Source organism: Streptomyces alboflavus (assembly GCF_000716675.1).
Lineage (GTDB): Bacteria > Actinomycetota > Actinomycetes > Streptomycetales > Streptomycetaceae > Streptomyces > Streptomyces alboflavus.
Genome location: NZ_JNXT01000012.1, coordinates 57,546 through 115,216 on the forward strand (window position 1 = coordinate 57,546; position 57,671 = coordinate 115,216).

Below are 57,671 nucleotides of genomic sequence, written 5' to 3' on the forward strand. Positions count from 1 at the left end.
CGCCGCGCAGTTGGTTCGGGTCGTCGCGGGGCGTCCACAGCTCGTGGTTGCCGGGCGACCAGATCACCGTGTCGAAACGCTCGGTGAGGGTGCGCAGCGCCCACTCGATGTCGCTCATCATCTCGCCGATGTCACCGGCGACTATCAGCCAGTCGCCCTCGTGTTCCGGCCAGAGCTCGTCGACGAACTTCCGGTTCTCGGCATAGGCGATGTGCAGGTCACTGATGCCGAACAGCCTCGGCGCCCGTCGGGATGCGGCAGATGTCGTCACCACGTGAGGCTAACCGACGTGCGCTGTCGCGCCGCAGTCGCGCCCCGGGTGCTCCACGCGACCTCGGTGCGCCCTCGGCGACCAAGGTCTAAGGTGCCCAGAAGGCGGTTCTGGTCACGGACGGGGGCTTGAGTGGACGCCGGCACGGTGGGGCTTCGGATCGCGTCGTCGGTGATGGTGCCGCTGGTGAAGCGGTTGCTGCTGCCGCCCAAGAGACTGCCGGGGGCCGAGTTCGGCGAGCGGCCGGTGCGCATCGGGCGGCTCCTGTCGTTCACCGGTGACAAGCGCGTCCTCAGCGAGGCCGATCTCTACCAGCTCGCCCGGGAGTTGGTGCGCCGCGCGATGCGCGCCGCGGGCCCCCACGACCCGCCCATCGCCCCCGACGAGCAGAACGCCGTCGGCTACGCCCTCGGCCACACCCTGCGCGCCCTCGGCGAACTCGACATGGACGACGTACAGGCCTACGACCTCGGCCCGGAGAAGCTCGCCGCCGCCCTGGTCCACGCCAGCGCCCCGGAGACCCGCGCGCTGCTCAGCGCCGACGCCGCCCGCCTGCACGACCGGCTGCTCGTCACCGCCTGTCTGCATCTGGTCCACCAGTTCAGCACGCGCCCCGGCTTCGAGGCCCGCACCCAGGTCGAGACGCGCCGCAGCCTGAGCGAGCAGAAGGAGCAACTGCGGCTGCTCCTGGAGCGACTGCCCACGACCCTCGCCGAGGACACCGACTTCGAGCAGGCCTACGCCGACTACGTGGTCACCCAGCACAGCAGCCTCACCATCCACGGCGTCGACCTGCACGACCCGCAGAGCCAGGCCTGGCCGCTGGAGACCGCCTACTTGAGCCTGGAGGCCGCGCCCGCCCGCGACCCCGCCGAGCCGGTCCCCGGGGCGGGCAACGGCGACCCCGACGGCCGCGGCGTCGACCCGGACCCGGAGTCCGACCGCACGGCGGGCCCCGTCGAGACGGCCCTCGCCGCGCACGACCGGGTGCTGCTGCGGGGCGTCGCCGGGACCGGCAAGACCACACTGGTGCAGTGGCTCGCCATCACCACCGCCCAGCAGGAGCGGGTGCCGGGCCATCTGCCGCAGCTCCTCGGCCGGGTGCCGTTCGTGCTCCCGCTGCGCACGCTGGCCCGCGAGGACACCGAACTGCCCATGCCCGACGGCTTCCTGAAGTGGATCGACTGCCCGCTGACGGGCAGCGAGCCCAAGGGCTGGGCGGTGCGGGTGCTGCAGGCGGGCCGCGGCATGCTCCTGATCGACGGTGTCGACGAGATCCCGGAGGCGGAGCGGCCCCGCGCGCGGGCCTGGCTCGCGAAGCTGCGCTCCGCCTTCCCCGGCAATCTGTGGCTGGTCACGACACGGCCCTCCGCGCTGCCCCGGGACTGGCTCGGCCGCGAGGGCTTCCGCGAGTTCACGCTCACGCCGATGCGTCCTGGCGACGTACGGCGGTTCGTGCGGCGCTGGCACGAGGCGGCCGGAGCGGGCGACGAACTCGCCGGGAAGCTCCTTCCGCTGCTGCGGGCCTCGCCGGAGCTGAGCCGCCTGTCCACCAACCCGCTGCTGTGCGCCCTGATGTGCGCGCTGCACCGCGAGCGCCGCGGCTTCCTGCCGCCGGGCCGGATCGCGCTGTACGAGGCCGCCCTCTCGATGCTCCTGGAGCGCCGCGACCGCGAGCGCGACCTGTACGGCCGGCAGCCGCCGCCCCTGGACCAGATGTCCGCGACGGAGCCCCTGAAGCGGCTCGCGTACTGGCTGATCCGCAACGAACGCACCATCCTGCGGCGGCAGGACGCCGTCGACCTGGTGGAGAAGCTGCGCCCGTCCGTGCCGCAGCTCGCCGCCGTCGGCACGTCCGACGACGTCCTCCGGCTGCTCCTGGTGCGCACCGGCCTGCTGCGCGAACCGGCCGAGGGCGCCGTGGACTTCATCCACCGCACCTTCCAGGACTTCCTCGGCGCCAAGGCCGCCCTGGAGGAGCACGACATCGGCGCCCTGGTCGCGCACGCGCACCTCGACCAGTGGGAGGACGTCCTGCAGATGGCCGTCGCCCAGGCCAGGCCCGACGAGCGCGCCGACCTCCTCACCCGGCTCACCGGCCGCGCCGACCGCGAGGAGGACGACACGGTGCGCGCCCGGCTCCGGCTGCTCGCGCTCGCCTCCCTCGGCCAGGCCACCCGCCTCGACCCGGAGGTCCGCAGGACCGTCGAGGAGCGGGCCGCGCAGCTCCTGCCGCCCCGCAGCATGCGTGAGGCCAGGGCCCTCGCGGAGACCGGGGCGCTGCTGCTCGGCCTGCTGCCCGGCGCCGACAGCCTCACGGGCGACGCCGAGGTCACGACGGTGCACGCGATCTGCCGCATCGGCGGCGACGCGGCCCTGGCCCGGCTGCGCGAGTTCGTGACCACACGGCAGCCCGCGGTGCGCTCCCAGCTCCTCGCGCACTGGGACCGGTTCGACACCGACGCGTACGCCGAGGAGATCATCAAGCCGCTGCTCGCGGCCGGCGCGGGCGAGGCCGTCACGGTGCGCTCGGCGGCCGAGCTGAAGTCGCTGAGCACGATGTCCGGGTACGAACGCGTGGTGCTCCAGGGCGACTTCGCCGAGCGGGACATCGTCGGCGCGCTCGACGCGGAGGGGCTGCGCGAACTGCGCCTGCGCGGCAACATGCGGCTGACGTCGCTCGGCTTCCTGTCGACGTTCCCCGCCCTGGAGGCCCTGGCCCTGCACGGCTGCCGCGCCATCAGCGACACCGCGCCCCTGACCCGGCTGCCCCTGCTGCGCCGTCTCACCCTCGCCGACCTGCCCCAACTGGAGCCCCTCGCCCGGCTTTCGGCGTGCCCGCGCCTGGACTCGCTGCTCCTGGGCGCCGCGGTGCCCTGGCGCGGGCTGCGGGACCTGCCACGACCGGGCGCGCTGCGGCTGCTCGCGCTGCCGCCGGACGCCGTCGAGCTGGCCGCCATCACCGCCCTGACGGAGCTGCGGGAGCTGCGCCTGCACAACGCGAGCGACCGGCTGCGGCCTGACGACTGGGACGCGCTGCTCGCCCAGCTGCCCGCGCTGCGCACCCTGCGGCTCTCGCACGAGCAGCTGAGCATGATGCTGTTCCCGCCGGGCGCCCGCATTCCGCAGCTCACCGGCCTCGAAGTGCGGTCGCGGCCCGGCGCCGCGGTGTCGCTGCGGCGGATCGCCCGCCGCCTTCCGGGACTCGAAGAGGTCCACCTCTCCCTGTTCGACACGGTCGACCTGGTGCATCTGGCGGGCCTTCCGGCGCTCAGGCGGGTGCGCCTGGACTATCCGGGCGAGGTGCACCAGGCGGACGAGCTGCCCGCGCGGGTGGAGTTGACGGTGCGGCCGCGGCACTGAGGACGTGCCTGCGGGCGGGTCTGCGTACGTGCTGGGCGCGCGGCTCTGCGTACATGCTGCGCGCGCGGCTCTGCGTACATGCTGCGCACGCGGCTCTGCGTACGCCCCCGCGCGCGTCCCGCGGCCGCGCCCCTCCGCGCGCCCGCTCCCGATCGGTTCCCGACCGCTCTCGACCCCGAGCCCGTCGAAATCTGAGCGGCACCCGACCGGAAAACCACCGGAATCGGACCGTCCGAGGACCGCCGTCCGACCTCGGTCCGACCGCCGTCCGACCGGCTCCGGACCCGCTCCGCCACGAGCCCCCGATCGCATACCGCACCGTGTCACGGATCCGCCGTAATATGCCCGATCGGCTCGCCCGTAAGCCCTGGCCAGGGGATAGTGGGAGGTGTAACTTCTTTCACCCTCAAAGCAGTTGACCCCGGCAAGGAGCAGCAAAGGAGCGGCGCGGAACCCGCGTGACCGGCGGGACGAGACACCAGCGGGCGGCCAAGGACGGGAGCGGAATCCGGCGAGATGCACACATCCGAAACGCCTCGGCTGTACGCACGCGATCCGCTTCTCCACTCCCTTCTCCCCCGCCTCACCGGCCTCGCCTACGCCGAACGCGCCCGCGTGCCCTGGGAGCACGACAAGGACCTTCCGCTCGTCCTCCTGACCGGACGCCACGGCATGGGCCGCACCGCCGTCCTGCGCGCACTGGAGCGCCACTACGCGGGCCGACTGCCGCTCGCCCTCGTCGACACCGCGGCCTGCGCGCTCGTGGTCGAGCTCCTCGAGGAGCTGGTGTGCTCCCTGGCGCCCGGCCTCGGCAGGCGCTTCCCGCTGCTCCTGCCGGGCCTGATCTCCGTGTTCGCGAGCCACGGCGACACCGCGGACGGACGGGGCCGGGCCACCACCCGCATCGCCCGCCTCCTCATCGCCTGCCACCTGGAATCCGGCACGGAGGCGAACGTCGCCCAGCGGTGGGCGGGCCGGCTGCGCACCCGCCTGGACGACGCGTCCCGCGCGGGGGCGGGCGCGGGGGCCGGTGGCGCCGCGTCCCGGCCCGGCGCGCACGCCGTCACGCAGGCGGCGCTCGCGGAGTACTTCGAGCGGTACACCCGCTCACGCGCGGCGGCACCGCTGCGCCAGTGGTACCAGGAGCGGTACGCCGAGTCCGAGTCCGCCACCACGGGTGCGGCGGCCGACGGCCAGGACGGGGTCGTGCGTCTCGCCGACTGGTTCCGCCGCGGCGGCGACTACCGGCACGCGGCCGAACAGACCCTCGTGCACGCCTTCCTGGAGGACATCGCCGCCTCCCGCAGCAAGTGGCAGCGCCTGAACCGCGACCCGCGCCCGCTGACCCTGCTCGACAACACCCACTCCCCCGCAGGCGCCCGCCTGGTCGACCTGATCCTCGAGTACCGCGCCCGGCCCGGCACCACCCACCACGACCCGCTGGTCGTCGTCGCCACCCGGCTCGGCGACGCCCCGCCGGAGGCCACCGAGGCCGTGCACCGCGAACTGCCGGACCTGGTGACCTCCACCCGCTGGCGGCGCACCGGCCACGCGCCCTCGGCGGGACTGCTCGTCGTACCGCTCACACCGCTCAGCCGGGACGACATCCTGCTGATGCTGGACGCCGCGTCCGCGCCCCTGCACCCGTATCTGGCGTCCGCCCTGCACACCCTCACCGGCGGACACCCGCTGGCGAGCGCCGTGCTGTGCGACGCCGTCCTGGACCACACCCGCGCCACGGCGTCCCGCGGCGCCGCTCCGCGCCCGCCGGAGGGGCCGCTCGGCCCGCGCAACCTCCTCGAACTGACCACCCCCGACGGCCCTTCGGTGACACAGGCGATCCTGGAGCGGCTGCTGCCCTCGCCGCAGCAGCGGTCCCGCCTCGTGCCGCTGTCCCTGGCCCGCGACAGCACGGCCGCGCAGGCCCTGGCCGCCCATCTGCGCCTGGAGGGCCCCGAGCAGCTGCCCGCGAACGCGGCGGCCGACTATCTGGAGGCCGAGCACTGGCAGCACGACACCCCGCAGGACCGCCCGCTCGCCGCCGACCCGCTCCTTCACACCCTGCTGGTGCACGAGGCGCGCCGCACCTCGCACGGCGCCGACTCGCGCCGCGGCTGGCAGGAGATCCACGGCTTCCTGCGCCGCCACCACACGACGCGCGGCGAGGACAGCGAGGCCGACGCGCTGCGCCACACGCTGGCCGCCGGGGACGCCAAGACGGTGGTGGCCGCGCTGTCCGAGGAGTTCCAGTCGGAGCAGGACCGGCAGAGCGCGCTGCGCTGGCTGAACTGCCTGAGCTACGCGGCGACGGCTCCGGCCCCGCCGTCGGCGGACTGGGACGACGAGCGGGCCGCGATGGCCGCGGGCGCCCACGACGACCGCTACCACGACATAGACGAGATCGACCGCTGCATCAACAGGCTGCTGCACGGCCTGTGGTACCTCTCCGACGCGCTGGCCGAGCCGGAGGCCGACCTCTGCGACGACATCGGGGCCGAGCTGGCCTTCCTGTCGCTGCGGCACCAGACGTGGCGGGCGGTGCTGAGCCAGGCCGCCCGCACCTGGCCTGCCGCCGTCCGTGACAAGCGCCCCCTCCCGCTGCCCGAACTGTGAGGAAGCATGTTCCTGAGCCGCCGCAACGGGTTCGGTCCCCTCGACAAGGCCATCGCCGTCCTGGTGCCGCTGGTCCTGATCGCCGTGGGCGTGGTCGTGTATCTGGCGACCCGCCCGGAGGACTGCGCGGGGGGCCTCGCCAAACGTGACGGCCAGTGCGTGGGCGTCACGGACTCCGCGTTCGACGCGAACGACGACATCAAGGGACTGATCCGGGCCGTCGCGGACGAGAACACCCGGGTAGAGAAGGCCTGGGAGTCGCCGAAGAAGGGCCAGACGCGGATACCGTACGGCCGGATCGCGTTGATGATGCCGTTCACCTCGGACGATTCGAGCGCCATGACCGCGCCGATGATCCGCCGTGCCCTCGCCGGCGCGCACGCCGCCCAGCTGCGGGCCAACAGCGGCGGCGGGCCGCACTATCAGCTTCTGATGGCGCCCGACGGCAAGGACCTCGACAAGTGGCAGCCGGTGGTCGACGACCTGGAGGACCTGACCGACGACCGCGAGTCGCCGCTCGTCGGGGTGATGGGCCTGCCCAGCAGCACTCCCGAGACGCGGGACGCGATGCGGGCGCTCAGCGACCGCCGGATCGCGACCGTCGGCCCGGTCATCACCTCCGCCGACATGAACGCCCCCTATTTCTTCAAGACCTCACCGAACAACGACCTCCTCGCGGACGCCCTCGGTCAGTACCTGAAGAAGAACCGCGGTGCGGGCAAAGGCTTCCTCGTCTTCGACAGCCGTCCCGACGACGTGTACTCCCGCAATCTGCAGAAGCTGATCGAGAAGAAATTCGGCGCGAAGTACGGGCTGCGCAAGCGCTCGGCGTCGTTCCTCGGCTCGACGGGCCCGGACGCGGGTATCCCGCAGCGATTCCAGTCCGCCGCGCAGAAGATCTGTGTGACCGATTCGGACACGGTGTTCTTCGCGGGTCGCGACCAGGATCTCCCGGCACTCGTGAAACGCCTGTCACAGGAGCCTTCTTGTGACCGCAGCCGCCCCGTGCGCATCCTCAAAGTGGGAATCGGTCTCGACCCGACGCTCACCACGCCCGAACTCACGCAGATGCTGCGCGACACGAAGACCACGATGGTGGCGGCCGCGTCCGTGACGAGCGAGTGGTGGCGGAACAAGAGCACCGCACCGGACGGTCTCGGCGGCTTCCTGTCGGTCTTCGACAAGCTGAAGAAGCCCCACGGCCTCGGCGAGAAGTCCCTCGACGACGGCTACGCGATCATGTACCACGACGCGTTCATGCTCCTGGCCAACGCCTTCGACCGGTCGTACTCGGAGGCGAACGAGCCCACCGGCGGCTCCACCAGGACTCCGGACCCGGCGCGCACGCCCACCAAGGACGACGTCTACAACACGCTGATCGACGCGAGCATCGTCGACACCGGCGACTCCACGCGCTGCATCGGCTGTCTCCAGGGCGCCGCGGGCACGTACGGCTTCGAGAAGTCCTCCGACACCGACGACACCGATCAGTGGCCGGTCTGCAAGCCCGTACCGGTGATCGAGTACCCGGCCGTGCAGGGCCGCAAGGCGCAGGACACCTTCCGGACGTTCGAGAAGACGTTCAAGCACCCGTGCCCGGACGACGTCACCCGCGGCGATTCCTGACCCGCTCCACCGATTCCGTACGCGGCCTCGCCGATACCTGACCTGCCCGGTCGCGGCAATTCGCCGCGTCCGGCGCGCGATGGCACGTGACAAGAACACGTGCCCGGCACATTTGGCCTGATCCCATGGCGCGATAGATGTTTACTCAACTTCCTGGTTGTCTAGACCCATTGACACTCCAGGAAGCGCTCTCCTACTGTCGCGGACGTCGATCGGACAACGCAAAACGTCGCCAAAAGCGCGTGGAGGGGTTCGTGAACAGCACTGAAGGTGCCCGCGATATCACCATGGCAGCGCCCCGGAACGGCGAAGGCCTCCCGGACGTGAGTCTCGATCAAGCACACTCGCCACAGAAAGTCATGGCGCACGGCGATCTCCTCCGACGATTCGTCGCCGGTGAGGAGATCAAACCGGTCCACATGCGAATCGGCATCATGGGCGCCTGCAATATGCGTTGCAACTTCTGCAACTTCCATTCTCCGAACGAGGAGCAGTTCTACGACCTGTTCTCGTTCAAGGACTCCCTCACCACCGACAAGGCGATCACGCTCCTCAAGGAGTTCGCCGAGAACGACGGCCGTGCCGTGACCTTCTGCGGCAGCGGCGAGTGCACCATCCACCCGGGCTACGCCGACATCTGCTACGCCGGGCACGACAGCGGCCTGCACATCGGCCTGATCACCAACGGCTCCCGGCTCGGCCGCCCCAAGGTCGCCGACTGCGTGACCGCGACGCACACCTGGGTGCGCGTCGGCATGAACGCCGGCACCGAGGCGACGTTCAACGACATCACGCGCGACCGCGAGCAGACGTTCTCCAAGTTCATCGGGACGATCGGCAAGCTGCGCGACAACGCCGTCGCACCGGACTTCCGCATCGGCTTCAACTACGTGATCACGCTGCAGAACTACCGCGAGATCGTCGAGGCCGCCCGCATCGCCCACGAGTCCGGCGCGCACTATGTGCGCTTCGAGCCGGAGTTCTACAGCGCGATGGGCCACGAGACCATCGAGTCCGTCATGGCGGAGATCTCCGCCTCCCTCGTCGAGGCCGCCGCGATGTCCACGGACGCCTTCGAGGTGTCGGTGCCCAAGCTCGACCGCGGCCCCATGGACCAGGTCGAGGAGGTCGAGGGCGACTTCGAGCGCTGCCACTACAGCCGCTTCGTGACCGCCGTCGGCGCCGACGGGCACCTCTACCCGTGCCCCCAGGTCCACCTCAACAGCCGCTACCGCATCGGCGACGTGGTCGACCTCGGCTACCCCACGGTCCTCGACGGCGGCCCGCGCGCCGAGTGGGAAGCCACCAACCCCAACCGCACCGACCTCTGCAAATCCTGCTTCTACCGCCCCCAGAACGAGCTCCTCGAGCTCCTGAAACGCGGCCAGATCAAACTCGACGAGGCACTGGACGCGTACGCGGTCGAGGTGCCCAGCACGCTGCACGCGGACTTCGTCTAGGCGCAGCCCGAGCACTCCTCCTGGACGTCGTCCGGGCGGAGGCGCAGCCCAAGCACTCCTCCCGGACGTCACCCGGGCGGAGGCGCAGCCCGAGCACTCCTTCCGGACGTCATCCGGGCGCCTGGCGGGCGTGCACTTCACTCGCCCCGCAGGCCGACGCCCTCCCCGTCCCGACTCAGCCCCGCCACCGGTCCTTTCAGCCCGTCCGGCGGGCAGCGGGGGGCCGCGAAGCGGAGCAGGGGGGGGCCCGGGGGGCGCAGCCCCCGGTTACGGGAAGGGGCGGGCCTGGGGCGCCCCCGCGAGGGCCCCACCCACCCGCACCCGACCGATCCCGCACCCACCCCGCACCCACCCCGCACCCACAGGAGCGTTAGCCCCCGCATGCAGACCACCCACGTGCGCCGACTCCTGAGAGCCGAACCGACGCTGCGCTTCGCCCCCACCCACACCGACCCCACCGCCCACGCGGCGTGGTCCCGCAGAGTCCGGGCGGTCGTGGAACGCCTCGCCCGCGTCGAGCGCGCCCCGCTCGACATCACAGCCGTGGACACCCGCGACGAGACAGGCCTGCGGCGCGAGCACCTGACCCTCAACTCCCCGGTACGCGGCGCCTTCCAGGCCACCCTGCTGGCCCCGGCGGACCGCACCGAGGCCGCCCCCGGCCCCGCCGTCCTGGTGTTCGGCGGCAAGAACGCCCGCCTGGAGCACCTCACCGGCGAGCGCCCACCGGACTTCCCCGACCGCAACATCGCCGAGCACCTGGCCCGCGCCGGCTTCGTCACGCTGACCTTCGAGCACGGCATCGGCGGCCTCGACGAGGAGCGCCGCGCCGGCCGCGAGGAGGGCGCACTCCTCGCGCACGCCTTCGCGCTGACGGGACGCTCCCTGCTGGGCGCGCTCGTCGGCGACACCCTGGGCGCCCTGGACGTCCTCACCGCGCACCCGCTGGTCGACGCCGACCGCGTCGGCCTGTTCGGGCACAGCCTGGGCGCGGCGGTCGCCCTGCACACCGCGCTGCTCACGCCGCGCCCACTGCCGGTGTGCGCGGCGAGCCACCTCGGCAGCTATCCGGCGCTGTTCGAGCGCCTGTTGACCGGGTACGAGGGTGCCGTCCTGCCCGGCATCCTGGAGTACGCCGACCTCGGCGACCTCTACGCCGCGCTGGCCCCGGCCCCGCTGCACCTCCAGTACGGCACCGCCGACTCCTATCTGGAGCCGGCCGACGCCCGCGCCGCCGCGGCCACCGTCCGGGGCGGCTACGCGGCGGCGGACGCCGGGGACCACCTCGACGTCCACGAGCTGCCCATGGGCCACGGCACCCATGTGCGGCACACGATCGACTTCTTCACGCGCACCTTGTCGGGGCCCGCCGCCGCTCCGGGCGACGTCCCGGCGCAGCGCATCCACTTCGGTGTGGCCGAGCGCCGCGCGGTCCTCGACAGGGTCGACACCGCGCTGGCCTCCGGCCATCTCACACAGGGCCCGGGCCTCGCGCGTTTCGAGGAGCTGTGCCGCGCCTGGACGGGCCGCGAGGGGGTCGCGGTCGCATCCGGGGCGGCCGCCCTGGAGATCGCCCTGCGCATCGTCGGCGTGGCGGGGCGCACGGTGCTGGTGCCGGTCAACACGTTCTTCGCGACGGCGGCGGCCGCGGTGCGCGCGGGTGCGCGCGTACGGTTCGTCGACATCGAGCTGGACGGCCTCGGCCTCGACCCGGACGCGCTGCGCACCGCGCTCGACCGCCATCCGGACACGGCGGCCGTGCTGCCGGTGCACATCGGCGGCATCGTCGCGCCGACCCTCGACGACGTGCTCGCGCTGTGCGAGCGGCGGGGCGTGGCCGTCGTGGAGGACGCGGCGCACGCGCTGGGCGCGACGCTCGGCGGCCGCTACGCGGGTGCCTTCGGCCGGTTCGGCGCGTTCTCCTTCTTCCCCACGAAGGTCGCGGTGAGCGGTGAGGGCGGCCTGGTGAGCTGCGCGAACGCCGAGGACGCGGAGCAGGTGCGGCGCTGGCGCGACCACGGCAAGAGCGCGCAGGGCTCCACGCTGCACGACCGGCCCGGCGGCAACTGGCGCCTGAGCGAACTGCACGCCGCCGTCGGCACGGTCGACCTGGAGCGGTTCGACGAGACGCTGGCGGCGCGCCGTGACCTCGCCTTCGGCTACGACGAGCTGCTGGCCGACGTGCCCGGCGTGCGCGCCCACACCGTCCCCGCGGCGGCACACAGCAACTACTACAAGTACCTCGCCTACTTGGACGCGCCCGTGGACCGGGCACTCCTGAAGAAGCGACTGCGCGAACGGCATGGCGTGTCGCTCGCGGGCGAGGTGTACGACCATCTGCTGTGCGACCAGCCGTACTTCGCGGCGACAGCGGAGTCGGCGGCGGTGGTGGCAGGCTCGGGGGTGGGCACAGAGGCTTCGGGGGCGGTCGGGTCGGGGACGACAGTGGGCGACTGTGCGGCGACAGCGGACTCGGCGGCGGTGGAAGCCTCCGGGGCGGCGGCCGACGGCCCGTTCGAACAGGCCCGGTGGTTCGCCCGCCACCACATCGCGCTTCCGCTCTATCCAACGCTCACCCGGGCCGAGCAGTTCCGGGTGGTCGAAGCCCTGCGCGGCGAGCTGTCGTGAGGGGGCCGGACGACGAGGCTCCGGTCCTCTGCTCGTACCGCAGGGGCGACTGGCAACCGTCCCTCGACACGGCGCCGCTGCCGGGTGCGACGCGCGCACGCCTCGCCCTGGTCCCGCACATCGTCGCCCACTCCGACCGCCGCTGGTGGGACGGCATCCGCGCGGACCTGCCCCCACTGTCCGGCCGCCGCGAACTCGTCCTGTCCGCACTGGAGTTGTTCCGGCACGGCACGGTCACCATCGGGGGCATCGGACCGCAGAGCGCGGACGCGTTCCGGGCGGCCCTGTGGGAGAGCGCAGGGCTGCCGGGGCCGCTGGTCGAGCGGTGGGGGGCGATGCTGTACGAGGGGGCGGCGCGCCGCGAGACCGTCGCGCCGGACGACGCGCTCGCCCTGGTGGCACTGCCCGGCAACACCTTCACCTGCCTGGACTCCGTCCTGGAGCAGGCCGAGCGGTCCGCGTGCGTGTGGGTGCGCCCGAGCCGCCGCGAACCGCTGTCCGCAGCCCGGCTGTTGGCTGCGCTCCTGGCCGTCGGCTGGCCACCGGCGCGCCTCGGCCTGTACCCCACCGAGCAGCACACCCTGCACGGCCTCCTCAAGCTCACCGACCGGCACGTCGTGTACGGCGGCTCGGGCCTCGCCGCGTCGGTGCGGGACTCCCCGGCGCTGGCGCTGCACGGGCCCGGGCGGGGTTGCGCACTCGTGCCACCCGGGACGGGAGCCGGGGCCGCCGGTGCCGCCGGAGCCGCCGGAGCCGCCGGAGCCGCCGGAGCCGCCGACCCACTTGACCCTGTTGACCCACTTGACCGTGTTGACTCTGTTGACTCTGTTGACGACATGGTGGCTTGGCTGCTGCCGTTGATCGCCGCGGATTCGGGCCGGTTCTGCAGCAACGTACGCACGGTCGTGTGCGTGGACCACGACCCTGAACCTCTGGCCAAGGCACTCGCGGCGGCGCTCGACGCCCTCCACCCCGGCCCCGCGCCCGACCCGGCCGACCCCCACTGGCCACTCACCGCCTTCCGCGACCCCGCCGAGGCCGACCGTGCCGCCGCGTCCGTGCGCGACCGCCTGCGCCCCGGCGACCACCTGCTCACCCGCGAGCCGACGGTGGTCACGGGCGCCGGTGTCGGCACCCGTACCGGCGGCGACGTCTACGTACGCCCCCAACTGGCCCTGCTCCGGGGCGACCCCGCCGCGCCGTCCCACCCGCTCATCGGGCACGAGGTCCCCTTCCCCTTCGCCGCCGTCGTCGGTGCCACCGCCGACGCCGCGCGTGCCCTCGCCGACGAAGCCCTGTTCGTGTACCGACCGCCGGCGACACCAGGAGGAGCCCCATGACGACCGCGGCACGCCAGGAACACGCCCCGCGGGTCACCTTCGACACCCTGCACGACACGTTGCGCGAGCGCGTGCCCGAGCTGGCCGTCGACCTCGATGTGTGGACGCGGCGCATGATGCGCTGGCACTTCCACCCCGACACGGGCTCCCCGTTCTGGGTCGGACGGCGGGACCGACTCGGCTTCGACCCGCTCACGGACGTCGACGGCTTCGCGGCGCTTGAGCTGTTCGGGCTCTTCGACAAGGGCGAGCTGCGCGCGGCGAGCGCCCTGGACCTGCGTCCGCGCGGATACCGCGACCGGCCGTTCCGGGTCTTCGAGACGGGCGGCACCACCGGCGCGCCCTGCCGGATCGTGAACGTCACACGCCTCGCGTACGACGTGGAGGTCTACCGGACCGTCCTGGAGGCGCGCGGTGTCGCGGGCGGCGACATCCTCGCGATGACGCCGAGCGGCCCGCACGCGTACGGTCACTTCGTGGAGGGCCTCGCGGACAGCTGGCGGGGTGCCGTGTACGCCATCGACTTCGACCCGCGCTGGGTGAAGGCGTCGCTGCGCGCGGGCGGCGAGGCGGACTCGTACACCTCGCACCTGGTGGAGCAGACCCTGACCCTGCTGGCCGCCGAGCGGCCCGCACTCCTCTTCACCACGTCCCGGCTGCTCCTCGAACTGGCCATGCGGCTGCCGCGCCCCCTGCACACCTACGGCATCCGCGCGGTGTGCACCGGCGGCACCACGTGCAGCGCCGCCGAAGCCGCGTTCCTGCGCCAGGAACACCTGGACGGCGTGCAGTGGATCGACACGTACGGCAACACGCTCGCTGGCCACGCCCTGCAGGCCGACGCGGTGCCGGGCGCGCCCGCGCTGCCCGGCGGCACCGGGCACTCGTACCACCTGCCGCCGCCCTTCGCGGTCCTCCAGGTCGTCGATCCCGCCGACCCCTGGCGTGAGGTGCCCGTGGGCGAGCGCGGGCGGGTGCGGGTCACCACGCTCCTGGAGGACCTGTTTCTGCCGAACCTCCTGGAGCGCGACAGCGCGATCAGGACGGGACCGCACCCGTGGTTCCCCTGGGAGGGCGTGGCGGCGGTGCAGGTGTTCCACGACGGTCTGACACCACCCGGGGAGGCGGTCGAGGGCGTCTACTGACCGGCACTTCCCCCTTGACGACCCATCAACCCATTGATGCCTCAACTGCACATGGACATCCTGTCCACCTCTTGACGATCTCGACACCTGTGGACAGCCCCAGTCATCTGTTGACGTTCCCGTCGCCTCCCTCTCGTCCCTCTCGGCCCACTTGGCTCCCTTGGCCTTGTCGGCCGGCCTACGCACTGGCGACCTGACGACGATCCGCTGACGTAAGGACTCCTCGTGAATCTCTCGTCGAACGGCGTGCCCATACCCTTCTCCCCCGAGTTGTTCGGCCCGCTGCGCGCCACCGATCCGGATCGGATGCCGGACCCCGCCGCCCTGCGCGAGCGGCTGCACGCGGACGGATACCTGTATCTGCCGGACTTCCTCGATCGTGAGCAGGTGCTGCGGCTGCGCGCCAGGTACTTCTCCCAGCTGCCCGCGGGCTATCTCGCGCCGGGCACCAGCGCGCGCGAGGGGGTGTTCTCCGGGCGGGTGCCTGACGGGCTCCCCGAGCACGGTGTGGCGGGGCATCCCGCGCACGCGTTCGTCCGCTCGGAGACCTTCGACCGGTTCCTCGACGACCCCCGGCTGCGCAAGCTGGCGGCCGATCTGCTCGACGGCGACGCCCGGATGCTGCCGCGCCGCATCCTGCGCCATTTCCACCGCGGCGTGCGCCGGGCCTCACGCGCCCACGTCGACTTCGACTACATGGACGAGGGTTCGCCGCAGGTCGTCACGACCTGGATCCCGGTCGGCGACTGCCCACCGCAATCGGGCGCGCTGGTCTACCTGGAGGGTTCGCACGCGCTGCCGCCCGAGGCGTACGAGCCGCTGCGGGACACCACGGACCGGCCGGGCGACCGCCGGCAGATCTGTCACGACCTGGAGTTCACCGCGCGCAGCCTCGGCCGCCGCTGGCTGTGGACGGACTTCGCGGCGGGCGACGTCATGGTGCATGTGCCGCACATCATCCACGCCTCGCTGGACGCGACGACGGACGCGATGCGGCTGTCCATCGACACGCGTTTCATCCGTCAGTCGGACACGCCGGACCCGCGGTGGCTGCGGGCCTGGTCGGCGGACGACGGCGCCTGAGCCCCGGCTCGGTCCAGGCTCGGGCCGTCGGCGGGCAGCGGCAGCGGGACGGGGCTGCCTCCCGCCGCGTCGGAGTGTTCCGCGGCCACGAGGACCTCGTCGACCAGGCGGGCCTGCGCGAAGGGGCACACCGGTGGCCGCCCGGCCGCGACGGCGGCGACGAAGTCGGCGATGAGCGGCTGATGGGGGTTCGGGGCGGGCGGCAGGGTCAACTGCCGCTCTGCCCCGGCGCCGTGGCGGCGCAGCCGGCCCGAGTCCAGCGGGTCGAGGGTGAGCGTCCTCCCGGCGCCGCTCACCTCGAAGCGGTCCTCGGGCGGCTCCCCGCTCCACTCCGCGCGCACGAGCGCCCGCGTCCCCGAGGCCCACCGCAACTCCACCTCGGCCAGCCGCTCGGCGCCCTCAGGGAACCGGCGGCCGAGACGGGCCCGCACCTCCTCAGGGCGTCCGAACAGCAGGTGGAGCAGGTCGATCCGGTGGCTCCCGGCGTCAGCGAGCACTCCGCCGCCGGACAGGGCCGGGTCGGTCCGCCACCGCATCGGATGCCCGGGCCCGGGGTCGAACGCGCACCGGAACCGCACCTCGACCCGTTCCGGCGTCCACCCGCACAGTTCCTCACGCAGGCGGCGCACGGCGGGGGCGAGCCTGCGGTAGTACGCGACACCCGCACACGGCAGGCCGTCGACACCCACCCCGGCACCCACCCCCAGCCCTCCGGCCAGCGGCTTCTCCACGAGTACGGGGAGACCGGCCCGCAACACGTGCACGGCCAGCGGTACATGGTGGACGACAGGAGTGGCGACGTACACGGCATCCACGTCCCGGATCAACATGTCCACATCGGCACCGCCGACCGGCACCCCGTGGCGGGCGGCGACACGGACGGCCCGCCCGCCGTCACGGCCCCAGAGGCGCACCGGCTCCTCCCCGAGCGCCCGGAGCGCGGGCAGCACCCGCCGCTCCACGACATCGCCGTACCCGGCGATCCCCCATCTCACCGGGCCTGCCCCCGCGCGCGGTTCACGGCACGATCGCCACCTTCAGTGTCTCGGGCGGCGGCCCGTCGAAAGGGGCGCGGTCCGCGTCCGGGTAGAGGGACCTGCTGGCGGACAGCAGCTCCATGGCCTTGGGGAGTTCGTCGAGGGCGTAGGTGTGGGTGTGCAGGTCGGGCAGGCGCAGCGTCTCGTGGCCGTGGCGCAGGAGGCGTTCGGCGACGGCGAGGGCGTCGGCGCGCGCGGTGTCCACGGGTTCGGCGGAGCTGTGCACGCGCAGGCCCTTGCGCTCCCAGGTGACGAGGTCGACGGTGACGTGGGTGTCCACGTGGTGCGTGCCGAGCATGACGACCAGGCCGTTCTGGCGCACGAGGCCGACGCAGGCGTTGAGGGTGGTGGGGGTGCCCACGGCGTCGATGGCGACGTCGAACTCCTCCCCGCGGGCGGCGAAGTCCTCGCCGATGGCGGCCAGTCGGCCGGAGCCGCCGTCGACCCGGTGCACCGCGTCGGCGCCCGCGAGCCGGGACCGCTCGAGGCGCCACTCGTCGAGGTCGGCGACGGCGACGTGGGCCGCGCCGCGCCGGACGGCCATGCGCAGCGCCATCTGGCCGACGGGACCCTGGCCGAGTATGGCGACCCGGTCGCCGAGCCGGATGCCGCGGGTGGCGTGCACGGCGAGCGGCAGGAGCTGGAGGATGGAGCCCTGTTCGTAGGGGATGCCGTCGGGGAGCGCGCCGACGGCGATCTCGCGCGCGAGGGCGTACTCGGCGTACCCGCTCGTCAGCGGCGTGCGGACGAAGACGCGCTGACCGGTCGTGACGCGGGTGACACCGGGGCCGGTCGCCTCGACGACGCCGGCGATCTCGTGGCCGTAGCAGCCGGTCGCACAGTGCTCTCTGAGTCCGTAGTAGTGGTAGTAGGCGAGGTCGCTGCGGTTGCAGACGCTGCACGACCGCACCCGCACCAGGACCTGGCCGGGTCCGGGCTCGGGCACCGGGGCGTCGGTGACCAGCCTGATGTCCCGCCTGCCGACGAGTTCGTACCGTCGCACGGTGTGCCTCCTTCGCCCGTGGCCCTGCCGGGCCGTGCCGCCGCCGCGGGAACGGCAGTTCGGGGCCGTCCCGCTCCTGCGCATTCCACCGCGCGGAACGGCGTCCTACAAGGTGGCCTCCGGTGGCCGACGGAGCGGCCTGGCCTGATCGGTCCGCGCCCGGACCCCACGCGGCCCACCCGGCTCCGCACCCTCAGAACGCCTCTTCCATCTGCCGGTTCACCTTCCGTTTCCTGCGGGTTCGCACTCCTTGACAGCTCCAATTGGCCTGAGCCAACATCCGATTGGCCTGTACCAAGTCGCCCGGCGCCCGACCAGCGCCAACGGCGCGCTCTCGTCCACCGGCCGGCCGCCGCCCGGTCAGCCATCCGCCCACCGGAGGTCCCGGCATGGTTTCGAGCAGTCACCCGAAGCTGGAGCAGCTCGCCAACTCCGTCCTGCAGCCGGGATTCGTGGGCACCACCGAGGCCCCGGACTGGCTGCGCCGCCGGATCGCCGAGGGGCTCGGCGCCGTGGTGCTGTTCGGCCGCAACATCGTCGAGCCCGGGCAGGTCGCCACGCTCACCGCGTCGCTGCGCGCCGAAAACCCCGACCTGATCGTCGCCATCGACGAGGAGGCGGGCGACGTCACGCGCATGGAGGCGTGGACGGGCGCCTCACGGCCCGGCAACCTCGCGCTCGGCGCCGTCGACGACGTCGACCTCACCGAGAGCGTCGCCCGCGACATCGGCCGGGAACTCCACGCGGCGGGTGTCTCGTTGAACTACGCACCGAGCGCCGACGTGAACTCCAACCCCCTGAACCCCGTCATCGGCGTCCGCTCCTTCGGCGCCCGCAGCGATGTCGTCTCCCGCCACACCGCCGCCTGGATCCGCGGTCTGCAGGCGGCCGGTGTCGCCGCGTGCGCCAAGCACTTCCCGGGCCACGGCGACACCTCCGTCGACCCGCACTTCGGCCTGCCGCAGGTCCGGGGCACCGCCGCGGAGATCGCCCGCACCGCCCTGCCGCCGTTCATCGCCGCGACGGAGGCGGGCGTGCGCGCCATCATGACCGCCCATCTGGTCGTGCCCGCGTACGACCCCGGGCTGCCCGCGACGCTCAGTCCCCGCATCCTGAACGACCTGCTGCGCGGCGAGCTCGGCTTCGACGGCATGGTGGTCACGGACGGCATCGAGATGGGTGCGGTCACCGACCGGTACGGCATCGACGGGGCGACGGTCCGCGCCCTCGCGGGCGGTGTGGACGCGGTGTGCGTGGGCGGCGACAGCGCCGAGCAGTCCACGGTCGAGCTGCTCGCCGGGGCGCTCGTCAAGGCCGTGCTCGACGGGCGGCTGCCCGAGGAGCGGCTCACGGAGGCGAGCGGGCGGGTACGGGCGTTCGCCGCCTGGTCGGGCGAGCGGTCACGGGCGGTGGCTCGGGCGGGCGCCCGGTCGGACATCGGTCTCGTCGCGGCGCGCCGCGCGGTGCGGGTACATCGCCGCGCCGACGGGTCGGAATCCCCTCTTCCGCTCGCCGCGGCGCCGCATGTCGTGGAGCTGTCGCCGGTGATGAACCCGGCCGTCGACGGCGGCACCCCCTGGGGCGTCGCCGACCCGCTGCGCGACCTGCGCCCCGACACCACATCCGTGCGCCTCACCCAGTCCGAGCTCGACGGCCACGACGGCACGGACGAGGTCCTGGACCGCGCGGCCCTGGCCCCCGCGGACGGGCGCGCCCTGGTGGTCGTCGTGCGCGACGCGGCCCGCCACCGCTGGATGTCGGACACCCTGGCCCGACTGCTGCGCACCCGCCCGGACGCGCTGGTCGTGGAGATGGGCGTGCCGACGGGCGCCGCACTCGGTGCCGTGCACATGATCACCCACGGCGCGACCCGGGCGTCGGGCATCGCGGTGGCCGAGATGCTCGCGGGCCGCGCCTGACGATACGGCTCTCACGAAAAGTCTCGCGTCAATTCGAGCACGCCGCAAAACTCGCCCGGAGCAAGCCTCGAACACTCCTGCCGAATTTCCGCGAGAAGGCTCCATCAAGAGCAACGAAGGCTCTATCCGGAGGCACCAGGCGACCATAGAACTACGTACGGACCCTCAGCGAACAAGCTCCATCAGCTGGCGGCTCGGGTGCACGTTGGAGACGCGTCAGGAATTCAGGCCAAGCCGCCGTGAGCCACACGGCCTCGACCTCGTAGCGCGGTCCTCCCACGAGGGCATCACCCCTCAAGCCGACCACGTCAACCGCGATTCCGCCCTTGTGCGGCCTGTGCCGCGCCGCACAAGAAGGCAACCTCCCCGCGCGACGCTGCACCCTCATCCCGGCCCTCCGGCCAACCAGCCCCGCGCATCCCCGGCCACCGGGTCATCGGAACCAGAAACGGCCCTTGAATATTCATCTTCGCGCCGACATATCCTCGGCCCACATTGATCACCCTGCGAGGAACTCGACCGCGAACAGGTCGCCGCGCACGCATATTCTCGACCGCGAGCCGAAAGCTACCCAGCCGATATTCACCAGAGTTTCGTCCGCATCCTCGCACCAAAACCCCGTGGATCCACCCCGGGCGCAACCGAACCCGACAGTGCAGCGCTTGAGGACACCCTGATCGACGGCTCGCGGTGGACCGCAAGGACCTCCAGCCCGCGCCGGTCCCGGACGAGGGCATGCGCCCCACCAGCCTGCCGGCACAGCTCTGAGGTCCGAGGCACGCCTGACGGCGAGCGGACGGCCCGGAGACGCAGACATCCCCTGCGGGAGGACCCGCAGGGGATGTCGTCTGTGTCCGAGGGGGGACTTGAACTCTCCTCTCGGGCACCAGCTCATTAGTTAGCTGACCTGCAACAACACACTCGCCGAGGCCACTTGGAAGGTATGGAGGTTGGTCACCTTCACCTGCCGTTTCTGCCTGTTCCGGGCCGCTGTTGGTCATGCGTTGGTCACGTTGCCAACGCCTACTCGGGAGGACAGCTGTACCGCTCCAAGGTCACCTTGCTCGTAGACGGGTCCATGAGGCGAAGTTCCCAGGGACCAGTGTTCACGTCGAAGTCTTTGCCGAAGCCGACCCACTTCCCGGCCATGCGGCGGCCGGTCGGCTCCACCAGCATCTGAATCGCCCCGTGATAGCGAGCGCCCTGGTAGTAGCCATCGGATGCGGTCTGTTCCGTCCACACGCCGGTCACTACCGACTGATCAAGGGTGAGGTCGAGGGACAGAGGGCTGTCCGGGTTACTGCTCGCTCCGGGCAGGCTCCGGGCCGTCAGCCGATTGTCCGTCTGAACGATCACTACGTAGTGCTTGCCGTCATAGGTGCTGTCGCGGCCCGACGAGTAGTACTCGTACCGCGAGAGCCAGACCCCGCTGTACTGTCCAGCGGTCTCCGTAGCCGTGTCCAGAACACCGGATACAGCGGCCACACCTTCGGTTGCTGGATCCATGTCGTGGCCCCCTGTTCCATCTTCATGCACTCGTGCCATGACAGACAGTGTGAACCCGAGGTCTTCGATACGGCGCGCTGTGATGTGCTCCAGGGCGCGAACGTAAGCCGCACGGGGTGATTTGCTTTGACCGCCCTCCCAACGCTGCACGAGCCTCTTGCTGGCGTCGTTGGGTTCGCCGAGATGGTCCCCTGCCTTACGCAGGGCTTTTGCGAACTCCTCCTGACTCATGCGCATGGAGAGGCGTACCGCTCGCAGTGTGTCATTCGGGACCAGCACCGTGGTTGCCATGCGATCCAAGCTAGCTCCAACACGGCTGCAATGACACCGAGTTGACGCCCTTTGGTAGACGCCATTCCGACGCCTTGCACGACGTCGCGGTGACCTGGAGCTGTCAGGAAGCATCACAACGTGACGTTGAAGCGGAGGTGACTCCGCCGCACGTCCAGCGCTCGACGAACTCACGGCGATGAAGCGAGGGCGAGCAAGACATGAATCAGGCAACGCAGTGGGAGCCGGGTACGGCGGTGTTCGACAGGGGCAGTCAGCTGGTCGGCGTCGTGCAGGAGCAGCGCGGCACCAAGGTGACCTTGGAACGGCCATCCGGGCTCCGCTGGCACACGCGGGCCGTGGCTGTCCGCCCTGCCAACGACAGGGAGAAGATCCAGCTCGCTGCCTTGGTCAAGCACAATCGCAATGTGCGGGGACTAGGGGCCATCAGGGGCGGGAGATGAGCCGGTTACGGGGCTGGAGGGACAGCCGCGACGGGGCTTTCTGGGGCGGGGTCTTGGCCCTGCTGACGTGGGGAACTGTCGTTGCGCTCCTGGTCATGACCGCTGCCGGGAAGCTCACCCCTGCGCATCCATGAGTTCCCGCTTCCCGCTGGCTAGGTGTGGCTCCCCAGCGGGGAGCGGGGCACAACGCCCGACCGGTCGCACGCGACCGTGAAGCGGAGTCGGCCGGTCGGGTCAGCAAGTGCGGTACGGCCCGGCCATTCGGCCCAGCTGCCTCCACCACCAAAGGAAGGGAAGCGCGATGACTGTCGTACTGGACAGCCCCACTCGGACACTGCTCCGTGACCCGGTGACGCTCCTCAACGCAGTGCGCCCGCACATCAGGGAGTACACCTACAACGTGCTGGAGAGCCCCGGCTCGGTGGGCGTCACCATCTGGGAGCGCGAGATCAAGCTTCTGATGCGGGACAACGTCATGGTGCGTGACATGGCGGAACGCATCCTCCGGCAAGCGGTCGCCTACACCCTCACGGCCATGGAGCGCCGGGACGTGCACATCGGCGTGGGCAAGACCGTGGACATCGGCGTACACCAACTGATCTTGGACACGCCCGTCTACTTCGCGCTCTGTGAGGTCTACAACGGCGGCAGGTACAAGCACCATGCACCGCTGATCGAACGCCGCAGGGACGGGCTCGTCGGCCGTACGGCCGACGTCATCCAAGAGAACGGGTTCGCCGTGGACGCTGAGCTGTGGGCGATGGATGACCCGGACTGCTCGCCGTGCGACGACAAGGTGCCCGACAGCCACTGAACCCCGCTAGAGTCCCCTGCCCCGCACAATGGGGCAGGGGCCCAAACTCAACCAGGCGCAAAGGAAGCTCTGTTGGCTGCTCAGCACAACATCGACAACGAACGCGAACTCTGGGACCAGTACGCCAACAGCAAGAGCGTGCAAGGCTCCGTCAACGACTCGCCCCCGGTCTTCTGCTGGACGCAGTACCAGGGGCATGGGCCGGGGCCGGAAGTACTGGGGCAGCCAACGACCGCCCTTGAGATCGGATGCGGCACCGGACGGGCCGCCGCGTTCCTCGCGGAGCAAGGCGTGAAGGTCACGGGCCTTGATCTCTCACCCGTCATGGTGGACAGCATCAGCCAACGGTGGGGCCTGCTCGGTGCTCGGTTCGTCTGCGCGGAAGTGCTGGAGCATCTGCGCGAGAGCCCAGAGACATACGAGGCGATCTACTCGATCTTTGGGGCAGCCTGGTTCACCGACCCCGCACGGCTCTTCCCCTTGGTGGCACAGCGGCTCACACCCGGTGGAGTCTTCGCGTTCTCACAACCCCCCGCCATCCCCGGCGCCTACGGACCACAGGGCATGTACAAGGGCGGGTTCGCGGGGAAGGCACTGTTCACCTACCGCTACAGCTACACCCCACGGAAGTGGGAGAACCTGCTTCTGCGCTCCGGATTCGATCAGGCGGAAGTGCGGGTTCTCGACGCCCCCGAGCCAGACCACATCGGAACGTTGATCGCTCGTGCTGTCATGGGCTAAGCCGACAAGGCAATGAAGCCCCGGCCCATGAGGGCCAGGGCTTCCCTTTGATTGGTTAGAGCAGTGCCAGGAACGGATTGGCGGTGTCGACTGGTTCCGGGCGCTGCTTCACCTGTTTCGGCTCCGGAGCCGGAGCGGGTGCCGGGCGGTAGACGTCCATCGAGACCACTTCCGACACCTCCTCGGCGCGGACCTCAACTGTCTCGGGTTCCGTGCACGGATCATCGCCCGAACTGTCGCCACCGAGTGAGAAGACAACGGCCGGTCGGCCGACGCCGTTGCGTTCGTGTGTGATGACGATGCCGGGCAGGGCCTTGACCTCAGCGGCCGATGCTCCGACGTAGGGCAGGATCTGAGAGGAGCGGGCGGAGCCGCCGAACAGGTCCAGTCGGGCGCGTACCTTCTCCGCGAGACTGAGCGGCTGACGCTTGCTGGCCTTGCTGCCACTGCTCGTGGCGATCGCTTCCACGGTGCTCATGGCGTAAGTGACCAGACAGGCCGCCGCGCGCAGATCGTCAGAGGCGATCTCGCGCCGCAGGTCGAAGAGCGCGAACAGGGCGGCGATGCGGCGTACCTGTTCATTGCAGCGGGCAGCAAACGGCTTCAAGTCCTCGGACTCACGGGCCTTGCCCAACAGGTCATGCCGGATCGTGTCGGCCACGTCGTAGGCGTCCTGAGCGAGCGTGACCGTGCCGATGCGCTGCGCGTGCCGCAGGGCCCTGGCGAAGTGCTCACCGGCCTCGGGGATCAGGTGGGCGGGCATGCGCTCCCTCTCGCTCAGCCAGCGGACCTGGGATACGGGCAGCGTCAGCAGCCGGTTGTACGAGCCGCCGTCCCGGTCGGTCCCGGTGAGGTTGGCCCGGAACTCCTCTGGCGTGACGTGCCCCATGATCGCCACACGCGGACGGTCCACCTGGATCGGGTCCTTGGCTCTGGACGTGGCGACGGGGGCGCCGTCCCAGAGATCGCGAAGTACCTGGGACAGGTTGGCCTGTCGGCGTCCGGCCCGCAGGACGCGTGCGTACTCGGTATCGACGATCAAGGCGTGTTCGCCGCAGTCGGCCACGGCCTGGATGACGCCTGCTCCGCCCACCACACCGTGGATGACGTTGCCCGCCATGAAGGTGCGGTTCGCGTCCCGGGCGATGGCTTCAGCGATACCCCAGGACTGCCCCTTGCCCTCACCCGTACCGCCGCACAGCAGCACGTGCAGCATCAGCGGCATGGAGCCAGACCCCCGCTGCACACGAGTGTCGGGCAGCATCGCCGAGAAGGCACACAGCAGGCCCCCAAGCAGCCCGACGGGGGACCACTCGACGTGCGGGGCGAGCGAGGACACCACCGCCCTTATGCGTCCCGTGGCCATCGTGGAGAAGTCAGGGGTGTTCATGCTGCCTGCCCTTCGGGCGAGTTGATTTGATGAGGCTGCGGTCTGCCGCGCATCGCGTCGGCGTAGGCCCTGGCCATGTGCGGGAAGTTGGCCCACATGAAGCCCCGGAACTCCACGTGCGAGGCCGTCAGCCGGACGTCCTTGCCCTCTGCCGCACACCACTTCACATAGTCGGCCCGCTCCTTGTCCGGCAGAGAGGCCAGCCGCTCACGGTGCTTGGACCACTGAGCCTGTGCAGCCTGAGTACCAGCCTTCAGAGGCTTGCCCTTGAAGGCCTTACGGCTGTCGGTGATCCGAGAGACGTAGTCGGCAAAGTCCTCATCCGCAGTCGGATCCTCGGACTCGGCAGCCGACGGTGCGTCAACGTCCTCAGCTTCCGTCTCAGGCCCTGTCTCCTCGTCCGGCAGACCGGAACCCAATGCGTCTGCCAGGTACCGGGAGAAGCGCACGGAGTGTTCAAGGCACAGGTCCCACGAGCGGTCCCCTAGGTTCAGGGTTTCGGTCGCCTCTGTCTGTGTTCCGTCCTTGGACAGGCACCCATCGCAGACGACCTTTTCCACGTAGCTGATGACCTGAACTGTTGTGCGCACAGTCCCCCCAGGGCTGATGAGGCAGAGCGAGTCACTGACGGCCGGAGAAGCACTCTCAACGGCTTGCGATCCCTCTTGAGTGAGCGGGATTTCGAAACTCCACTCATCTCAGCATCAGGCGATAACGAAACGATTAATGTGCCATCACGGAACAGTCAATACATTTCTTTGGATACGGGGGTTATGCGATAGCTAGATTTATGCGAGGACCGCAGGGGCGCTGTCCTTCGACCGTGTACGGGTTTCATTATTTCTGAAGCCCTGTACGCCTCGCTGAGCCGCTACCGCGGATCCGACGAGGAAAAGGCTCACAGGTTGCTCTACGAGGCCTCAGAACGGCTCTCGGAGTCTGCGTATGGGCCCTCCGGGCTCGAATCCCGTATCGGCGTCGGCTGGAGCGTGGTGAGGAATCATCATCACTGTTGCCTGCGTCACAGCCTGTCCCGGTGCTCATCAGAGGACGCGTACATTATTGATGACGGCCGGGGTTATATACCCCGGCCGATCTGCTACAGACAACGACTGATCCGATCCGACCCCACCCCTGAAGGTGGGGATGTTGGTTGAGCGATGATCTGCCACCTCCCCTTAGGAGGGTGGTGCGGATGGTGTGAGACAGATGAGCCCCCATGAGGGTTCACGGGGGCTCAGGCTTGCTGGGATATTCGGTTCTACCTGTCGGCGTTGCCTTTCCAGCGGCCTCCCTCGCCTGAGGTGTAACTGTCGCCCAGGGAATCTATGCCCACAGCTGAACGGGACTTCGGCTTGGGAGCCTTCTCCTGCTTGCCCTCCTGGGCCTTCTGCTTGCTCTGCTCGTCCTGCTTCGGGTCCTGCTGTTCCTTCGCCATCAGAGTTCTCCTCGTTCGATGTTCCCCCGGGTTCAGTAGCTCACCGATGCCTCATGGTCAGAACCTGGCGTAGGCCGAACGGGTGACGAAGTTGTACACAGCCGTCGAGTTGTCCACCAAGATCCACAGCGGTGCCGTTCCAGGTCGAGAGTCAGGGCCTGGAGGTGGTCTACATGACCCGGCAGGCAGCAGCTCGACGACGGGGACGAGGACCAGGCCGCGGGAGTCGACGGGTGCCATGGCAGCACTGGACGGCCGAGGCCCCGACCATCCGGCCGGGGCCCGAGCCAGCCTCACAAGGCGTCAGGGCGTCCACTCCACAGTGGCCTTGAGGATTCCCTTGGTCGGCTTCGACTCATCAAAGGTATTGTCCGCCTTCTTGGTGTCGAGTTCCGGATACCTCACGATCTTCCCGCCGTACAGGTGCAGGTTGTCCATGTAGTCGGCCCGGTACTTCTCACTCTGGCCTTCGCGGAAGCCGGTGAACTGACTCGCATAGGTGCTGAACTCATTGTGCCCCGCCACGATGTCCACGCCCTTGGGCATGGCCGTGGTGGAAAGCACCGTGAAGCCAGCGAGCTGAGCGAAGGCGCCGTTCATGGTCACGCCCGCCGCCCCGTACTCAGAAGCATTGGCTACGGCCGGATACTCGACCAGATACCGCTTCACCTTCGGTGACACGACCACGTAGCGGCCCTCTGGAACGTCGTTGTCGTCCAGGGCCAGCATCATGTCCAGGATGGCGCTGAAGAGGGCCCTGGGGGCGCTCTCAGGCGTCGCCTTGATGGTCGGTGCTGCTGTAGCCCCCTTGGCGATGATGCCGCCCATGAACGTGTCCGCCGCGCGGGCCAGGGCACGGATCATCTGTCGGTTGATCGGAGAATCAAGGCCACCAGCAAGCTGGATACGCTCAGCATCTTCGACGAGCACCTGAAGGTACTTTGCTTCAGTGATTGAAAGCCTCTGATCAACCGTCTCAGGACGCTGAGAAGTCATCCCCTCAGCGATCGTGTAATTTCCTACCGTGGGACGCACCAGCGAGTTGATGTGAACGACATCCCCCTGCTTGCGGATAGTTCCCTCATACTTATTGTTGGAGACCCACCGAGAGGCCCAAACAAGCAGAGGGTCAAACTGTTCCAGTAGTTTAGAATCCCACATCTGGGGATTGAAGGTGCCAGTCGCAGGATTCTGATAGCTGTAAAGCAAAGGCAAAACTCCAATTCAGCGGTTACGGGTGTCGAGAGAGATTCCAGGAGAGTAGGCGCGACGATTTCCCTTGATGCCTGCTGACTGCTTAGGTGACGGGGCTTCTTGCATGCCGAGCTGAGGAAACTTCGGCGGCTTCCCGGGGATGGAATCAATGAACTTCTTGATCACGTCACTGTTCGGGTAACCGTCATCACCCAGGAACGAATCCATCTTGAGGTATTCCATTTTCGGGATACTTGAGAGGGGCATACCTTCAGCAGCAGCATGAGCACAGATTTCAGCGCGGACCATCCTGCCAATAACTTCTTGATTCACCTCGGCACGTGCGGCCTTCAGGGCCTCTTCGGCCATGGTCTCCTTGGCGGTCTGAAACTGTTCCGCCTCCCGCTGCCACTTGTCACGCTCGGCCAGCAACTCGTCATAGGTCAGCGGAAGTCCCGTAGCGGGGTCATTCCCCGGGCCTCCCGCCGAAGCATCAATTCCATGGGCCTCCGTCGAGGTTCCGACACCAGCCTCCGCAGAAACGGAACCGTCTACCGTGTCGCTCAATTCGACACCTCCCTAAGCTACTCATCAATCTGAATCTATCTATCGGTCTACAGCAATCAATTCAACTAAGTAATCGAATACACCCCCCTTAGAGGGGGTAGCGATAGATGGTTGATCAATCGTTAACTGCTATCGATAACTACTTGCTTCCCGCCCCGCCAAGGGGCGGGTAGTTGTAGTTATATAACCAGATGCAGGGAACGTAAGAGAAAACACTGCCCCCCTTACCCCCCATCAGAACAACTCTGGCAAGAGGGTGAGGAGGGAAGTATTTCTCTACGTCTCACATAACCGTCAACTAGGTATCCGCAGAGCCTCATAACGACTTAGGAACTGCCCGGCCGTCAGGCCGTGCCAGAGGCACACCGCCGAGTGTGCATGGCCCCCGGAGGATCACTCCTCCACTAGCTCCGGGTTAAAGCTTCACGCCCGTGCGTCGGCTGCTCGTCACTGGACTCTGACGGTGTTGAGGTGCCCCCACACCTCCCGGTAGCCGTCCAGCTCCTGACCCTCCAGACCTTCGTACTCGTAGATCAGGTTCCTGTTCTTCCCTACGTGGATGCCCGCCCTCCTGAGGCGCTGCGTGCGGGCCCTGGACGCCTTCTGGTGCCCCTGGCAGTACTTCCGGGGCTTGCCAACCTTGCGCGGCTTCTCAGGCGCGTACAGCAGCTCGTTGCAGCAGGGCCATCGGCACCGTTCAGGGTGGAAGCTTTTTCTCTGGATAGTGAACCCTGATCCGCGATCAGTCTCAGTAGAGGGTGCATCCAGCAGATGGGCAAGGGTCGTTGCCTCCCCGGCTCCGGGCCTCTCCTCCATCAGTTGCCGTATCTCCTTATGCCCGGCCTCGGGGTCGAGGGCGGGTTGCATCGCGGCCAGGGCGGCGTCGGCCAGAGAGAGGATTCCGGAGCACGTGGCAGCCATCCGTTCGAACTCCGTCTCCTCTCGCCCAGGCCAAGGGGTGGGCCAGTCTTCCGACTTCTCTTCTCCAGCCGCTCTCAGAAGGGCGTCAGCCTGCTTTTCCAGGCGTGCCCGACCGTTCCTGCCGGAGGGCGGAATTGTCATGTGGCCCTTGCTGGTGTTGCTCAATACAGTCCTCTCAACAGGCAAACAAAAAGGCCCCCGTTCGCCTCGGGGGGCCCTGTGAACACGTCGAACAAATCAATTAACTCTGACGATCAAGCCACTTCTCCAGATCAGCCGGGCGGCACCGGAGTGCCTGACCCACCTTCCGGAACGGGATCTCCTCTCGCTGCCAGTTCCCGTACACCCATGAACGGGGCTTGGCCAAGTAGTTAGCGACATCGTCAACAGTCATCAGCTTGGTCCGCATCGTCCCCCTAAAAGAAATGCCCCCAAGTTCCCTTGGGGGCTAGTTAGATCTGAAGCTGTCTCGGGGCGTCAGGCTTGATCGTCACCGGACTCCGTGAAGGCATTAAGGACTGCCGTTGCCTTGTCTGTCAAGTCGCCTCCCGCTTTCCCGGCGATGGTGGTCAAGTAGCCGTCCCTGCGTGCCCGTTTGAGGTGATCCTTCACGGTCTCTGGGCGACGGTCAATGAGCCGGGACAGCCACGGGATGGGAGCCGGGGCGCCCATATCAGCCATGGACTTGTACGTCGCGGCCAGCAGGGACAGGTACAGCTCCGAGACGCCCGCGCGGGCCAGTTCCCTGCCTGCCGCCAGGCCTGCTTGGTCGATCTTCTGCCCCACCCCCTCCATGGCCCGCTGAAACTCTGGAGCCTGCTCCGCCAGCTTCATGGCCGCTGCCAGGTCGAGCCGCCGAAGGACAGTGGTGGAGATGCCGCGCGCCACGTCGCGCGGGGTGGCCTCTTCCGCTGGCTCGATGGTGATCCGCTGCGGTCCGCCGGTGAGGGGCCCCGTCGGCCACCACATGCGGATCACCCATGCCGTTCCCTGCTGCTGGGTCAGTTCCAACCCGCTCTCGTGTGCCTCCATGCCTTCGAAAGTACCACACAGGGGGCGCCACCCCGTGTTGACAACCTAGGGTGGATGCGGTGCACACTTACGTTTCCGGAGCGACGCACCGGCCCGGTTTGGCACATCGACCGGTCAACTCAACAGAGAGCCAACGTCTGTGGCGAAGAGAGGCAATGGGCTCGGCAGTAGCCCCGTGGAGATCAAGCGAACGGGACGGCCGAACACCTGGGGCGTCCGTACACCCCTTCACTTCAATCCGGCGACCAGCAAGAAGGAGCGCTACTGGATAGGCCGAGAGTTCAAGACCAAGACCGAGGCGGAGCGGGCGCTACGCCGCTGGCTCAGCGACCACGAGGCAGGAACGCTCACCCCTCGGTCAGACATGACCATGGGACAGCTCATGGACTCATGGCTCGCCAAGCACCGAGGTGAGGGCACCACCCGGGAGGGCTACGAGCCGAAGATCCGGCTGCACATCAAGCCGCACATAGGCACGGTGAAGGTAGTGGAGGTGACAGACGAGCGCCTGGACGAGCTGTACCGGCTGCTGGAGGTCAAGCCCGTTGAGACCAACGAGAACAAGCCCTTGGGCCCCAAGAGCGTCCGTCACGTCCACAACATCATCTCTGCCGCCCTGGACTCCGTCACCGGCCCCAGGAAGCTCCTGACGGTGAACCCGGCCCACAGCGCCAACCCGCCCACAGAGCGGCAGATCAAGGCGGCTCAGCCGGACTTCCCGACGCTCAATGATCAGGAGACGGCAAGCTTCCTGGGCCAGATATGGGAGCCGTGCGGCAACAGGGCCTGTGACGGGCTGACCCATCACTGCCTGAGAGACGCCCCGCTGTGGACCTCATACGCGGCCACCTCGTGCCGCCGCAGCGAGACCCTGGGCTGGATGTGGGACCTGATCCACTGGGACGACTGCGCCATCGAACTGGCCTGGGTCGTAGTCGAAGAAGGCAACACCTACCGGCTGCGCAAGCTCACCAAGGACGGAGACGACAACGCAATCATCTACGTCGACCAAGCCCTGATGAACGTCCTCAAGTGGCAGCGGGAGCGTCAGCAAGCCGAGAAGGAACGCCTTGGCCCCCTGTGGGTGGACCACGGCCTGGTCTTCGCCCGTGACGGCTTCAAGCTCCGGAAGGGGCGCACGGCGGGCGGCCCGCAGGACCCGGAGAAGGTCTCTGCCCGCTGGCGCACAGCCCGCACACGGATGAAGCTGCCGGACGGCTTTCGACTGCATGACTGGCGAGCATCGAAGATCACAAACGATCTCGACAACCACGAGAACCCGGTAGAGGTCTCCGCCAACGCCCGTCACCACTCGCCGGGCTACACCATGACGCGCTACGGCAGGCGTCGCGCCGAGGGAGCCAAGAAGCTGGCCGCGTCCAGCGCATCCCGGATCGGTCTCGCATCCCTGGTCTGACCAGGAAACTCTCTGGGCCGTTGGTCACGTGGTTGGTCACGCCACTGCCCAGACATGAAGAAAGCCCCTCGTGAGGGGCCATTCTTACTGGTGTCCGAGGGGGGACTTGAACCCCCACGCCCGATAAAGGGCACTAGCACCTCAAGCTAGCGCGTCTGCCATTCCGCCACCCGGACTAGGTGTCTGTCGCTCCGGGGTGTTTCCCTCGGCGACGAAGACAACAATACCAAGGTTTCGGAGTGCCTTTCACCTGCGTATCCGTGACCTACGCCGGGTGGCCGCGCAACACGCGGCACGGCGCGCGAGCGCACCTAAGGTTTCACCATGAGTGACGGTTTGCTTACCCATTCTCCGGGTGAGGGGCGGGTCCGGCGGCCCCGGGTCCTCTCGCCGCTGCGCGAGCATCTGCGGGACACGATGTGGTTCGCGCCCACGGTGGGGCTCATCGGCTCCCTGTTGCTGTGGTGGGCGGCCGCGGAGGTGGACGCGGAGCTGGTGCGCCTCCTCCAGGACGACGAGGAGTACGACACCCTCAAGGACCTGAACCGGCTCGCCGAGGACGCCAAGACGGTCATCAGCACCATCAGCTCGGCGATGATGACCTTCATCGGTGTCGTCTTCAGCATCTCTCTGGTGGCCGTGCAGATGGCCAGCGGCCAGTTCAGTCCCCGGGTGGTGCGGCTCTACGTCCGCTCCCGGATCACCAAGATCACGCTGACGGTCTTCCTCGCGACGTTCCTGTTCTCCCTGCTGACGCTGGCGTCCTTCGACAGCGAGCAGGATCCGCGCCTGGTGACGAGCGTGCCCTTGATCGAGGGCCTGCTCGCGGCCCTCATGGTGCTGCTGAGCCTGCTCCTGTTCATCGCCTACGTGAACGGCACGCTGCGCATGATGCGCATCGGCTTCGTGATCGACCGGATCGCGCGCGAGGCGTTCCGGGTGGCCGTGCGGCATCCGACCGAGGAAGAGCTCGACGACGACCGCCTCGGGCCCGAGACGGCCCGGATCACCCATGACGGCCGGGCCGGGGTGCTGCGGGACGTGCACATCGCGCGGGTGGTGCGGGCCGCACGGCGCCAGGGGGTCGTGCTGCGGCTGCTGCCGCGCATCGGGGACTTCATGGTGCCGGGCACGCCGGTGTTCGCGGTGTACGGCGGCCCCGCTCCCGGTCGCCGCGCGCTGCGCTACGCGGTGTCGGTCGGGGTGGAGCGGACCTTCCACCAGGACCTCGGCTTCGGGCTCCGGCAGCTGTCCGACATCGCGCTGCGTGCCCTGTCGCCGGCGGTGAACGACCCGACGACCGCCGTGCAGGCCCTGGACCGGATCGTGCAGTTCCTGGCGTCGGTCGCCCGCTATCCGCTGGGCGCGCTGCCCCATCGCGACCGGCGCGGGACGGTGCGGCTCGTGCAGCCGGTGCCCGACTGGCAGGACCTGGTGGACCTCGGGCTCACCGAGATCCGCGGCTGCGCGGCCGAGCATCCCCAGGTCACCCGGCGCATGCTGGCCGGGATCGACGATCTGCTCCTGCTGGCGCCCGAAGGTCGCAGGGCGCCGCTCCTGCGGCACCGGGCGCTCCTGGAGCAGGCGGTGGAGCGACTGGTGCCGGAGGCGGCGGACCGCGACTTCGCGCTGCTGCCGGACCGGCAGGGCATCGGGTAGCGGACGGCCCTGCCCCGTCCGGGCCCACCGCGGACCCAGCCGATGCGGTGGGGGTACGGCGCCACACTCCCGCACCCCCACCCCCGGCTCAGGCCATCAGGTGATAGCTGGGGAAGTTCCCCGGCGCCCGCTCCCCCGCCGCGCCCTGTGTGACGGCCCGCACCAGCAGTTCCCCGCCGACGAACGCGCCGCGCCAGGACGCGCCGAAGCCGCCGAACAGCTCGTCGCGGTCCCCGCGAGAACGGGGCTTGCCCCGGCCGGTCTTGAACGCCCGTATCTGCGGCGCCAGCCGGTCGAACGTCTCCGGGTCGTCGGTGGACAGCGTGGCGACCAGCGCGCCGTTGGAGGCGTTCATGGCGGCGAGCAGCTCCGCCTCGGTGTCGACGAGCACGATCGTGTCGACAGGACCGAACGGCTCCGCGTGGTGCAGCGGGGACGACGGCGGTGGTGCGAGCAGGGTGACCGGCTGGACGTACGCGGACGTGTCCTGGCCGGGCAGGAAGAGGTCCGCGTCGGGGGCTCCTCGGTACAGCGGCACGGCACCGCGGTTGACGGCTTCCGCGACCTGGTCGGTCAGCTCCTTGGCCTTGGCCGCGTTGATCAGTGGGCCGAAGTCCAGTTGCGGGAACGGCTCGTCGGGCCCGGCGACGGCGAGCGGGTGGCCGACGCGCACGGTCCGCACGGCGGGCAGGTACGCGGCCAGGAAGGAGTCGAACAGCTCGCGCTGGACGACGAAGCGGGGGTAGGCCGTGCAGCGCTGCTTGCCGTAGTCGAAGAGCTTGGGGATCACCGCGCCGAGCGTGTCCCAGTCGCTGTAGTTCCAGATGCCCCAGGTGTTCAGTCCCTCCTGTTCGAGGATGTGTCGTTTGCCGAGGTCGGCCACGGCCGTGGCGACCGCCGCGCCCGTGTCCCGGCCGCCGACGAAGGAGACGCAGCCGATCTCGGGGGCGCGCACGAGTGCTTCGGACAGCTCACCGCCGCTGCCGCTGACGAGGGTGACGGGAATCCCTTCGCGGGCGGCGAGCGCGGAGGCCAGTGTGAGACAGGAGACGCCGCCGTCGGTCGGGGTCTTGGCGATGACCGCGTTGCCTGCCAGTGCCTGTACCAGCATTGCGTGAACGAGCACGCTCATCGGATAGTTCCAGCTCGCGATGTTCGAGACGGGCCCGTCCAGCGGTGACCTGCCCTCGACCATCGGCCCGATGCCGTCGACGTACCAGCGGACGCCGTCGATGGCCCGGTCCACGTCGGCCTGCGCGAGCCGCCAGGGCTTGCCGATCTCCCAGACGAGCAACAGGGCGAGGAGTTCCCGGTGTTCGGTGAGGCTGTCGAGGGTGGCGGCGACGCGGGCGCGGCGCTCGGGCAGCGGGACGTGGCGCCAGGCCCGGTGCTGGTCGAGCGAGGCGCGCACGGCCCTGCGGGCGGCGTCCGCGTCGAGCCGGGGCGGGCCCGCGATGGGGCTCGCGTCGACGGGGCTGGTGGCGGGCAGGGGGCGGCCGTCGGGGCGCCAGCCGCCGTGCCACAGGTTCAGCACGCGGTCGTCCCTGAAGGCCTCGGGGGCGACGGTGAGGCAGCGCTCCCAGGCGTCGGTCCAGGCCGTTCCTGCCTTGAGGACACGAGGGGTGCGGGGGCCGTCGGGGACGGAGGAGGTGTCGAGGGTCGGTGTCGTGGGTGCCATTCGGTTCTCTCCGCTCACGGTGCACAGTCGGGGCGGGGTGCATGGCTGCGCGTACGGGACGGCGGTGGCCGCGGTCCTCGTACGTCGCTCGGGGACGGTAGTGGAGTCGCGGCCAGTCACCTATGAGTGAGGTCACTTCGGGCCGGGTCGGGCGTCAGCGTGACGTTTCCGCGAGGCGTTCAAGCACCAACCGGGCAGTCTCCGTAGGTGTGTTGCCGACCTGGACCCCGACGGCCTCCAGTGCGGACTTCTTCGCCCGGGCGGTGCCGGACGTGCCGGAGACGATGGCGCCCGCGTGCCCCATGGTCCGGCCCTCGGGCGCGGTGAACCCGGCGATGTAGGCGACGACGGGCTTGCTCACTGACTCCTTGATGTAGGCCGCCGCGCGCTCTTCCGCGTCGCCGCCGATCTCACCGATGAGGACGATCAGTTCGGTGTCGGGGTCGGCCTCGAAGGCGGTGAGGCAGTCGATGTGAGTGGTGCCGACGACGGGGTCGCCGCCGATGCCCACGCAGGTGGAGAAGCCGGTGTCGCGCAGTTCGTACATGAGCTGGTAGGTGAGGGTCCCGGACTTGGAGACCAGGCCGACGCGGCCGGGCTTGGTGATGTCGGCGGGGATGATGCCCGCGTTGCTCTGGCCCGGTGAGATCAGGCCGGGGCAGTTGGGGCCGATGACGCGGGTGCCGTGCCGCTGGGCGTACGCGTGGAAGACGACGGAGTCGTGGACGGGGATGCCCTCGGTGATGACGACGGCGAGGCCGATCCCGGCGTCCGCCGCCTCCATGACCGCGGCCTTGCTGAAGGCGGGCGGCACGAAGACGACGGTGACGTCCGCGCCGGTGGCGTCGATGCCCGCGCGCACGGAGCCGAAGACGGGCACCGCGCGGTCGTCGAAGTCGACGCTGCGGCCCGCCTTGCGCGGGTTGACGCCGCCGACCACGTCCGTGCCGGCCGCGAGCATGCGCCGGGTGTGCTTCATGCCCTCGCCCCCGGTCATGCCCTGGACGAGGACCTTGCTCTCCTTGGTCAGATAGATGGCCATGGCCGGCTCCTCAGGCTGCGTGGGCGAGTTCGGCGGCGCGGCGTGCGGCGCCGTCCATGGTGGTGGCCTGTTCGACCAGCGGGTGGCCGCGTTCGTCGAGGATGGCGCGCCCCCGTGCGGCGTTGTTGCCGTCGAGCCGGACGACGAGGGGCTTGGTCAGGCGTACGGACTCCAGGGCCCGCACGATGCCGTGGGCGACCGCGTCGCAGGCGGTGATGCCGCCGAAGACGTTCACGAACACGGCGGTGACGGACGGGTCGGAGAGGATGACCGAGAGGCCGTCGGCCATGATCTGGGCGGAGGCGCCGCCGCCGATGTCCAGGAAGTTGGCGGGCCGGGCTCCGCAGCCGGCGACGACGTCGAGGGTGGACATGACGAGGCCCGCGCCGTTGCCGATGACGCCGACCTCGCCGTCGAGCTTCACGTAGTTGAGTCCCTTGGCGGCCGCGGCCGCCTCCAGTCCGTCCGTCTCCGGGTCGTGCGCCGGGCCCTGCGCGCCCCAACGGGTCTGCCGGAAGCGCGCGTTGTCGTCGAGGGTCACTTTTCCGTCAAGTGCGAGGATCTGCCCCTGCGCGGTGCGCACGAGCGGGTTCACCTCGACGAGCTGGGCGTCTTCCCTGATCAGTACGTTCCACAGGGCGGTCAGGGTGTCGGCGGCAGCCTCGGGCAGCCCCGCCGCCGCGGCGATCTCCGCGGCCTTCTCACGGGACACGCCCTCGAAGGGGTCGATCGCCGTCCGGAGCACCGCCTCGGGCCGGGTGGCGGCCACCTCCTCGATGTCCATGCCGCCCTCGGCGGAGGCGATCGCGAGGAATCGCCCCTGGGAGCGGTCGAGTACGTACGAGACGTAGAACTCGGCGTCGATGTCCACGGGTTGGGCGAGCATGACCTCGCGGACCGTGTGGCCCTTGATGTCCATGCCCAGGATCTGCCGGGCGGTCAGCTCCACGGCGGCCGGGTCGCGGGCGAACTTCACGCCGCCCGCCTTGCCCCTGCCGCCGGCCTTGACCTGCGCCTTCACGACGACGCGGCCGCCGAGGCGCTCGGCGCTCGCGCGGGCCCGCTTGGCCGAGTCGGCGACTTCGGCGCGCGGCACCAAGATGCCGTACTCCTCGAAGAGTTCCCTTGCCTGGTACTCGTACAGGTCCATTCCGGCTCCTGTCTGGAAAGTGCCGCACGCCCCCTGGACACCACCCACCGGATGCGGGATAACAAGCTTCATACAGTATTCGTCGACTGTATGCAATGTACTGTGAGGGCGCCCCGAGCGCGGACGAGCGCACTCCAACTCCCCTACGAAGGGACAGGACTTCGCCATGCCCGACGACAGCAGCGACAACAACACCCTCATCTCCGGTGGGCATCTGGTCGCCAAAGCACTCAAGGCGGAGGGCGTGGAGGTCATCTACACCCTCTGCGGCGGACACATCATCGACATCTACGACGGCTGCGTCGACGAGGGGATCGACGTCGTCGACGTACGCCATGAACAGGTCGCCGCGCACGCGGCCGACGGATACGCGCGGATCACCGGCAAGCCCGGCTGCGCCGTGGTGACGGCCGGACCGGGCACCACGGACGCCGTCACAGGCGTCGCGAACGCCTTCCGCGCGGAGTCCCCGATGCTGCTGATCGGCGGCCAAGGGGCCCACACCCAGCACAAGATGGGCTCACTGCAGGACCTGCCGCACGTCGACATGATGACGCCCATCACCAAGTTCGCCGCGACCGTGCCGGACACCGCGCGCGCGGCCGACATGGTGTCCATGGCGTTCCGCGAGTGCTATCACGGCGCTCCGGGGCCCTCCTTCCTGGAGATACCCCGCGATGTGCTCGACGCCAAGGTCCCCGCCGACAAGGCACGCGTCCCGCGCGCGGGCCACTATCGCGCCTCGACCCGCTCGGCCGGCGACCCCGAGGCGATCGAGAAGCTCGCCGACCTCCTCGTGCACGCCGAGAAGCCCGCCATCCTGCTGGGCAGCCAGGTGTGGACGACCCGGGGAACCGCGGCGGCCACCGAACTGGTCCGCACCCTCAACGTGCCCGCCTACATGAACGGAGCGGGACGCGGCACCCTGCCCCCCGGAGACCCGCACCACTTCCAGCTGTCGCGCCGCTACGCCTTCTCCAACGCCGACCTCATCGTCATCGTCGGCACGCCCTTCGACTTCCGCATGGGGTACGGCAAGCGGCTCTCCGCGGAGGCGACGGTCGTCCAGATCGACCTCGACTACCGCACCGTGGGCAAGAACCGCGACATCGACCTCGGCATCGTGGGCGACGCGGGGCTCGTCCTGAAGTCGGTGACCGAGGCGGCGTCCGGGCGCGTCAACGGAGGCGCGTCCCGGCGCAAGGAGTGGCTCGACGAGCTGCGGGCCGCCGAGCAGACGGCCCTCGACAAGCGGCTGCCGAGCCTCAGGTCCGACGCCTCCCCCATCCATCCGTACCGCCTGGTGAGCGAGATCAACGACTTCCTCACCGAGGACTCGATCTACATCGGCGACGGCGGCGACATCGTCACCTTCTCCGGGCAGGTCGTCCAGCCCAAGTCCCCCGGCCACTGGATGGACCCCGGCCCCCTCGGCACGCTCGGCGTCGGCATCCCCTTCGTGCTCGCCGCCAAGCAGGCGCGGCCCGACAAGGAGGTGGTCGCGCTCTTCGGAGACGGCGCCTTCAGCCTCACCGGCTGGGACTTCGAGACCCTCGTGCGCTACGACCTGCCGTTCGTCGGCATCGTCGGCAACAACTCCTCCATGAACCAGATCCGTTACGGCCAGAAGGCCAAGTACGGCCAAGAGCGCGAGCGGGTCGGCAACACCCTCGGAGACGTCCACTACGACAAGTTCGCCCAGATGCTCGGCGGCCACGGCGAAGAGGTCCGCGACCCCGCCGACATCGGCCCCGCGCTGCGCCGCGCCCGCGAGTCCGGCAAACCCTCCCTGATCAACGTGTGGGTCGACCAGGACGCGTACGCCCCCGGAACCATGAACCAGACGATGTACAAGTGAGGTGACACGGACGTGACCAAGGCTCTCGAAGGAATCCGCGTCCTGGACATGACGCACGTCCAGTCCGGCCCCTCCGCCACCCAGCTGCTCGCCTGGCTCGGCGCGGACGTGGTGAAGCTGGAGGCGCCGACCGGCGACATCACACGCAAGCAGCTGCGCGACCTGCCGGACGTGGACTCGCTCTACTTCACGATGCTCAACTGCAACAAGCGGAGCATCACCCTCAACACCAAGACCGAGCGCGGCAAGGAACTCCTCACGGAGCTGATCCGCCGCGCGGACGTGATGGTCGAGAACTTCGGCCCGGGCGCCGTCGACCGCATGGGCTTCACCTGGGAGCGCATCCAGGAGATCAACCCGCGCGTCGTCTACGCCTCGATCAAGGGCTTCGGAGACGGCCCCTACACCAACTTCAAGGCCTACGAAGTCGTCGCCCAGGCCATGGGCGGCTCCATGTCGACGACCGGTTTCGAGGACGGTCCGCCGCTCGCCACCGGCGCGCAGATCGGCGACTCCGGAACCGGCATCCACGCCGTCGCGGGCATTCTCGCCGCCCTCTTCCAGAGGGAGAACACCGGGCGCGGACAGCGCGTGAACGTCGCCATGCAGCACGCTGTGCTCAACCTGTGCCGAGTCAAGCTGCGCGACCAGCAACGTCTCGCGCACGGGCCCCTCGCCGAGTACCCGAACGACGACTTCGGGGACGAGGTGCCGCGCTCCGGGAACGCCTCCGGGGGCGGGCAGCCCGGGTGGGCCGTCAAGTGCGCCCCTGGCGGGCCCAACGACTACGTGTACGTCATCGTGCAGCCCGTCGGCTGGAAGCCCATCACGGAGCTGATCGGGCGACCCGAACTCGCCGACGACCCCGAGTGGGCCACCCCCGAGGCGCGGCTGCCGCAGCTCACCAAGATGTTCCAGCTGATCGAGGAGTGGTCCTCGACGCTGCCCAAGTGGGAGGTCCTCGAACGCCTCAACGCCCACAACATCCCGTGCGGCCCGATCCTGTCGACCAGGGAGATCATCGAGGACGCCTCGCTGGTCGCCAACGAGATGGTCGTCGAGGTCCCGCACCCCGAGCGCGGCGCGTTCACCACCGTCGGCTCGCCGCTGAAGCTCTCCGACTCCCCCGTGGACGTGGTCAGTTCGCCGCTGCTCGGCGAGCACAACGAAGAGGTGTTCATCGGCGAGCTCGGCCTCGGAGACGAGGAACTGCGCCTGCTCAAGTCGAACGGAGTGATCTGATTGCCGGCCGAAGACCGCAAGGAGCGGGTGCGCGCGCTCCTGGACTCCGTGCATGCCAAGGGGCGTACGTCGCTCACGGCGCCGGAGGGCAAGGTCCTGGCGGACGCCTACGGGATCGCGGTGCCCGGGGAGGAGCTGGCACGGGACGTCGACGAGGCGGTGGCGTGCGCGGCGCGCTTCGGCGGGCCCGTCGTCATGAAGATCGTGTCCCCGGACATCCTGCACAAGACCGACGCGGGAGGCGTGGTCGTGGGCGTGGAGGGCGCCGCGGACGTACGGGAGACCTTCCACCGGATCGTCGCCAACGCGCGCGCCTACGCGCCCACGGCGCGCGTCGACGGCGTGCAGGTGCAGGAGCTGCTGCCGTCGGGGCCCGGCGCCCAGGAGGTGATCGTCGGGGCGGTCACCGATCCGACGTTCGGCAAGGTCGTCGCGTTCGGTCTGGGCGGTGTCCTGGTGGAGGTCCTGAAGGACGTCACGTTCCGGCTCGCGCCCGTCGACGCCGACGAGGCCCGCTCGATGCTCGACTCGATCCGGGCGGCCGAGGTCCTGCGCGGTGTGCGGGGCGCGCCCGGCGTGGACCGCTGGGCGCTGGCCGAGCAGATACGCCGGGTGTCGGAGCTGGTCACCGACTTCCCCGAGATCGCGGAGGTCGACCTCAATCCGGTCGTCGCGACCCCCGAGGGCGCGCTCGCCGCGGACATCCGCGTCATCCTCGCCGCCGAGGCCCCCAAGGAGCGGCGCACGTACACGCGCGCGCAGATGCTGGCTTCGATGCGGCGCCTCATGCGGCCCCGCTCCGTCGCCGTCATCGGCGCCTCCAACGAGCCGGGCAAGATCGGCAATTCGGTGATGCGCAACCTCATCGACGGCGGCTTCCCCGGGGAGATCCATCCGGTGAACCCCAAGGCCGATGACATTCTGGGCCGCAAGGCGTACAAGAGTGTCACGGACGTCCCTGGTGAGGTGGATGTGGCGGTCTTCGCGATTCCCGCCAAGTTCGTCGCGTCCGCTCTGGAGGAGGTCGGGCACAAGGGCGTCCCGAACGCGGTCCTCATCCCCTCGGGGTTCGCCGAGACCGGTGAACAGGCCCTCCAGGACGAGATCGTGGCGATCGGCGAGCGGCACGGGGTGCGGCTGCTCGGCCCGAATATCTACGGCTACTACTCGACGTGGCAGGACCTGTGCGCCACGTTCTGCACGCCGTACGACGTGAGGGGCGGGGTGGCGCTCACCTCGCAGTCCGGCGGCATCGGGATGGCGATCCTGGGCTTCGCCCGCGCCACGAAGACGGGTGTCTCGGCGATCGTCGGCCTCGGCAACAAGGCGGACCTCGACGAGGACGACCTCCTGACGTGGTTCGGCGAGGACCCCCACACCCAGTGCATCGCCATGCACCTGGAGGACCTCAAGGACGGCAGGGCGTTCGTGGAGGCCGCGCGGGCCACCGTGCCGAAGAAGCCCGTCGTGGTCCTCAAGGCGGGCCGGACGGCCGCGGGTGCCAAGGCCGCCGGATCGCACACGGGCGCGCTCGCGGGCGACGACGCGGTCTACGACGACATCCTGCGGCAGGCCGGGGTCATCAGGGCCCCTGGGCTGAACGAGATGCTCGAGTACGCGCGGGCGCTGCCGGTCCTGCCGACGCCCCAGGGCGACAACGTCGTCATCATCACCGGGGCGGGCGGCTCGGGCGTGCTGCTCTCCGACGCAGTCACCGACAACGGCCTGCGGCTGATGGACATTCCGCCCGACCTCGACGCGGCGTTCCGCGCGTTCATCCCGCCGTTCGGCGCGGCCGGCAACCCCGTCGACATCACCGGCGGCGAGCCCCCCTCGACGTACGAGGCGACGATCCGGCTCGGCCTGGAGGATCCGCGCATCCACGCGCTCGTACTGGGCTACTGGCACACCATCGTCACCCCTCCCATGGTCTTTGCCGAACTAACGGCCCGCGTGATCGCCGAGTTCCGGGATCGGGGCGTCGACAAGCCGGTCGTCGCGTCGCTCGCGGGCGACGTCGAGGTGGAGGAGGCCTGCCAGTACCTCTTCGAGCGGGGGGTCGTGGCCTACCCGTACACCACGGAGAAGCCGGTCGACGTGCTCGGCGCGAAGTACCGCTGGGCGCGCGCCGCAGGACTCCTTGGGGGCGGTCGATGACGTGACCGGCGCACGGGGCGGCCGACGGTGCGCGTCGGCCGGCCCGGAGCCCGTAGGCGCACGAAAGGGATTGGACAGGGGGCGCTGGCCAGGAACTTTTCGACGCAAGGGGTGCTGAGTGACATGACGACAACCGACATATCCAGGCCCGTCGCCTACCGGGAGGTGACGGATTCCAACGGCCGGATGTACCGCGTCGGCGAGACCGACATCGACATCATGGGCCGCAAACGCAAGTGGATGGTCATCCTGCCGTGGGTGGGCATGATGGGCATCAGCTCGGCCGAGTACGCGTTCGCGTCCGCCGAGGACACGCTGCACACCGCGCACAGCTGGAGCAGTCTGCACATCTTCTGGATGCTGGGCGTCTGGGTCTTCTTCCAGGCCGCCGTGGCCTTCCCCGCGGGCAAGCTCCGCGAGAGCGGGAAGCTCCCGGCCCGCTGGGCGATGATGATCGGCGCGTGCGGCACCCTCCTGGGTTATCTCTCGCTTGCCTTTGCACCGCATGTGGTCGTCGCCTACATCGGGTTCGGCATGTTCAGCGGCATGGGCGCCGGCATGGTGTACGCGACCTGCGTGAACATGGTCGGCAAGTGGTATCCAGAGCGAAAGGGCGGCAAGACCGGCTTCGTCAACGGCGGCTTCGCCTACGGCTCGGTGCCGTTCGTCTTCATCTTCACCGGCTTCATGGACCTGTCCAACTTCCGCTGGGTGCTTGTCTCCGTGGGTCTCTTCCTGGCGGCGACGGTCGCCGTGGCCGGGTACTTCTTCCAGGACCCGCCGAAGAACTGGTGGCCCGCCGAGGTGGACCCGCTGCGCCCGCCCGACGACCCACGGGCCCGGCGCGCCCTGGCGATGAACCCGCCCGCCGTACGGCAGTACACCCCCAAGGAGGCCTGGCAGACCGGTCGCGTCGGACTGATGTGGTTCTGCCTGCTGTGCACCTCGGGCGTGAACATCTTCGGCATCGCGTTCCAGGTGGACATCGGGGAGGACGCCGGGTTCGCGGGCGGAATCGTCGCCACGGCCATGTCCCTGAAGGCCATCGTCAACGGCACCGGACGAGGCGTCATCGGCTGGCTCTCGGACCGCTACGGACGCAAACGCTGCCTGATCTTCGTCTGTATCGTCCTCGGCCTCTCGCAGTACGGCATCCTCTGGTCCGCCGAGATCAAGAACCTGCCGCTGTTCCTGATCTTCTCCAGCATCTCCGGCTTCGGCGGCGGCGCCATCTTCCCGATGTTCGCGGCCATGACGGCGGACTACTTCGGAGAGAACAACAACGCCTCCAACTACGGCCTTGTCTACAGCTCGAAGCTGGTGTCCGGCCTGCTCGGCTCCGGCATGGGAGCCGTGGTGGTGAGCAACTGGGGCCACACCGGCGCGTTCACCCTGGCCGGATCCATATCCCTGTTCGCCGGCTTTGTCGCGCTCTTCCTGTCGCAACCCGGCAGGCCGAACCCCAAGGACATCAACCCCAATCCACAACCCCTAGGTGAGGAGATGGCTTGATATGACGGCGGAGCCCTTCGCCGCAAGCGGCGCGTCCGGCCGCGCGGACACGTCGTACGAGAAGTTCCAGGAGGTCACGGACGCGCGCGGACGCGTCTACCGCATCGGTGAGAGCGACCGGGACATCCTCGGCCGCCCACGCTGGACGATGGTCGTCCTCCCCTGGGTGGCCATGATCGCCATCAGTGTCTTCGAGTACGCCTTCGGAGCGGCCGAGAACACCCTGTCCGCGGCGCACCACTGGTCGTCGTCGAACACCTTCTGGGTGCTGAGCGTGTGGATCTTCTTCCAGGCGGGCGTGTCCTTCCCCGCCGGGAAGCTCCGCGAGAAGGGCATCCTGACCAGCCGCAAGGCCATGCTGACGGGATCGGTCCTGTCGCTGCTCGGGTTCGTCAGCCTCAGCCACGCACCGAACGTGGCGGCCGCGATGGTCGGCTTCGGCCTGCTCGGCGGGATCGGCTCCGGGCTGATCTACTCGACGTGCGTGAACATGGTCGGCAAGTGGTACCCCGAGCGGCGCGGCGGCAAGACGGGCTTCGTCAACGGAGGGTTCGCCTACGGAGCGGTGCCTTTCATCTTCCTGTTCTCCTACGGCTTCGACACCTCCAACTACCGCACGGTGCTGGATCTCGTCGGCTTCTACGTGCTCGCCGTGACCCTGGTGGCGGGCATGTTCTTCAAGGACCCGCCGAAGAACTGGTGGCCGTCCGACATCGATCCGCTGCGGCCCCCCACTGACCCGCGCACCGCCATGGCGCTCGCCAAGAACCCCCCGGCGGCCGCGCAGTTCACGCCCGGGGAGGCGTTACGCACCGGCGTCGTGCCGCTCATGTGGGTGTGCATGCTGTGCTGCGCCGGAGTGTCGATCTTCGGGATCTCCTTCCAGGTCCCGTTCGCCAAGGACATGGGCTTCGGCCCACTCATCGCGGCGTCGTCGATGGGCGTCATGTCGGTGATCAACGGCACGGGGCGGGGCGTCGTGGGCTGGCTCTCCGACCGTCTCGGCCGCCGGTACACCCTCACGTACGTCTGTCTGACGCTGGCCGTCGCCCAGTTCGGTGTCCTGTGGGCAGGCGAGATGCACAACCAGCCGCTGTTCCTGGTCTTCGCCTTCCTGTCCGGCTTCGCCGGTGGCGCGTTCTACCCCCTGTTCGCCGCGCTCGTCCCCGACTACTTCGGAGAGAACAACAACGCGTCCAACTACGGCATGGTCTACAGCGCGAAGCTCGTCAGCGGTCTCTTCGGAGGCGGCCTCGGCGCGATGGTCGTCGACTCCTGGGGCTACGTCGGCGCCTACGTGATGGCCGGTGGGGTGTCGCTGCTCGCGGCGGCCCTGTCGCTGCTGCTGCACCAGCCGGGGGCACCACGCGCGCGTGGTGCCACGGTGTGACGTCCAGCCGGTGCACCAGGCCGGCGTTCCAGGGGGAGGGGGTGTGGCCCGCCGGTCCGGCGGGCCACACCCCCTCCCCTGTTTCAGTCGCCGCAGCGCTCCCGGAGGGAGTGCAGGTGCGCGCTGGACTTGCGGGCGAACGCGTAGGACTCGGCCGGGTTGTCGTGCTCGGCCTGCCAATGGTGGTAGCGGCGCCCGTGGTGGGTGCGGGCGGTCACCTTGGACAGGAACCTCTTGTAGTCGATGTCGCCGTCACCGACGTCCGACATGCGGTAGCCGTCCCGGGTGGAGTCGTCCCGGACGCCGTCCTTGACGTGGAACAGCGGGTAGCGGTGCGGTCGCTTGAGGACGTAGTCCAGCGGGTCGAAGGGCCGCGGGGTGCCGTCCACCTGCTTGCCGAAGCGGAACTGCGCGGAGTACGCCCAGTAGATGTCCATCTCCAGGAACACGTGGTCCGGGTCGGTCTCGGCGAGCAGCACGTCGTAGAGGCGCACGCTCGGCTTGTCCGTGGCGAAGGAGAACTCCTCGGCGTGGTTGTGCTGGTAGAACTTCATCCCCCGCGCGCGTGCCGCTTCTCCGTACGTGTTGAAGTCCTCCGCGGCCCGCTTCCACCCGTCGACGGTCGAGCCGTAGCGGAAGGGGCCCGACGCGGTGCCGATGTGCTTGAGGCCGAGCGCCTCGGCGTCGTCGAGGACCTTGGTGAGGTTCTGCGCGAACGTGTACGCGTTCGGGTTGCCGTTGTCGTAGTAGCCGACGTGGCTGCCGATCGGATTCAGTCCGTGGTCGTGAGCCAGCTTCTTGAGCTGTGCGAGTGTGATGGGGCCCGCGGAGCCCTGGGTGTATCCGGCGAACTCGATCTCGTCGTAGCCGTAGCGCTCCAACTCGCGGAAGACGGTGGCGAATCCGGCGGTGGAGACCCGGTCGCGGAGGCTGTAGAGCTGGATGCCGAGGCGGCCGGGCGGCAGGACGGGGCGGCCCCGGCCCTTGCCCCGCGCCGCCGGGGCGGGCTCGGCCGCGGCCGCGGGTGCCGTGGCGGCGACGCTGCCGACGAGCGCGGCCGCGGTGGTGCCCGCGGCGACGCCGAGCATGCCGCGGCGGCTGAGTCTGTGGGCGAGCTCGGGGTCGTCCGGGGTGTGTTTGCGGCTCATGCGGTATCTCCCTGGCTGGCTGGGTGGGGTTCAGGGGTGGTTTCAGGGGTCGGGGGCTGATCACGGGTCGAGGACTGATCAGGGATCAGTTCGAATGCGGGATCAGGGTGAGGTCGGGGGCGGACCCTGATGGCGTGGTCCGCGCCCTCTGGTTCAGTGGAGACAGATCGCTCAAGCCAGGCCGGCGAGGCGCAGCAGGAGCGATTTCACATCGGTGGCCGCGACGCGGCCGGTGACGGCGTGGGGGGTGGAGCACAGGATGAGCGGCCCGGAGTCCAGGTCATCGCTCGTGGGGAGGCGGCCGTGGCTGCCGCGAATAGGTGAGGGGTCCAGGGGCACGACCGCCATGCGGTAGCGCATGCCGAGCTTCTTGCGGGCGAGGGCGCCCGCGGCCTTGAGGCGGACGTAGGGGTCCTGGGGGTCCATGAACAGCTCGACGGGGTCGTAGCCGGGCTTGCGGTGGATTTCGACGAGCTGCGCGAAGTCGGGCGCGCGGGCGTCGTCGAGCCAGTAGTAGTACGTGAACCATGCGTCCGGCTCGGCGATAGCGACGAGTTCGCCGGAGCGCGGGTGGTCCAGGTGGTGGGTCTTCTTGCCCTCGTCGTCGAGGAGCTGCTCGATGCCGGGCAGGTCGGCGAGAGCGGCACGGGTGGCCTCCAGGTCCTCGGGCCGCCGGACGTAGACGTGCGCGATCTGGTGGTCGGCGACGGCGAAGGCGCGGGACGCCATCGGGTCGAGGTACTCCATGCCGTCCTGCGTATGCACGTCCAGCAGGCCGGCGCGGCGCAGGGCGCGGTTGATGTCGACGGGGCGGCTGACCCGGGTGATGCCGTACTCGGACAGGGCGACGACGGTGCGGCCCTCTGCCTGGGCCTGGTCCAGGAGCGGGGCCAGTGCCGTGTCGAGGTCGGCGGCCGCCTGGTGGGAGCGCGGGTCGTCGGGGCCGAAGCGCTGCAGGTCGTAGTCGAGGTGAGGGAGGTAGCACAGGGCCAGGTCGGGCCGGCGGGTGGTGAGGATGTGGCGGGTGGCGTCGACGATCCAGCGGCTGGAGACGATGTCCGCGCCCGGGCCCCAGAAGTGGAAGAGGGGGAAGGTGCCGAGCTTCTCGGTGAGTTCGTCGTGCAAGGCCGGGGGCCGGGTGTAGCAGTCGGGTTCCTTGCGGCCGTCGGCGTAGTAGACGGGGCGGGGGGTGACGGTGAAGTCGGTGTCGGCGCCCATGGCGTACCACCAGCAGATGTTGGCGACGGTGTAGCCGGGGTGCGCGCGGCGGGCGGCGTCCCACAGCTTGTCGCCGGAGACAAGGCCGTTGTGCTGGCGCCACAGCAGGACGTCGCCGAGCTCGCGGAAGTACCAGCCGTTGCCGACGATGCCGTGCTCGGCAGGCATCGTGCCGGTGAGGAAGGTCGACTGGGCGGCGCAGGTGACGGCGGGCAGGACGGTGCCCAGGGACGCGCGGGAGCCGGACCGGGCGAGGGCTGCGAGGTGCGGCATGTGGTCGAGCAGACGGGGGGTGAGGCCGACGACGTCGAGGACGAGCAGCGGGTTCGGCTGTGTGGGTGCGGGAGGGGTCATGGCAGTTCCTTCAGGCCGAGCTCGGTCAGCAGGTCGCGGGCGAGGGTGAGTTCGGCGGCGATGCCGTCGGCGAGCTGGGGGCGGGCGCGGGGCCGCAGCTCGGGTGGGAGGGCCTGCCAGGTGTAGGTCTCGACTTCGAGGTGGCGCGTGCGGGGGTGCGGTCTGCCCACGAGCCGGGTGAGCGTGTCCTTCAGGACGGGGAGCGTGGAGGTCAGGGGCGCCGCGGGAGGCGCGTGCAGGGGGACGTGGAAGTGGGCGCGCCAGGGCGCCGAGTCGGGCAGGGCGTGGCGGGTGAGGGCCTCGCCGAGGTCGTCGGTGCCACGCAGGGAGGTGGCGACGAGCGTCCCGCCGGCGGCGGCCCCGCCCGGCTCGTGGGGCAGGGTGCGGGTCTGGTGCAGGAAGCGGGGTTCGTCGAAGGCGGCGAGGGCCGCGCGGACGTCCGGCAGGTGCGGGTGTTCGGCGTGCAGGGCGGCGGAGAGCTGGGACTTGACGACGGGGATGTCGGCGGCGGCGAGGGCGTCGAGCGCGGTCCCCGGATCTTCGAAGGAGGTGGCGAGATGACAGGTGTCGACGCAGATGCCGATGCGGTCGTGGCCGATCGCGGTGAGGGGGGCGATGGCGTCGCCGGTGGTCTCCACGGTGCAGCCCGGTTCGGGTTCGAGGCCGACGCGGATGGACTTGCCGGTCAGCTCGGCGAGGGCGTCCAGGCGTTGGGCGAGCGCGACGAGGGCGGTGCGGGCCTCGGCGGCGCGGGTGGCGTCGAAGGTGGTGCGCCAGGCGAGCGGAAGGGTGGAGATGGTGCCTTCGGTGACGTCGTCCGGCAACAGTTGGGCGAGGACACGGGCCAGGGCGGTGGTGTGGGCGAGGCGTTCGGGGTCGGCCCAGTCCGGTTTGTAGACGCGGTACTTGACCTCTTCGGCGCCGAATCCCTCATAGGGGAAGCCGTTGAGGGTGACGACCTCCAGGCCGCGCCGGTCGAGTTCGGCGCGCAGTCCGCGCAGCGCGGCCGGGTCGGTGACCAGGGCGTGGGCGGCGTCCTTGGCGAGCCACAGGCCGATGCCGATGCGGTCGCGGCCAAGGCGCTTGCGTACGGGTTCGCAGTGGTCGCGCAGCTGGGCGAGGACGCCGTCGAGGGTCTCGGCGGGGTGGACGTTCGTGCAGTACGCGAGGTGGACGGTGGACCCGTCGGGGTGGCGGAAGCGCATGGCTCACGCACCGCCGCGCAGGATGGAGTTGCCCTCATGGGTGGCCTCGGTGTCGGTGAGGTCGAGGGTGAGGCGGCCGCTGAGCCCGTAGAAGGCCACGGGGTTGCGCCACAGCACCCGGTCGACGGTGTCCTCGTCGAATCCGGCCGCCAGCATGGCGTCGCCGACCTTGCGGGTCTTGAGCGGATCGCTCTTGCCCCAGTCGGCGGCCGAGTTCACGAGGACCTGTTCGGGTCCGTACTCCCGCAGGATCGCCACCATCCGGTCCTCGTCCATCTTGGTGTCCGGATAGACGGAGAAGCCGAGCCAGCAGCCCGCGTCCTTGGCTTCCTTGACGGTGGTCTCGTTGAGGTGGTCGATCAGGACCCGCTCCAGGGGCAGCGCGGACTCCTGGACGACGTCGAGGGTGCGGCGCAGGCCCGCCAGCTTGTCGCGGTGCGGGGTGTGCACGAGAGCGGGCAGTTCGTGGTCGGCCGCGAGCTGCAGCTGGGTGGCGAGGGCGGTGTCCTCGGCGGGGGTCATGGAGTCGTAGCCGATCTCGCCGACGGCGACGACGTTGTCCTTGACGAGATAGCGCGGCAGCAGGTCGAGGACCGGTGTGCACCGCGAGTCGTTCGCCTCCTTGGGGTTGAGCGCGATCGTGCAGTGGTGGGCGATGCCGTACTGGGCGGCGCGGAAGGGTTCCCAGCCCAGGAGGGAGTCGAAGTAGTCGACGAAGGAGGCGGGCGAGGTGCGGGGCTGGCCGAGCCAGAACGCGGGCTCGACGACGGCGCGGACGCCGGCGGCATGCATCGCCTCGTAGTCGTCGGTGGTGCGGGAGGTCATGTGGATGTGGGGGTCGAAGATGCGCATCAGTACTCCTGGTCCTCGCCGGTGGACATCGAAGGGGGCGCGAGGGGCACGGGGGCCGCCGGCCGGCCGGGGCTGGTGGCCGACGGGTGGTCGGGGTCCGCAACCGCCGGATGGTCGGGACTCGCGGCGCGGTCGCCCGGGCCGGTGGTGGCCGGGGCGTGGGCGTCGGTCGCCGTCGGTGGGTCGGTCAGGGCCAGGACGCGGTACAGATCCCCGGGGACGGTGCGGCCGGCGGCGGTGCGTTCGGCGGCGTAGTCGCCGAGCATGCGGGCCAGTTCGGTGTCGGCCCGGGCGCGGTGGGCGAGACCGGCGACGGCGTCGACGGGGACGCCGGTGAACAGGCACTTGAGGACGGCGTGACGCCAGTCGTGCGGAGCCAGGTGCTCGGCGGCGTACGGGCCGAGAGCGACGGCGACGAGCCGGGTGTCGTTGGTGCGCAGCGCGTCCTCGACCAGCGGCAGCGCGTCGGGCCCTGGCACCAGGTGCGGCAGGGCGGCCAGGACGGCGCGGCGTTCGGTGGCGGTGCCCTGTTCATAGAGCCGGGCGAGAGTGGCGGTGTCGGCGCGAGCGGCGTGCAGGAGGACCAGTCGGGCGGTGTCGGCGTGCTCGGGCCCGCAGCGGCGGCCCGCTTCGGCGAAGCGGAGCTCCCAGCTGGGGGTGGGGCCGGGCGCGGGGAGGTGGGCAGCCGCGCGGGCCCGGGCGGAGGTGGCTTCGGCGGAGGTTGCCTGGACCGAGGGCGCCTGGGTCGGCGCGGCTTGGGCCGGGGCGGTCTGGGACGGGACGGTCCGGACGGGGGCGGTCTGGACGGGGGCGGCTGGTGTGGCGGTGTCGCTGGAGCGGCTCGCGGCAGCTGCGGTGACGGCCTGGTCGAGCCAGGTGCGGGCGGCGTCGCCGAGGGCGGCGTCGAGGCGGGAGCGGAGGTCGGCGACCGCGGGGAGGCCGGTCGTGAGGGTCCGTGGGCTGTGGCTCACGTGGTTCCTCCTGGTGACGCGGCCTCGCGGACGGCGGGACCGGCGGCGGCGATCCGGTCGGCCCGGCGCAGGAACTCAAGGGAACGGGAGGCGAGTTCGGGGCCCGCGTGGGAGTGGCGGGGCAGTTCGACGACGGTCAGGCCCTGGTAGCCGGTGGCGGCGAGGGCGCGCAGGACGGGCGGGAAGTCGATCTCGCCGTCACCGAACGGGAGGTGCTCGTGGACGCCGCGGCGCATGTCCTCGATCTGGACGTGCCGGAGCCAGGGCGCGGCGGCGCGCACGCAGTCGGCGGGTGACTCGGCTTCGAGGCACTGGCAGTGGCCGATGTCGAGGGTCAGGCCCAGCGGCTCGGGGTTACCGAGCAACTGACGGAGGTGGTGGAAGTCGGCGAGGGTGGCGAGCAGATGGCCGGGTTCGGGCTCGATGGCGAGCGGTACTCCGGCGCCGGACGCCGCGGCGAGGACAGGGGTGAGGGCGTCGGTGAGGCGCTGCCAGGCGGTGGCGTCGTCGATGCCGTCGGGGGTGATGCCGCTGAAGCAGTGGACGGCGTGGGCGTCCAGGTCCGCGGCAACCTGGACGGCGCGGACGAGCAGGCGTACGCGGTCGGCGCGGCGCTGGGGGTCGGGGTCGAGGAGGGAGGGGCCGTGTTTGTGGCGCGGGTCGAGGACATAGCGGGCGCCGGTCTCGACAGTGACGGTCAGGCCGAGCCGGTTCAGGCGCCGGGCCACGCGGCGGGTGCGGGCGGCCAGGTCGGGCGCGAGGGGGTCGAGGTGCATGTGGTCGAGGGTCAGTCCGACTCCGGCGTAGCCGAGGTCGGCGAGCAGGCCGAGGGCGTCGTCGAGCCGCAGGTCGGTGAGCCCGTTGGTGCCGTAGCCGAACCGGGGTCGCACGGGTGCGCCCGCCGTCCCGCGCGCGAACGTGCCGTCACCCGCGCTCACGTCACACTCACCTTGCGGGCGAACCGGCGGGCCAGCGGGGCCAGGGCCGCCGTGAACAGAGCCGTGCCGAGGGCACCGGAGCGGGCGGCGAGGGCGGCCTGGAGCGGGATCAGGGCACGGATGCCGCCGCCGACGGCGCGTTGGGTCAAGGGAGGTGAGGGGTTCAGGGCGGCGTGGAGGTAGGGGCGGGCGGCCGTGGTGGCGTAGGCCGTGCCCAGGGCGAGGGTGGTGCTCGCCCGGACGGCGGCGGTGGCCCTTGGGCCGGGGCTGATGCCCCGTGGTCCAGAGCCGGCGCCGGGGCCGGGGTTGGTGCCCGGCGGGCCGGCGGCGGCTGCGGTCCGCCGGCCCGCCGGGGGGTGTGAGGTGTACGCCACGGCGTGCCCGAGGGCGAGCGTCGCGGCAAGGGCGCCCAACGGGGCCCCGGTCGAGCCGCCCTGGGTCTCGTGCCGGGACACCGTGGTCACGGCGAGCGTGTGGGCGGCGAGGGTCGCTGCGGCGGGCAGGGCGGAGCGGGCCGCTGCCGCGGGGCTTGGGCGGTGAGCACCGGTGCGGTGGGGGCCGGTGCGGCGCGGGCTCGATGTCCGTCCGGGCTTGGCCGTCCGTGTCGCCGAGGGACGTGCGGTGAGCGTCGTCAGGGCCGTGGAGGGCCGTGCGGTGAGCGCCGTCCGGGCCGTCGAGGGCAGCGTGGCCTTGGACCTGGCGGGGTGCGTCGCGACGGAGCTGGCGGGGTGCGTCGCGCTGGAGCTGGTGGGCCGGGATGCCTGGGTCTCGGCGGAGCGGGACGTCGCCGGGGAGGTCTTCGCGGCGGTCGGGGTGGCACGGGAGTCCGCGGCCGTGAAGGGGTGTGCGATCGCGTTCGCCCGAGTGCCCGCCCCTGTTGCCGTGGCCGTGGCGCCGAGGAGCAGGTCCAGGCCCCGGGCCGCCGCCATGGCGACGGGCCCCGCGGGGGTGCGCTTGAGGCCCAGGTCGTAGGCCCAGACCGTACCGGCGAGGGCGGTGGCGGTGGCCAGGGCGGGGCGGCCCGCGCGGGAGGCCAGGGCGAGGCCGCCCGCGGTGAACGCGACGGCGGCGGTGAAGGCAGCGATGGGTGTGACGCGGCCCGAGGGGATGGGGCGGTGGGGGCGGTCGACGGCGTCCTCGTCGCGGTCGGCCCAGTCGTTCAGGGCCATCCCGGCCTCGTACAGACAGAGGGAGGAACCGATGGCGAGGAAGGTGCCCCGGCCGGGGCGCAGGCCGGTGGCGGCGGCGCCTGCGAGGGCGTCGCCGGGGACGGTGAACAGGGCGGGCAGGCGCAGGAGTTCGGCCCAGGCGCGGAGGTTCATGAGGCCTCCTCGGGACGGGTGGAAGGGGGTGACTGGGGTGCGGGCGGTCGTGGCGATGCGGCGACGGGCGCGGTGACGGACGCCGACGCGGGCACAGGGGCCGACCCGGGCACAGGGGCCGACCCGGGCACGGGAGCCGACCCGAGCACGGGAGCCGACCCGAGCACGGGAGCCGACCCGAGCACGGGAGCCGACCCGAGCACGCGGACCGACCCGAGCACGGGAGCCGACCCGCGCGCGGTGACCGACGCGGGCGCAGGGTGGGGCGGCCCGTGCAGGACCAGATGCCGGGCGTTCACGTGGTCTCCCGGAGGCGGTCGGCGAAGGCGAGGAGTGCGAGGTGCTGGTCGGGTAGGGCGGAGGAGGCGCCGGGGTCGGGATCCTTGAAGTAGAAGGCAAGTTCGGGGCGTGGTCCGTCGAGTCCTGCTTCGTGGGCGCGGGCCAGGAGGCGGGCCAGGTCCAGGATCAGGGGTGCGGCGAGGGCCGAGTCGCAGCCCTGCCAGGTGGTCTGGAGGGTCATGCGGGTGCCGAGGAAGCCGTCGAACGCGATGTGGTCCCAAGCGGTCTTCCAGTCGCCGAGGGCGGGGACGTCGTCGATGTGGACCTCGCCCTCGGGGACGGTGCCGAGGGTGTCGGCGAGGACGCGTTCCTTGCCCGCGTTCTTGGCGGCGGCCGCGGCGGGGTCGGCGAGGGCGGCGCCGTCGCCACCGCCGAGGAGGTTGGTGCCGGACCAGGCACGGACGGCCAGGGCGCGCTGGGCGAACATCGGGCCGAGCACGGACCGCAGCAGCGTCTGCCCGGTCTTGCCGTCCCGCCCGGCGAAGGGCAGCCCGGAGGCGGCGGCCAGGGCGGCGAGGGCGGGGTGGTGCAGGCCGGTCGAGGGGGTGAAGTTGACGTAGGGGGCACCGGCGCGGAGCGCGGCGGCGGCGTAGAGGGAGCTGGGCGGCAGCCGGTCGGCGGAACTGGGGGGCGGTTCGGCTGAGGCGGGCGTCGATGCGGACGAGCCCGGCCCCGGTTCGGGAGTGGTTGGGGCTGACCCGGCAGAAGCGGACGCCGCGTCGCCCACGCCCGACCCGCCCGACCCGGACCTCAAGCCCGACCCCAAGCCCGAGTCCGAGTCCGAGTCCGACCCCAAGCTCGACCTCGACCCCAAGCCCGAGTCCGAGTTCGACCCCGCCGAAGCAGACCCCACCCCGGTCGCGCCGACCGCCGGTGCGCCCGGCACCAACGCCGGTTCCGTCGAGGCCACGTTGATGACGACCACGCGGGCCAGCCGGTGGCGGTGGGTGAAGTCGCGGATCTCCTCGGCGAAGGCGGTGATCAGCTCGTCGTCGGTGCGGGAGTCGCCGGGGAGGGGCCCGCCCGTGCGGATCTCGGCGTCGGCGGCGGCCAGTTCGGCGTGCACGGCGGTAGGGAGGCCGTGGGGCAGGACGCCTCCGGCGGCGAGGTGTTCGGCGCGTTTGGGCAGCGGGCACTCCATGGTGTCGTGCCCGCCGAAGACGAGGGAGGACAACGTCGGCAGTCCGATGCCGGAGAAGGGAGGTGTCTCGGTGACCAGGCCGGTGGGCGGGTGCAGCCCCGCCGACATCGCCGCGCAGCCCGCGATGGCTGTCGTAGCGACGGAGCCGCGCGCTCCGATCAGCCACACCCCGGTCCGGCCCGGGCCGGTGGAAGCGGCCAGGCGCACGCCAGCAGAACTGGCAGAGCCGGCAGAGCTGGCAGAGCTGGCAGAAGGGGACTCGGTGGACACGGCTGCCTCCTGTCGTCGGACACGTACGGTCGTCACCCGCACCACGCGGACCGGGGCCCGCGCCCTGCGGTACTTCACTCGCGCCTCACGGACCGGGATCCGCGCCTCGCGGTACCTCACCCGCGCCACACGGACCCCGGTCCGCGCCTCGCGGTACCTCACTCGCGCCACACGGACAGGCATCCGCGCCCTGCGGCACCTCACCCACACCACGCGGACAGGCATCCGCGCCCTGCGGCACCTCACCCGCACCACGCGGGCCGAACTCCACACCAAGCGGACCGAGCCTCACGCCGCACGGACCGAACTCCACGCCATGCAACGCGAGTTCCACGCCGGACGATGCGGACTCCGCCCACCTCATGCGACGAGCCCCGCACCACGCGGCACATCCCCCGCACCACGCGGGTCGAACCCCGCACCGCACCATGCGAATGCGAACCCCACGCCGCACCACGTCAACGCGAACCCCACACCACACAGCGCGAACCCCACGCCGTACAGCGTGACCCTCACGCCGCACGAGGTGGACCCCACCGCACGCAGACCGGTCCACGCCGCGCGAAGCGAACCCCACCGCACGCAGACCGGACTCCACGCCGCGCGAAGCGAACCCCGCCCCGCGCCCGGCGAGGTGGGCAAGACGGTGGGCGGAGGTCCGGCGTCCTCCGCCCACCGTCGTCTAGTGGCTGCCCACCTGACTGGTGGTGGGCAGGTCCGGACCGGTGGGGAGCGCCTTGCCGGAGGGGAGCTCCTTGATCCGGATGTCGCGGAACGCGACCTGGTCGTCGGCGCCGTGGTTCTGGATGCCGATGTGGCCGTCGCGCAGGCTCCGCGCCGGGTCGGTGTTGGTGAAGTCGTTGATCTTCACGCCGTTGAGCCAGATCTGCAGGTGCTCGCCCTCGACGCGGAGTTCGTAGGTGTTCCACTGTCCCGGCGGGTTCAGGGCCCGGTCGCGGGCGGCGAGGTCGGCGGACTTGAAGCCGTAGACCGAGCCGGTGGTCTTCTCGGGGACGTCGGTGGCGTCGATCTGGATCTCGTAGCCGTTGTTGACGGCGGTCCAGGGGTCGTCGGAGGGCGGGAAGCCCACGAAGATCCCGGAGTTGTCGTCCTTGTCGGCGCCGGAGATCTTCCAGTCGAGCTTCAGGGAGTACGAGCCGAACTGCTTGGGTTCGTACCAGAGCAGGCCCATGCCGCCGACGGAGGTGATGGTGCCGTCGTCCTTCCGCTCGAAGGAGCCGGGTCCGGCCTGCTTCCAGCGGGCGAGGGAGGCGGCGGTGCCGTCGAAGAGGGGGGTGTAGCCCTGTTCGGGACGGCAGTCGGCCTGGGCGGCGCCGACGGCGTAGCGGATGCCGCCGAGGAGGTGCCCCCGGAAGGCGGGGTCGGCGTAGGACTCCTTGGTGTGGCCGCCGCCGGTGTAGAAGGAGCGGCCGGGGGTGCCGTCGACGGACCCCTGGCACCAGGCGATGGGGTGGTCGCCGCCCATGGTGCCGCCGCTGTAGGACGACTCGTCGAGGGTGGCGAGGACGCGGGCACGGTCGCGCGGGTTGGCGCGGTAGTTGTACCACTCGTCGGTGCGGTCCCAGACCGCGCCGAGGTGGGCGGTGGCCGGGTGGGCATGGTCCTCGACCTTGATCTTCGCGGGTTGGATCGCGGGGTGGGACTGGAAGTAGGCGCCCGCGAGGCGGCCGTAGAAGGGCCAGTCGTACTCGGTGTCGGCGGCGGCGTGGACACCGACGTAGCCGCCGCCCGCGCGGATGTAGCGCTCGAAGGCGGACTGCTGTTTGCCGTTCAGGACGTCGCCGGTGGTGGAGAGCCAGATGACGGCGTCGTAGCGGGCGAGGTTCTTGGTGGTGAAGGCGCCCGCGTTCTCGGTCGCGTCGACGGTGAAGCCGTGTACGGCGCCGAGGTCCTTGACGGCGGCGATGCCGTCGGGGATGGAGTCGTGGCGGAATCCGGCCGTCTTGGAGAAGACCAGGACCCGTTCGCCCGCCTTCTTCCGGTCGCTGTCCGGGCGGGCGGAGTCCGAGTCGGACGCCGCCGGGCCGGAGACACAGCCGATGAGCAGGGCGGCGGCCGCCGTCGCGGTGATCAGACGTGCTGGTGCGCGCATGGGGTGCCCCCGTCCTCAGCTCGTGGTGATGATGAAGTCGTCGACGTCGTAGAGCGCGCCCGTGCCCTCGCCCTTGAAGACGAGGAAGAGCGTCGTCGTCCCCGCGGGTGCTCCGGAGAGGCCGGTCGACACGTCGGTGTATGTCTCCCACGACCCGGTGGGGTCGACCTTCGCGGTGCCGAGGAGGGTGCCGTCGGCGGACCCGGCGCGCACTTCGAGGGTGCCGCCGGAGCCGGCGGAGGCGACGCGTGCGGTCAGCTTCGTGGCGTTGGAGAGGACGTAGGGCTTGAAGGAGATCCAGTCGCCGTTGTGGATGTCGCCGACGGTCTTGCCGCCGTGGGCGGGGGTGTGGCTGACGACGGAGACGCCCTTGGAGTCGCCGTAGTGCTCGCCCTGGCGGTGCTTGGGCTGGACGACGTTCTGGTCGTGGGTGGTGAGGGCGGGCTGGCCGTTCGCGCCCTTGTCGGTGTACTCGGCGTCGAAGACCCCGAAGATGTTGGCGTTCGGGTCGTGCTCGCCGTCGGCCGTCGTCTGCAGGGTGCCCTCGCAGCCGTTGGCGGAGGTCACGGGGTGGCCGTGGCTGTCATGGCCGAGGATGTGGGTGACCTTGACCTTGGCGCAGTCGATCGTGCCGTCCTCCGGGTCGGTCACGGTCACCTTGAAGGGCACCTTGTCGCCGAAGGTGAACAGCTGCCCGTCCTCGGGGAGTTCCAGCTTCACGGTGGGCGCGGTGTTGCCGACGGTGACGTGCGCGCTCGCGGTACCGGTGCGGCCCGAGGGGTCCTTGGCGGTGACGGTCGCGGTGTAGACGCCGTTCTTGTCGTACGTGTGGGAAGGGTTCTGCTCGGTGGACTTCGTGCCGTCCCCGAA

At 70.3% G+C, this 57,671-nt stretch carries 43 protein-coding genes and 1 tRNA gene (2 of these 44 cut by a window edge); 18 read left to right on the forward strand and 26 right to left on the reverse strand.

Annotated features, from left to right (window positions below; all coding sequences use genetic code 11):
* Positions 1–271, reverse strand: the beginning of a protein-coding gene (locus OO63_RS11570; RefSeq protein ID WP_030360220.1) for a metallophosphoesterase family protein. It extends 599 nt beyond the left edge of the window; only the first 271 of its 870 coding nucleotides appear in the window; it begins with the start codon at positions 269–271; its stop codon lies off the left edge, out of view.
* A gap of 132 nt (positions 272–403) precedes the next feature.
* Between OO63_RS11570 and OO63_RS11575 the strand changes: the two genes are divergently transcribed.
* The 8 genes from OO63_RS11575 (at position 404) to OO63_RS11610 (ending at position 15,529) form a co-directional block, all read left to right on the forward strand.
* Positions 404–3,634, forward strand: coding sequence for an NACHT domain-containing protein (locus OO63_RS11575; protein ID WP_030360221.1), 3,231 nt, complete (start codon positions 404–406; stop codon positions 3,632–3,634).
* Positions 3,635–4,150: 516 nt separating this feature from the next.
* Positions 4,151–6,247 carry a hypothetical protein gene (locus tag OO63_RS11580; protein ID WP_030360222.1) on the forward strand — a complete coding sequence of 699 codons (2,097 nt, stop codon included), beginning with the start codon at positions 4,151–4,153 and terminating at the stop codon, positions 6,245–6,247.
* A gap of 6 nt (positions 6,248–6,253) precedes the next feature.
* A complete protein-coding gene (locus tag OO63_RS11585) occupies positions 6,254–7,873 on the forward strand; it encodes an ABC transporter substrate-binding protein (RefSeq protein WP_030360223.1) in 1,620 nt (539 codons plus the stop codon).
* Between the two features lie 419 nt (positions 7,874–8,292).
* Positions 8,293–9,333 carry a radical SAM protein gene (locus OO63_RS11590; protein WP_234311282.1) on the forward strand — a complete coding sequence of 347 codons (1,041 nt, stop codon included), beginning with the start codon at positions 8,293–8,295 and terminating at the stop codon, positions 9,331–9,333.
* 381 nt (positions 9,334–9,714) lie between these two features.
* A complete protein-coding gene (locus tag OO63_RS11595; protein WP_037631201.1) occupies positions 9,715–11,961 on the forward strand; it encodes an aminotransferase class I/II-fold pyridoxal phosphate-dependent enzyme in 2,247 nt (748 codons plus the stop codon).
* On the forward strand, positions 11,958–13,301 hold the full coding sequence (locus OO63_RS11600) for a hypothetical protein (RefSeq protein ID WP_033264034.1): 1,344 nt from the start codon (positions 11,958–11,960) through the stop codon (positions 13,299–13,301). Before OO63_RS11595 ends, OO63_RS11600 begins: the two co-directional genes overlap by 4 nt.
* Entirely contained in the window at positions 13,298–14,446 is a 1,149-nt protein-coding gene (locus OO63_RS11605) for an acyl-CoA synthetase family protein (RefSeq protein ID WP_030360226.1), read from the forward strand. Before OO63_RS11600 ends, OO63_RS11605 begins: the two co-directional genes overlap by 4 nt.
* Positions 14,447–14,671: 225 nt before the next feature.
* Positions 14,672–15,529, forward strand: coding sequence for a phytanoyl-CoA dioxygenase family protein (locus OO63_RS11610; protein WP_030360227.1), 858 nt, complete (start codon positions 14,672–14,674; stop codon positions 15,527–15,529).
* Here the strand turns inward: OO63_RS11610 and OO63_RS42160 are convergent.
* Positions 15,469–16,524: a Gfo/Idh/MocA family protein gene (locus OO63_RS42160; protein ID WP_078619082.1), complete on the reverse strand. Its 1,056-nt coding sequence runs from the start codon at positions 16,522–16,524 to the stop codon at positions 15,469–15,471. The two genes, OO63_RS11610 and OO63_RS42160, sit on opposite strands and share 61 nt — an antisense overlap.
* Before the next feature lie 22 nt (positions 16,525–16,546).
* Entirely contained in the window at positions 16,547–17,569 is a 1,023-nt protein-coding gene (locus OO63_RS11620; RefSeq protein ID WP_030360229.1) for a zinc-dependent alcohol dehydrogenase, read from the reverse strand.
* A 389-nt stretch (positions 17,570–17,958) separates the two neighbouring features.
* On the opposite strand from OO63_RS11620, the gene OO63_RS11625 reads away from it, so the two are divergent.
* On the forward strand, positions 17,959–19,488 hold the full coding sequence (locus tag OO63_RS11625; RefSeq protein WP_030360230.1) for a glycoside hydrolase family 3 protein: 1,530 nt from the start codon (positions 17,959–17,961) through the stop codon (positions 19,486–19,488).
* A 1,023-nt stretch (positions 19,489–20,511) separates the two neighbouring features.
* On the opposite strand, the gene OO63_RS11630 is transcribed toward OO63_RS11625, so the two are convergent.
* Positions 20,512–21,285 (reverse strand): helix-turn-helix domain-containing protein, encoded by a 774-nt coding sequence (locus tag OO63_RS11630; protein ID WP_030360231.1) that lies wholly within the window; start codon positions 21,283–21,285, stop codon positions 20,512–20,514.
* Between the two features lie 744 nt (positions 21,286–22,029).
* Here OO63_RS11630 and OO63_RS11640 point away from each other — a divergent pair.
* Both OO63_RS11640 and OO63_RS11645 read left to right on the forward strand, forming a co-directional pair.
* Positions 22,030–22,542: a hypothetical protein gene (locus OO63_RS11640; RefSeq protein WP_030360233.1), complete on the forward strand. Its 513-nt coding sequence runs from the start codon at positions 22,030–22,032 to the stop codon at positions 22,540–22,542.
* 72 nt (positions 22,543–22,614) lie between these two features.
* On the forward strand, positions 22,615–23,283 hold the full coding sequence (locus tag OO63_RS11645) for a class I SAM-dependent DNA methyltransferase (protein ID WP_030360234.1): 669 nt from the start codon (positions 22,615–22,617) through the stop codon (positions 23,281–23,283).
* A 55-nt stretch (positions 23,284–23,338) separates the two neighbouring features.
* Here the strand turns inward: OO63_RS11645 and OO63_RS11650 are convergent, their stop codons facing one another.
* The 8 genes from OO63_RS11650 to OO63_RS11670 form a co-directional block, all read right to left on the reverse strand.
* Positions 23,339–24,508: a DUF3987 domain-containing protein gene (locus tag OO63_RS11650; RefSeq protein ID WP_157853987.1), complete on the reverse strand. Its 1,170-nt coding sequence runs from the start codon at positions 24,506–24,508 to the stop codon at positions 23,339–23,341.
* Positions 24,509–24,669: 161 nt separating this feature from the next.
* Positions 24,670–25,263, reverse strand: a complete 594-nt coding sequence (locus tag OO63_RS11655) for a hypothetical protein (RefSeq protein ID WP_030360236.1) — start codon at positions 25,261–25,263, stop codon at positions 24,670–24,672.
* A gap of 671 nt (positions 25,264–25,934) precedes the next feature.
* Positions 25,935–26,111: a hypothetical protein gene (locus OO63_RS45365; RefSeq protein WP_157853988.1), complete on the reverse strand. Its 177-nt coding sequence runs from the start codon at positions 26,109–26,111 to the stop codon at positions 25,935–25,937.
* A 303-nt stretch (positions 26,112–26,414) separates the two neighbouring features.
* Positions 26,415–27,320 (reverse strand): phage major capsid protein, encoded by a 906-nt coding sequence (locus OO63_RS11660; protein WP_030360237.1) that lies wholly within the window; start codon positions 27,318–27,320, stop codon positions 26,415–26,417.
* Between the two features lie 15 nt (positions 27,321–27,335).
* Positions 27,336–27,872: a hypothetical protein gene (locus OO63_RS45370; RefSeq protein WP_157853989.1), complete on the reverse strand. Its 537-nt coding sequence runs from the start codon at positions 27,870–27,872 to the stop codon at positions 27,336–27,338.
* Between the two features lie 447 nt (positions 27,873–28,319).
* Positions 28,320–28,958 carry a hypothetical protein gene (locus tag OO63_RS11665; protein ID WP_234311283.1) on the reverse strand — a complete coding sequence of 213 codons (639 nt, stop codon included), beginning with the start codon at positions 28,956–28,958 and terminating at the stop codon, positions 28,320–28,322.
* Positions 28,959–29,034: 76 nt separating this feature from the next.
* Positions 29,035–29,202: a helix-turn-helix domain-containing protein gene (locus tag OO63_RS43410; protein WP_346009324.1), complete on the reverse strand. Its 168-nt coding sequence runs from the start codon at positions 29,200–29,202 to the stop codon at positions 29,035–29,037.
* A gap of 68 nt (positions 29,203–29,270) precedes the next feature.
* Positions 29,271–29,825: a hypothetical protein gene (locus OO63_RS11670; protein ID WP_030360239.1), complete on the reverse strand. Its 555-nt coding sequence runs from the start codon at positions 29,823–29,825 to the stop codon at positions 29,271–29,273.
* A gap of 175 nt (positions 29,826–30,000) precedes the next feature.
* Between OO63_RS11670 and OO63_RS45375 the strand changes: the two genes are divergently transcribed.
* Positions 30,001–31,242 carry a tyrosine-type recombinase/integrase gene (locus OO63_RS45375; RefSeq protein WP_157853990.1) on the forward strand — a complete coding sequence of 414 codons (1,242 nt, stop codon included), beginning with the start codon at positions 30,001–30,003 and terminating at the stop codon, positions 31,240–31,242.
* Between the two features lie 88 nt (positions 31,243–31,330).
* Here the strand turns inward: OO63_RS45375 and OO63_RS11680 are convergent.
* A tRNA-Leu gene (locus OO63_RS11680) sits at positions 31,331–31,418 on the reverse strand.
* A 148-nt stretch (positions 31,419–31,566) separates the two neighbouring features.
* On the opposite strand from OO63_RS11680, the gene OO63_RS11685 reads away from it, so the two are divergent.
* Positions 31,567–32,901 (forward strand): DUF2254 domain-containing protein, encoded by a 1,335-nt coding sequence (locus OO63_RS11685; protein ID WP_051810764.1) that lies wholly within the window; start codon positions 31,567–31,569, stop codon positions 32,899–32,901.
* A gap of 88 nt (positions 32,902–32,989) precedes the next feature.
* Here the strand turns inward: OO63_RS11685 and OO63_RS11690 are convergent, their stop codons facing one another.
* From OO63_RS11690 to sucC, 3 genes are all read right to left on the reverse strand, one after another.
* A complete protein-coding gene (locus tag OO63_RS11690; protein WP_030360242.1) occupies positions 32,990–34,579 on the reverse strand; it encodes an aldehyde dehydrogenase family protein in 1,590 nt (529 codons plus the stop codon).
* 154 nt (positions 34,580–34,733) lie between these two features.
* Positions 34,734–35,621, reverse strand: coding sequence for a succinate--CoA ligase subunit alpha (gene sucD, locus OO63_RS11695; protein ID WP_030360243.1), 888 nt, complete (start codon positions 35,619–35,621; stop codon positions 34,734–34,736).
* 10 nt (positions 35,622–35,631) lie between these two features.
* A complete protein-coding gene (gene sucC, locus OO63_RS11700; RefSeq protein WP_030360244.1) occupies positions 35,632–36,771 on the reverse strand; it encodes an ADP-forming succinate--CoA ligase subunit beta in 1,140 nt (379 codons plus the stop codon).
* A 166-nt stretch (positions 36,772–36,937) separates the two neighbouring features.
* Between sucC and OO63_RS11705 the strand changes: the two genes are divergently transcribed.
* The 5 genes from OO63_RS11705 (at position 36,938) to OO63_RS11725 (ending at position 44,930) form a co-directional block, all read left to right on the forward strand.
* Complete coding sequence (locus tag OO63_RS11705; RefSeq protein ID WP_030360245.1) at positions 36,938–38,629, forward strand: thiamine pyrophosphate-binding protein; 1,692 nt, start codon at positions 36,938–36,940, stop codon at positions 38,627–38,629.
* 12 nt (positions 38,630–38,641) lie between these two features.
* On the forward strand, positions 38,642–39,871 hold the full coding sequence (gene frc, locus OO63_RS11710) for a formyl-CoA transferase (protein ID WP_030360246.1): 1,230 nt from the start codon (positions 38,642–38,644) through the stop codon (positions 39,869–39,871).
* Entirely contained in the window at positions 39,872–42,028 is a 2,157-nt protein-coding gene (locus OO63_RS11715) for an acetate--CoA ligase family protein (RefSeq protein WP_030360247.1), read from the forward strand.
* Between the two features lie 123 nt (positions 42,029–42,151).
* A complete protein-coding gene (locus OO63_RS11720) occupies positions 42,152–43,540 on the forward strand; it encodes an OFA family MFS transporter (RefSeq protein WP_030360248.1) in 1,389 nt (462 codons plus the stop codon).
* 1 nt (position 43,541) lies between these two features.
* Positions 43,542–44,930, forward strand: coding sequence for an OFA family MFS transporter (locus OO63_RS11725; RefSeq protein ID WP_030360249.1), 1,389 nt, complete (start codon positions 43,542–43,544; stop codon positions 44,928–44,930).
* A gap of 83 nt (positions 44,931–45,013) precedes the next feature.
* On the opposite strand, the gene OO63_RS11730 is transcribed toward OO63_RS11725, so the two are convergent.
* From OO63_RS11730 to OO63_RS11775, 10 genes are all read right to left on the reverse strand, one after another.
* Positions 45,014–46,078, reverse strand: a complete 1,065-nt coding sequence (locus OO63_RS11730; RefSeq protein WP_030360250.1) for a sugar phosphate isomerase/epimerase family protein — start codon at positions 46,076–46,078, stop codon at positions 45,014–45,016.
* A gap of 171 nt (positions 46,079–46,249) precedes the next feature.
* Positions 46,250–47,650 carry an alkaline phosphatase family protein gene (locus OO63_RS11735; protein WP_030360251.1) on the reverse strand — a complete coding sequence of 467 codons (1,401 nt, stop codon included), beginning with the start codon at positions 47,648–47,650 and terminating at the stop codon, positions 46,250–46,252.
* Positions 47,647–48,855, reverse strand: a complete 1,209-nt coding sequence (gene eboE, locus OO63_RS11740) for a metabolite traffic protein EboE (RefSeq protein WP_030360252.1) — start codon at positions 48,853–48,855, stop codon at positions 47,647–47,649. Before eboE ends, OO63_RS11735 begins: the two co-directional genes overlap by 4 nt.
* 3 nt (positions 48,856–48,858) lie before the next feature.
* Positions 48,859–49,707 carry a TatD family hydrolase gene (locus OO63_RS11745; RefSeq protein ID WP_030360253.1) on the reverse strand — a complete coding sequence of 283 codons (849 nt, stop codon included), beginning with the start codon at positions 49,705–49,707 and terminating at the stop codon, positions 48,859–48,861.
* Positions 49,707–50,678 (reverse strand): EboA domain-containing protein, encoded by a 972-nt coding sequence (locus tag OO63_RS42165; protein ID WP_051810765.1) that lies wholly within the window; start codon positions 50,676–50,678, stop codon positions 49,707–49,709. Before OO63_RS42165 ends, OO63_RS11745 begins: the two co-directional genes overlap by 1 nt.
* Complete coding sequence (locus tag OO63_RS11755; protein WP_033264050.1) at positions 50,675–51,568, reverse strand: TIM barrel protein; 894 nt, start codon at positions 51,566–51,568, stop codon at positions 50,675–50,677. Before OO63_RS11755 ends, OO63_RS42165 begins: the two co-directional genes overlap by 4 nt.
* Positions 51,569–51,612: 44 nt before the next feature.
* The gene (locus OO63_RS11760; RefSeq protein ID WP_030360256.1) at positions 51,613–52,938 is read right to left on the reverse strand and encodes a UbiA family prenyltransferase; all 1,326 of its coding nucleotides are present in this window, start codon (positions 52,936–52,938) and stop codon (positions 51,613–51,615) included.
* A 295-nt stretch (positions 52,939–53,233) separates the two neighbouring features.
* A complete protein-coding gene (locus OO63_RS11765) occupies positions 53,234–54,625 on the reverse strand; it encodes an inositol-3-phosphate synthase (protein ID WP_030360257.1) in 1,392 nt (463 codons plus the stop codon).
* Positions 54,626–55,370: 745 nt separating this feature from the next.
* Entirely contained in the window at positions 55,371–56,801 is a 1,431-nt protein-coding gene (locus OO63_RS11770) for a ThuA domain-containing protein (RefSeq protein WP_051810767.1), read from the reverse strand.
* 15 nt (positions 56,802–56,816) lie between these two features.
* Positions 56,817–57,671, reverse strand: the end of a protein-coding gene (locus OO63_RS11775) for a PQQ-dependent sugar dehydrogenase (RefSeq protein WP_030360259.1). The gene runs 1,641 nt beyond the window's last position; 855 of the gene's 2,496 nt are visible here — the last part of the coding sequence; its start codon lies beyond the right edge, outside the window; its stop codon occupies positions 56,817–56,819.

Excerpts from the sequence above, each read along its gene's own strand:
- OO63_RS11580 (WP_030360222.1), top strand. The coding sequence starts at position 4,151 with ATGCACACATCCGAAACGCCTCGGCTGTACGCACGCGATCCGCTTCTC.
- OO63_RS11685 (WP_051810764.1), top strand. The coding sequence starts at position 31,567 with ATGAGTGACGGTTTGCTTACCCATTCTCCGGGTGAGGGGCGGGTCCGG.
- OO63_RS11585 (WP_030360223.1), top strand. The coding sequence starts at position 6,254 with ATGTTCCTGAGCCGCCGCAACGGGTTCGGTCCCCTCGACAAGGCCATC.
- OO63_RS11590 (WP_234311282.1), top strand. The coding sequence starts at position 8,293 with ATGCGAATCGGCATCATGGGCGCCTGCAATATGCGTTGCAACTTCTGC.
- eboE (WP_030360252.1), bottom strand. The coding sequence starts at position 48,855 with ATGCGCTTCCGCCACCCCGACGGGTCCACCGTCCACCTCGCGTACTGC.
- OO63_RS11730 (WP_030360250.1), bottom strand. The coding sequence starts at position 46,078 with ATGAGCCGCAAACACACCCCGGACGACCCCGAGCTCGCCCACAGACTC.
- OO63_RS11595 (WP_037631201.1), top strand. The coding sequence starts at position 9,715 with ATGCAGACCACCCACGTGCGCCGACTCCTGAGAGCCGAACCGACGCTG.
- sucD (WP_030360243.1), bottom strand. The coding sequence starts at position 35,621 with ATGGCCATCTATCTGACCAAGGAGAGCAAGGTCCTCGTCCAGGGCATG.
- OO63_RS11630 (WP_030360231.1), bottom strand. The coding sequence starts at position 21,285 with ATGGCAACCACGGTGCTGGTCCCGAATGACACACTGCGAGCGGTACGC.
- OO63_RS11650 (WP_157853987.1), bottom strand. The coding sequence starts at position 24,508 with ATGCCGCTGATGCTGCACGTGCTGCTGTGCGGCGGTACGGGTGAGGGC.
- OO63_RS11725 (WP_030360249.1), top strand. The coding sequence starts at position 43,542 with ATGACGGCGGAGCCCTTCGCCGCAAGCGGCGCGTCCGGCCGCGCGGAC.
- OO63_RS11745 (WP_030360253.1), bottom strand. The coding sequence starts at position 49,707 with ATGCGCATCTTCGACCCCCACATCCACATGACCTCCCGCACCACCGAC.
- OO63_RS43410 (WP_346009324.1), bottom strand. The coding sequence starts at position 29,202 with ATGCGGACCAAGCTGATGACTGTTGACGATGTCGCTAACTACTTGGCC.
- OO63_RS11670 (WP_030360239.1), bottom strand. The coding sequence starts at position 29,825 with ATGGAGGCACACGAGAGCGGGTTGGAACTGACCCAGCAGCAGGGAACG.
- OO63_RS11625 (WP_030360230.1), top strand. The coding sequence starts at position 17,959 with ATGGTTTCGAGCAGTCACCCGAAGCTGGAGCAGCTCGCCAACTCCGTC.
- OO63_RS11735 (WP_030360251.1), bottom strand. The coding sequence starts at position 47,650 with ATGACCCCTCCCGCACCCACACAGCCGAACCCGCTGCTCGTCCTCGAC.
- OO63_RS11690 (WP_030360242.1), bottom strand. The coding sequence starts at position 34,579 with ATGGCACCCACGACACCGACCCTCGACACCTCCTCCGTCCCCGACGGC.
- OO63_RS11720 (WP_030360248.1), top strand. The coding sequence starts at position 42,152 with ATGACGACAACCGACATATCCAGGCCCGTCGCCTACCGGGAGGTGACG.
- OO63_RS11705 (WP_030360245.1), top strand. The coding sequence starts at position 36,938 with ATGCCCGACGACAGCAGCGACAACAACACCCTCATCTCCGGTGGGCAT.
- OO63_RS11605 (WP_030360226.1), top strand. The coding sequence starts at position 13,298 with ATGACGACCGCGGCACGCCAGGAACACGCCCCGCGGGTCACCTTCGAC.
- OO63_RS11640 (WP_030360233.1), top strand. The coding sequence starts at position 22,030 with ATGACTGTCGTACTGGACAGCCCCACTCGGACACTGCTCCGTGACCCG.
- OO63_RS11760 (WP_030360256.1), bottom strand. The coding sequence starts at position 52,938 with ATGAACCTCCGCGCCTGGGCCGAACTCCTGCGCCTGCCCGCCCTGTTC.
- sucC (WP_030360244.1), bottom strand. The coding sequence starts at position 36,771 with ATGGACCTGTACGAGTACCAGGCAAGGGAACTCTTCGAGGAGTACGGC.
- OO63_RS45365 (WP_157853988.1), bottom strand. The coding sequence starts at position 26,111 with ATGGCGAAGGAACAGCAGGACCCGAAGCAGGACGAGCAGAGCAAGCAG.
- OO63_RS11770 (WP_051810767.1), bottom strand. The coding sequence starts at position 56,801 with ATGCGCGCACCAGCACGTCTGATCACCGCGACGGCGGCCGCCGCCCTG.